Source organism: Ekhidna sp. (assembly GCF_965212185.1).
Taxonomy (GTDB): domain Bacteria; phylum Bacteroidota; class Bacteroidia; order Cytophagales; family Cyclobacteriaceae; genus Ekhidna.
The window spans coordinates 2,906,687-2,962,824 of record NZ_OZ243102.1 but is presented as its reverse complement, the minus strand read 5'-3'; the positions used below and the strand labels follow the sequence as shown (position 1 = coordinate 2,962,824).

At 37.8% G+C, this 56,138-nt stretch carries 61 protein-coding genes and 1 other RNA gene (1 of these 62 cut by a window edge); 28 read left to right on the top strand and 34 right to left on the bottom strand.

The features are described 5' to 3' along the window. Window positions 1–578: the 3' portion of a mobile mystery protein B gene (locus ACOMC3_RS12740; RefSeq protein WP_420316271.1), read on the top strand. Its footprint begins 19 nt before the window's first position; the window shows 578 of its 597 coding nt (coding positions 20–597); its start codon lies off the left edge, out of view; its stop codon occupies window positions 576–578. Between the two features lie 249 nt (window positions 579–827). Here the strand turns inward: ACOMC3_RS12740 and ssrA are convergent. Together ssrA and ACOMC3_RS12730 are read right to left on the bottom strand one after the other, a co-directional pair. After that, window positions 828–1,235: a transfer-messenger RNA gene (gene ssrA, locus ACOMC3_RS12735) on the bottom strand. Window positions 1,236–1,300: 65 nt separating this feature from the next. Next, the gene (locus tag ACOMC3_RS12730) at window positions 1,301–2,305 is read right to left on the bottom strand and encodes a potassium channel family protein (RefSeq protein ID WP_420316270.1); all 1,005 of its coding nucleotides are present in this window, start codon (window positions 2,303–2,305) and stop codon (window positions 1,301–1,303) included. Window positions 2,306–2,432: 127 nt separating this feature from the next. Between ACOMC3_RS12730 and dnaX the strand changes: the two genes are divergently transcribed. The 3 genes from dnaX (at window position 2,433) to ACOMC3_RS12715 (ending at window position 4,673) form a co-directional block, all read left to right on the top strand. Beyond that, window positions 2,433–3,548, top strand: a complete 1,116-nt coding sequence (gene dnaX / locus ACOMC3_RS12725) for a DNA polymerase III subunit gamma/tau (RefSeq protein ID WP_420316269.1) — start codon at window positions 2,433–2,435, stop codon at window positions 3,546–3,548. 125 nt (window positions 3,549–3,673) lie between these two features. Further along, a complete protein-coding gene (locus ACOMC3_RS12720) occupies window positions 3,674–4,201 on the top strand; it encodes a hypothetical protein (protein WP_420316268.1) in 528 nt (175 codons plus the stop codon). A gap of 25 nt (window positions 4,202–4,226) precedes the next feature. Continuing rightward, the gene (locus ACOMC3_RS12715; RefSeq protein WP_420316267.1) at window positions 4,227–4,673 is read left to right on the top strand and encodes a hypothetical protein; all 447 of its coding nucleotides are present in this window, start codon (window positions 4,227–4,229) and stop codon (window positions 4,671–4,673) included. 28 nt (window positions 4,674–4,701) lie between these two features. Here the strand turns inward: ACOMC3_RS12715 and ACOMC3_RS12710 are convergent, their stop codons facing one another. The 7 genes from ACOMC3_RS12710 to ACOMC3_RS12680 form a co-directional block, all read right to left on the bottom strand. Next, entirely contained in the window at window positions 4,702–6,510 is a 1,809-nt protein-coding gene (locus ACOMC3_RS12710; RefSeq protein ID WP_420316266.1) for a LysM peptidoglycan-binding domain-containing protein, read from the bottom strand. Next, the gene (locus ACOMC3_RS12705) at window positions 6,507–7,145 is read right to left on the bottom strand and encodes an O-methyltransferase (RefSeq protein ID WP_420316265.1); all 639 of its coding nucleotides are present in this window, start codon (window positions 7,143–7,145) and stop codon (window positions 6,507–6,509) included. Before ACOMC3_RS12705 ends, ACOMC3_RS12710 begins: the two co-directional genes overlap by 4 nt. A 16-nt stretch (window positions 7,146–7,161) precedes the next feature. Beyond that, window positions 7,162–8,400: a M16 family metallopeptidase gene (locus ACOMC3_RS12700; RefSeq protein WP_420316264.1), complete on the bottom strand. Its 1,239-nt coding sequence runs from the start codon at window positions 8,398–8,400 to the stop codon at window positions 7,162–7,164. 141 nt (window positions 8,401–8,541) lie between these two features. After that, complete coding sequence (locus ACOMC3_RS12695) at window positions 8,542–9,072, bottom strand: DUF4136 domain-containing protein (RefSeq protein ID WP_420316263.1); 531 nt, start codon at window positions 9,070–9,072, stop codon at window positions 8,542–8,544. Between the two features lie 171 nt (window positions 9,073–9,243). Further along, window positions 9,244–10,473, bottom strand: a complete 1,230-nt coding sequence (locus ACOMC3_RS12690) for an RNA polymerase sigma factor (protein ID WP_420316262.1) — start codon at window positions 10,471–10,473, stop codon at window positions 9,244–9,246. A 79-nt stretch (window positions 10,474–10,552) separates the two neighbouring features. Further along, the gene (locus ACOMC3_RS12685) at window positions 10,553–10,888 is read right to left on the bottom strand and encodes a YciI family protein (protein ID WP_420316261.1); all 336 of its coding nucleotides are present in this window, start codon (window positions 10,886–10,888) and stop codon (window positions 10,553–10,555) included. A gap of 137 nt (window positions 10,889–11,025) precedes the next feature. Then, on the bottom strand, window positions 11,026–12,219 hold the full coding sequence (locus ACOMC3_RS12680) for a S8 family serine peptidase (RefSeq protein WP_420316260.1): 1,194 nt from the start codon (window positions 12,217–12,219) through the stop codon (window positions 11,026–11,028). Between the two features lie 39 nt (window positions 12,220–12,258). Between ACOMC3_RS12680 and ACOMC3_RS12675 the strand changes: the two genes are divergently transcribed. Together ACOMC3_RS12675 and ACOMC3_RS12670 are read left to right on the top strand one after the other, a co-directional pair. Then, complete coding sequence (locus ACOMC3_RS12675; protein WP_420316259.1) at window positions 12,259–13,548, top strand: aminopeptidase P family protein; 1,290 nt, start codon at window positions 12,259–12,261, stop codon at window positions 13,546–13,548. Window positions 13,549–13,613: 65 nt separating this feature from the next. Then, the gene (locus tag ACOMC3_RS12670; RefSeq protein WP_420316258.1) at window positions 13,614–14,033 is read left to right on the top strand and encodes a RidA family protein; all 420 of its coding nucleotides are present in this window, start codon (window positions 13,614–13,616) and stop codon (window positions 14,031–14,033) included. Between the two features lie 10 nt (window positions 14,034–14,043). Here the strand turns inward: ACOMC3_RS12670 and ACOMC3_RS12665 are convergent, their stop codons facing one another. Further along, the gene (locus ACOMC3_RS12665) at window positions 14,044–14,781 is read right to left on the bottom strand and encodes a hypothetical protein (RefSeq protein WP_420316257.1); all 738 of its coding nucleotides are present in this window, start codon (window positions 14,779–14,781) and stop codon (window positions 14,044–14,046) included. 76 nt (window positions 14,782–14,857) lie between these two features. Between ACOMC3_RS12665 and ACOMC3_RS12660 the strand changes: the two genes are divergently transcribed. Both ACOMC3_RS12660 and murA read left to right on the top strand, forming a co-directional pair. Beyond that, a complete protein-coding gene (locus tag ACOMC3_RS12660; RefSeq protein WP_420316256.1) occupies window positions 14,858–15,535 on the top strand; it encodes a DUF4290 domain-containing protein in 678 nt (225 codons plus the stop codon). A gap of 100 nt (window positions 15,536–15,635) precedes the next feature. Continuing rightward, window positions 15,636–16,946 (top strand): UDP-N-acetylglucosamine 1-carboxyvinyltransferase, encoded by a 1,311-nt coding sequence (gene murA / locus ACOMC3_RS12655; RefSeq protein WP_420316255.1) that lies wholly within the window; start codon window positions 15,636–15,638, stop codon window positions 16,944–16,946. 3 nt (window positions 16,947–16,949) lie between these two features. On the opposite strand, the gene ACOMC3_RS12650 is transcribed toward murA, so the two are convergent. From ACOMC3_RS12650 to ACOMC3_RS12640, 3 genes are all read right to left on the bottom strand, one after another. Continuing rightward, window positions 16,950–18,140 (bottom strand): aminotransferase class V-fold PLP-dependent enzyme, encoded by a 1,191-nt coding sequence (locus ACOMC3_RS12650; protein ID WP_420316254.1) that lies wholly within the window; start codon window positions 18,138–18,140, stop codon window positions 16,950–16,952. Further along, entirely contained in the window at window positions 18,133–19,044 is a 912-nt protein-coding gene (locus ACOMC3_RS12645; RefSeq protein ID WP_420316253.1) for an MBL fold metallo-hydrolase, read from the bottom strand. The genes ACOMC3_RS12650 and ACOMC3_RS12645 overlap by 8 nt, the downstream gene beginning before the upstream one ends. 67 nt (window positions 19,045–19,111) lie before the next feature. Then, entirely contained in the window at window positions 19,112–20,422 is a 1,311-nt protein-coding gene (locus tag ACOMC3_RS12640; RefSeq protein WP_420316252.1) for a hypothetical protein, read from the bottom strand. Window positions 20,423–20,593: 171 nt separating this feature from the next. On the opposite strand from ACOMC3_RS12640, the gene ACOMC3_RS12635 reads away from it, so the two are divergent. Genes ACOMC3_RS12635 through ACOMC3_RS12625 form a run of 3 tightly spaced genes read left to right on the top strand, consistent with a single transcriptional unit; the run spans window position 20,594 to window position 22,272 of the window. Continuing rightward, entirely contained in the window at window positions 20,594–21,163 is a 570-nt protein-coding gene (locus ACOMC3_RS12635; RefSeq protein ID WP_420316251.1) for a MarC family protein, read from the top strand. After that, window positions 21,160–21,615, top strand: a complete 456-nt coding sequence (gene rnhA / locus ACOMC3_RS12630) for a ribonuclease HI (protein ID WP_420316250.1) — start codon at window positions 21,160–21,162, stop codon at window positions 21,613–21,615. The genes ACOMC3_RS12635 and rnhA overlap by 4 nt, the downstream gene beginning before the upstream one ends. 33 nt (window positions 21,616–21,648) lie before the next feature. Continuing rightward, entirely contained in the window at window positions 21,649–22,272 is a 624-nt protein-coding gene (locus ACOMC3_RS12625) for a hypothetical protein (RefSeq protein WP_420316249.1), read from the top strand. Here the strand turns inward: ACOMC3_RS12625 and ACOMC3_RS12620 are convergent, their stop codons facing one another. From ACOMC3_RS12620 to ubiE, 4 genes are read right to left on the bottom strand one after another with little or no spacing between them, the layout of a single operon-like run. Next, entirely contained in the window at window positions 22,273–23,619 is a 1,347-nt protein-coding gene (locus ACOMC3_RS12620) for a saccharopine dehydrogenase family protein (RefSeq protein WP_420316248.1), read from the bottom strand. A 38-nt stretch (window positions 23,620–23,657) separates the two neighbouring features. Continuing rightward, window positions 23,658–24,410 carry an SDR family NAD(P)-dependent oxidoreductase gene (locus tag ACOMC3_RS12615; RefSeq protein ID WP_420316247.1) on the bottom strand — a complete coding sequence of 251 codons (753 nt, stop codon included), beginning with the start codon at window positions 24,408–24,410 and terminating at the stop codon, window positions 23,658–23,660. Then, window positions 24,407–25,228 (bottom strand): porin family protein, encoded by an 822-nt coding sequence (locus ACOMC3_RS12610; protein ID WP_420316246.1) that lies wholly within the window; start codon window positions 25,226–25,228, stop codon window positions 24,407–24,409. Before ACOMC3_RS12610 ends, ACOMC3_RS12615 begins: the two co-directional genes overlap by 4 nt. Further along, window positions 25,177–25,899 (bottom strand): bifunctional demethylmenaquinone methyltransferase/2-methoxy-6-polyprenyl-1,4-benzoquinol methylase UbiE, encoded by a 723-nt coding sequence (gene ubiE, locus ACOMC3_RS12605; RefSeq protein WP_420316245.1) that lies wholly within the window; start codon window positions 25,897–25,899, stop codon window positions 25,177–25,179. The genes ACOMC3_RS12610 and ubiE overlap by 52 nt, the downstream gene beginning before the upstream one ends. Before the next feature lie 62 nt (window positions 25,900–25,961). On the opposite strand from ubiE, the gene yihA reads away from it, so the two are divergent. The 3 genes from yihA to ACOMC3_RS12590 are packed head-to-tail and all read left to right on the top strand — an operon-like array spanning window position 25,962 to window position 27,503. Then, a complete protein-coding gene (gene yihA, locus ACOMC3_RS12600; RefSeq protein WP_420316244.1) occupies window positions 25,962–26,561 on the top strand; it encodes a ribosome biogenesis GTP-binding protein YihA/YsxC in 600 nt (199 codons plus the stop codon). Window positions 26,562–26,593: 32 nt separating this feature from the next. Next, window positions 26,594–27,058 (top strand): DUF5606 domain-containing protein, encoded by a 465-nt coding sequence (locus tag ACOMC3_RS12595; protein WP_420316243.1) that lies wholly within the window; start codon window positions 26,594–26,596, stop codon window positions 27,056–27,058. Further along, window positions 27,051–27,503: an acyl-CoA thioesterase gene (locus ACOMC3_RS12590; RefSeq protein WP_420316242.1), complete on the top strand. Its 453-nt coding sequence runs from the start codon at window positions 27,051–27,053 to the stop codon at window positions 27,501–27,503. Before ACOMC3_RS12595 ends, ACOMC3_RS12590 begins: the two co-directional genes overlap by 8 nt. On the opposite strand, the gene ACOMC3_RS12585 is transcribed toward ACOMC3_RS12590, so the two are convergent. After that, complete coding sequence (locus tag ACOMC3_RS12585; RefSeq protein WP_420316241.1) at window positions 27,493–27,966, bottom strand: nuclear transport factor 2 family protein; 474 nt, start codon at window positions 27,964–27,966, stop codon at window positions 27,493–27,495. The two genes, ACOMC3_RS12590 and ACOMC3_RS12585, sit on opposite strands and share 11 nt — an antisense overlap. 58 nt (window positions 27,967–28,024) lie before the next feature. On the opposite strand from ACOMC3_RS12585, the gene ACOMC3_RS12580 reads away from it, so the two are divergent. Further along, entirely contained in the window at window positions 28,025–28,342 is a 318-nt protein-coding gene (locus ACOMC3_RS12580; RefSeq protein ID WP_420316240.1) for a hypothetical protein, read from the top strand. On the opposite strand, the gene fbp is transcribed toward ACOMC3_RS12580, so the two are convergent. Next, a complete protein-coding gene (gene fbp, locus ACOMC3_RS12575; protein ID WP_420316239.1) occupies window positions 28,317–29,324 on the bottom strand; it encodes a class 1 fructose-bisphosphatase in 1,008 nt (335 codons plus the stop codon). The genes ACOMC3_RS12580 and fbp overlap by 26 nt on opposite strands. A gap of 78 nt (window positions 29,325–29,402) precedes the next feature. Here fbp and ACOMC3_RS12570 point away from each other — a divergent pair, with 78 nt between their 5' ends. Beyond that, on the top strand, window positions 29,403–30,641 hold the full coding sequence (locus ACOMC3_RS12570; protein ID WP_420316238.1) for an aspartate kinase: 1,239 nt from the start codon (window positions 29,403–29,405) through the stop codon (window positions 30,639–30,641). Between the two features lie 30 nt (window positions 30,642–30,671). Then, on the top strand, window positions 30,672–31,601 hold the full coding sequence (locus tag ACOMC3_RS12565; protein WP_420316237.1) for a TlpA family protein disulfide reductase: 930 nt from the start codon (window positions 30,672–30,674) through the stop codon (window positions 31,599–31,601). Between the two features lie 10 nt (window positions 31,602–31,611). On the opposite strand, the gene ACOMC3_RS12560 is transcribed toward ACOMC3_RS12565, so the two are convergent. From ACOMC3_RS12560 to ACOMC3_RS12550, 3 genes are all read right to left on the bottom strand, one after another. Next, window positions 31,612–32,472: a fructosamine kinase family protein gene (locus ACOMC3_RS12560; RefSeq protein ID WP_420316236.1), complete on the bottom strand. Its 861-nt coding sequence runs from the start codon at window positions 32,470–32,472 to the stop codon at window positions 31,612–31,614. After that, on the bottom strand, window positions 32,469–32,939 hold the full coding sequence (locus ACOMC3_RS12555) for a low molecular weight protein-tyrosine-phosphatase (protein WP_420316235.1): 471 nt from the start codon (window positions 32,937–32,939) through the stop codon (window positions 32,469–32,471). Before ACOMC3_RS12555 ends, ACOMC3_RS12560 begins: the two co-directional genes overlap by 4 nt. Before the next feature lie 137 nt (window positions 32,940–33,076). Beyond that, window positions 33,077–34,126, bottom strand: a complete 1,050-nt coding sequence (locus ACOMC3_RS12550; protein ID WP_420316234.1) for a DUF6588 family protein — start codon at window positions 34,124–34,126, stop codon at window positions 33,077–33,079. 163 nt (window positions 34,127–34,289) lie between these two features. Between ACOMC3_RS12550 and ACOMC3_RS12545 the strand changes: the two genes are divergently transcribed. Together ACOMC3_RS12545 and ACOMC3_RS12540 are read left to right on the top strand one after the other, a co-directional pair. Continuing rightward, window positions 34,290–34,733, top strand: coding sequence for a Fur family transcriptional regulator (locus ACOMC3_RS12545; protein WP_420316233.1), 444 nt, complete (start codon window positions 34,290–34,292; stop codon window positions 34,731–34,733). A 28-nt stretch (window positions 34,734–34,761) separates the two neighbouring features. After that, on the top strand, window positions 34,762–35,391 hold the full coding sequence (locus tag ACOMC3_RS12540) for a peroxiredoxin (protein ID WP_420316232.1): 630 nt from the start codon (window positions 34,762–34,764) through the stop codon (window positions 35,389–35,391). Window positions 35,392–35,462: 71 nt separating this feature from the next. Here ACOMC3_RS12540 and ACOMC3_RS12535 read toward each other — a convergent pair whose 3' ends face one another. Then, window positions 35,463–36,497 carry a DUF6588 family protein gene (locus ACOMC3_RS12535; RefSeq protein WP_420316231.1) on the bottom strand — a complete coding sequence of 345 codons (1,035 nt, stop codon included), beginning with the start codon at window positions 36,495–36,497 and terminating at the stop codon, window positions 35,463–35,465. A 19-nt stretch (window positions 36,498–36,516) separates the two neighbouring features. Continuing rightward, on the bottom strand, window positions 36,517–37,032 hold the full coding sequence (locus tag ACOMC3_RS12530) for a hypothetical protein (protein WP_420316230.1): 516 nt from the start codon (window positions 37,030–37,032) through the stop codon (window positions 36,517–36,519). A 174-nt stretch (window positions 37,033–37,206) separates the two neighbouring features. Between ACOMC3_RS12530 and rsgA the strand changes: the two genes are divergently transcribed. Together rsgA and ACOMC3_RS12520 are read left to right on the top strand one after the other, a co-directional pair. After that, entirely contained in the window at window positions 37,207–38,121 is a 915-nt protein-coding gene (rsgA, locus tag ACOMC3_RS12525; protein WP_420316229.1) for a ribosome small subunit-dependent GTPase A, read from the top strand. 40 nt (window positions 38,122–38,161) lie between these two features. Continuing rightward, entirely contained in the window at window positions 38,162–38,965 is an 804-nt protein-coding gene (locus ACOMC3_RS12520) for a DUF4197 domain-containing protein (RefSeq protein ID WP_420316228.1), read from the top strand. A gap of 272 nt (window positions 38,966–39,237) precedes the next feature. On the opposite strand, the gene ACOMC3_RS12515 is transcribed toward ACOMC3_RS12520, so the two are convergent. Continuing rightward, on the bottom strand, window positions 39,238–40,080 hold the full coding sequence (locus tag ACOMC3_RS12515) for a glycosyltransferase (RefSeq protein ID WP_420316227.1): 843 nt from the start codon (window positions 40,078–40,080) through the stop codon (window positions 39,238–39,240). 112 nt (window positions 40,081–40,192) lie between these two features. Between ACOMC3_RS12515 and ACOMC3_RS12510 the strand changes: the two genes are divergently transcribed. Beyond that, a complete protein-coding gene (locus ACOMC3_RS12510) occupies window positions 40,193–41,377 on the top strand; it encodes a glycosyltransferase (protein WP_420316226.1) in 1,185 nt (394 codons plus the stop codon). Here the strand turns inward: ACOMC3_RS12510 and ACOMC3_RS12505 are convergent. After that, window positions 41,355–42,245, bottom strand: a complete 891-nt coding sequence (locus tag ACOMC3_RS12505; RefSeq protein ID WP_420316225.1) for a GNAT family N-acetyltransferase — start codon at window positions 42,243–42,245, stop codon at window positions 41,355–41,357. The two genes, ACOMC3_RS12510 and ACOMC3_RS12505, sit on opposite strands and share 23 nt — an antisense overlap. 96 nt (window positions 42,246–42,341) lie before the next feature. On the opposite strand from ACOMC3_RS12505, the gene ACOMC3_RS12500 reads away from it, so the two are divergent. The 3 genes from ACOMC3_RS12500 to ACOMC3_RS12490 are packed head-to-tail and all read left to right on the top strand — an operon-like array spanning window position 42,342 to window position 44,490. After that, window positions 42,342–43,454, top strand: a complete 1,113-nt coding sequence (locus tag ACOMC3_RS12500) for a hypothetical protein (protein WP_420316224.1) — start codon at window positions 42,342–42,344, stop codon at window positions 43,452–43,454. Then, window positions 43,451–44,053 carry an IMPACT family protein gene (locus ACOMC3_RS12495; protein WP_420316223.1) on the top strand — a complete coding sequence of 201 codons (603 nt, stop codon included), beginning with the start codon at window positions 43,451–43,453 and terminating at the stop codon, window positions 44,051–44,053. Before ACOMC3_RS12500 ends, ACOMC3_RS12495 begins: the two co-directional genes overlap by 4 nt. Further along, window positions 44,050–44,490, top strand: coding sequence for a DinB family protein (locus tag ACOMC3_RS12490; protein WP_420316222.1), 441 nt, complete (start codon window positions 44,050–44,052; stop codon window positions 44,488–44,490). Before ACOMC3_RS12495 ends, ACOMC3_RS12490 begins: the two co-directional genes overlap by 4 nt. A 295-nt stretch (window positions 44,491–44,785) precedes the next feature. Here the strand turns inward: ACOMC3_RS12490 and ACOMC3_RS12485 are convergent, their stop codons facing one another. The 5 genes from ACOMC3_RS12485 to ACOMC3_RS12465 form a co-directional block, all read right to left on the bottom strand. Further along, a complete protein-coding gene (locus ACOMC3_RS12485; RefSeq protein WP_420316221.1) occupies window positions 44,786–45,613 on the bottom strand; it encodes a DUF4249 domain-containing protein in 828 nt (275 codons plus the stop codon). After that, window positions 45,610–48,087 (bottom strand): TonB-dependent receptor, encoded by a 2,478-nt coding sequence (locus ACOMC3_RS12480; protein ID WP_420316220.1) that lies wholly within the window; start codon window positions 48,085–48,087, stop codon window positions 45,610–45,612. Before ACOMC3_RS12480 ends, ACOMC3_RS12485 begins: the two co-directional genes overlap by 4 nt. Window positions 48,088–48,258: 171 nt before the next feature. Beyond that, complete coding sequence (locus tag ACOMC3_RS12475; RefSeq protein WP_420316219.1) at window positions 48,259–49,143, bottom strand: FecR family protein; 885 nt, start codon at window positions 49,141–49,143, stop codon at window positions 48,259–48,261. Between the two features lie 54 nt (window positions 49,144–49,197). Beyond that, window positions 49,198–49,767 carry an RNA polymerase sigma-70 factor gene (locus ACOMC3_RS12470; protein ID WP_420316218.1) on the bottom strand — a complete coding sequence of 190 codons (570 nt, stop codon included), beginning with the start codon at window positions 49,765–49,767 and terminating at the stop codon, window positions 49,198–49,200. A gap of 136 nt (window positions 49,768–49,903) precedes the next feature. Continuing rightward, on the bottom strand, window positions 49,904–50,587 hold the full coding sequence (locus ACOMC3_RS12465; RefSeq protein ID WP_420316217.1) for an SOS response-associated peptidase: 684 nt from the start codon (window positions 50,585–50,587) through the stop codon (window positions 49,904–49,906). A 112-nt stretch (window positions 50,588–50,699) separates the two neighbouring features. Here ACOMC3_RS12465 and ACOMC3_RS12460 point away from each other — a divergent pair, with 112 nt between their 5' ends. The 3 genes from ACOMC3_RS12460 (at window position 50,700) to ACOMC3_RS12450 (ending at window position 53,719) form a co-directional block, all read left to right on the top strand. Continuing rightward, window positions 50,700–52,337: a pyruvate dehydrogenase complex dihydrolipoamide acetyltransferase gene (locus ACOMC3_RS12460; RefSeq protein ID WP_420316216.1), complete on the top strand. Its 1,638-nt coding sequence runs from the start codon at window positions 50,700–50,702 to the stop codon at window positions 52,335–52,337. Between the two features lie 103 nt (window positions 52,338–52,440). Further along, on the top strand, window positions 52,441–52,980 hold the full coding sequence (gene hslV, locus ACOMC3_RS12455) for an ATP-dependent protease subunit HslV (protein WP_420316215.1): 540 nt from the start codon (window positions 52,441–52,443) through the stop codon (window positions 52,978–52,980). Window positions 52,981–53,194: 214 nt separating this feature from the next. Further along, on the top strand, window positions 53,195–53,719 hold the full coding sequence (locus tag ACOMC3_RS12450) for a hypothetical protein (RefSeq protein WP_420316214.1): 525 nt from the start codon (window positions 53,195–53,197) through the stop codon (window positions 53,717–53,719). A gap of 33 nt (window positions 53,720–53,752) precedes the next feature. Here ACOMC3_RS12450 and rsmG read toward each other — a convergent pair whose 3' ends face one another. From rsmG to ACOMC3_RS12435, 3 genes are read right to left on the bottom strand one after another with little or no spacing between them, the layout of a single operon-like run. Beyond that, window positions 53,753–54,376, bottom strand: coding sequence for a 16S rRNA (guanine(527)-N(7))-methyltransferase RsmG (gene rsmG / locus ACOMC3_RS12445; RefSeq protein WP_420319319.1), 624 nt, complete (start codon window positions 54,374–54,376; stop codon window positions 53,753–53,755). 57 nt (window positions 54,377–54,433) lie between these two features. Next, on the bottom strand, window positions 54,434–55,045 hold the full coding sequence (locus ACOMC3_RS12440; RefSeq protein WP_420316213.1) for an RNA polymerase sigma factor: 612 nt from the start codon (window positions 55,043–55,045) through the stop codon (window positions 54,434–54,436). Continuing rightward, window positions 55,033–56,109 (bottom strand): glycosyltransferase, encoded by a 1,077-nt coding sequence (locus ACOMC3_RS12435; RefSeq protein ID WP_420316212.1) that lies wholly within the window; start codon window positions 56,107–56,109, stop codon window positions 55,033–55,035. Before ACOMC3_RS12435 ends, ACOMC3_RS12440 begins: the two co-directional genes overlap by 13 nt. Window positions 56,110–56,138: the final 29 nt, after the last annotated feature.

Below are 56,138 nucleotides of genomic sequence, written 5' to 3'. Positions count from 1 at the left end.
ACATTAATGGGCAAACCCCTCTGGATGAAGAAGAGAAAGAGGGGCTACTTATTCCTACTATTGCTACTAAAGAAGAGCTCGATGAGTTTGAACAGCAGAATGTTGAAGAAGCTATTCAATGGCTCATTGGAAAGTCCTTTAAACCTGAGAAAGTCCTAACAGAGAAGTTTGTTTGCGAAGTGCATAAGCGGATGTTTAATCAGGTATGGAAATGGGCTGGCTCATTTCGTCATTCTCAAAAGAACATTGGCGTAGATTACTGGAGTATTCCAATAGAGTTAAATAATCTGATTGAAGATGCTAAAGTATGGCTACAGAAAGAAGCCTTTCCATCGGATGAAATTGCAATAAGGTTCAAACACCGTATTGTTAGCATTCACTGCTTTTCAAATGGTAACGGAAGACACAGTCGCTTGATAGCCGACATCATCGTTGAAAAGCTTTTAGGACTAGAACCATTTTCATGGGGTGAGCACAGTTTAAATCACGAAGGGGATACAAGAGAGAATTATCTCAAAGCTTTGAAGTCCGCCGATAATGGAGAATTTTTGCCGTTGATTGAGTTTGCCAAAAGTTAAAGGTTCAATCACTAACAGTTTCATACGATTTCATTACAAATCCCAAATCATTAAAATCAAAAAAAGCCGACCTTTGGCCAGCTTTTCTTGATTTTGTGGAGTCGGAGGGATTATTTTATGATCCCTCCAATCAATCTAGTCAGTCTCGAAAGCTAAATGCTTCGCATTTCCAACCTTTATTCACTCGCATATTCAGAAATAAATTTCTTCCATGCTCATTCAAAAGTTTGCATAATTACTTTCGAGCCATAGTGGAGTCGGAGGGATTCGAACCCTCGTCCAGCTAAGGAAACCATAAACCTTCTACATGCTTAGTCATTCTTGTTTTATCTCGTGCCTACAGCTGGTGAACAACAACCTACTGTAAGAACCAGTCGCTTAATTTCACCCATGGTCCACGACACTACCACAGACTATTCCTTATTATGACACCCTAAAATCCATTCTCAAGGACAAAGAACAGTAGGATGTGGCCCGGGAACTCTTATGAGCTCAACCGATTATGCCTGTTAATTTCGACTTTACGTCAGAAATTAGGCTGCCATAGCGTAGTTAGACTCGCCAATTATAATTGTGAATGAATTGATCACGCGTGCTCATTCAACACCCGGCATGCTAGCGTATGCTTTGCACTTCCTGTCGATTCCAGTCGACCCCATAAAACAAAGAACGATTGCAAAGTTAACACGAGCAAGCTTCACAGAATTCCGCTCAGGAGTATATTATTTTTTAACATAGATCTCAGCGAATCGCTGTAAACATTCAGAAGAACCCAAAAGGATAAGATGATCCTCTTTTCCAACAACTGTGTTTCCGGAGGGAGCTGGTATAATTCCTTTGATGTCATCTTTAATACCGAGCACGACGGCACCTGTCTGCTTAATGATATCAAGCTCTATTAGTGTTTTGTCTTTAAACTCGGGTTTTAGTTCCTCATAATCTATTTCCTCCAGGTGATAATCGAGACCCGAAGCACCATTTATCAGGTTGAGGAATTCAATGACAATTGGTTTGGTGATCATATGCGCCATAAACATTCCGCCCAGTGCATCAGGCCTTACGGTAAAGTTGGCACCTGCATGATAGAGTTTGTCCTGCGTTTCTTCACTCGATGTTCTGGCGATAATCTTAATCGTTGGATTTAAATTTCGAGCGGTGAGTGTCACAAACACATTTACAGAATCTGATGGAGTAGTTATAATAATGGCAGAGGCTTTTTCAATGCCAATCATTTTTAGATCTTCATCTTTGGTTGCATCACCAATGTACCATTTCATTGATTTTGGAATGATGTCAGCCATTGATTCATTTTGATCTATTATGATAAATTCTCTTCCACTTGCAACGAGCTCATCGCATGCTTTTCTGCCATTACGACCATAACCGCAGACGATGATGTGATTTTTAAGTTTGTTTAGCTTCATATTGGATCGTAATTTTTTTAATGCCTCCTGGAGCTTTCCCTCAAAGAAATAACTTGTTACAGTCGTGAGAATAAAGGCAAAAATTGCCATGTTTAGGATAATGTAAACAGAAGTAAATAACCGCCCCGCAGAACTCAACTCTTTCACTTCTGTAAACCCGACCGTCCCAATGGTTATGATGGTCATGTATAAGGCATTGATCCAATTGAGGTTTTCGATGGTTGAAAACCCAATTATTCCAACACTTAGACTTACTAAGAAGAAAAAAGCAGCCATTAGTAGTTGCCTTAAATGTGTCCTCATTTTATGCCCACAAGTTTCTTCTAAAGTTAAGGATAGATGTCATTATCATGCCTCATATTGATTTCTTATTTCTAAAACTTTCTTTCACCTTTTGAAACAAGCATTGGTATATTAACTTGCCAACGAAATGGAAAATTTTGTGGTATCGGCACGTAAGTATAGACCTCTCGGTTTCGAAGAGGTAGTAGGGCAGGAGCATATCACCACCACACTTGAAAATGCAATTAGTTCCAATCATTTAGGGCAGGCGTTATTGTTTTGTGGACCAAGAGGAGTAGGAAAGACAACTTGTGCCAGAATTCTCGCAAAAACCATCAACGACTTTGAGAGTGACTCTGGAGAAAGCACAAATAACTTCAACATATTTGAACTGGATGCTGCCTCTAACAATTCGGTGGAAGACATTCGAAATCTGATTGATCAGGTTCGTTATCCACCACAACAAGGGAAGTATAAAGTATACATCATAGATGAGGTTCACATGCTTTCCACTCAGGCCTTCAATGCTTTTTTGAAGACCTTAGAAGAGCCGCCCGAGTATGCAATTTTCATTTTAGCGACTACTGAGAAGCATAAAGTGATACCGACTATCCTTTCAAGATGTCAGATATATGATTTTAATCGGATTGAGGTTGGAGATATCGTGAAGCAACTTGAGAAGATTGCAAAAAGTGAGAATGTAGAAGCTGAGCAAGATGCGCTTCACCTAATAGCTCAAAAAGCGGATGGAGCACTAAGAGATGCATTATCAATTTTCGACCTCATTACTACTTTTTCGTCGGACGGTAAGATCACTTATCAGGACACGATCAAGAACCTGCATATCCTTGATTACGACTATTATTTCAAGTTAGTTGATGATCTGCTAGCTCAAAACATGTCGGGAGCATTGATGCTGTTTGATGAAATTTTACGAAATGGATTTGATGGGAATAACTTCCTGAATGGGTTTCAGCAGCACCTTCGGAATTTGCTTGTTTCTAAAGATAAGCAGACGATCGAACTACTTGAAGTCACAGATAACTTGAAAGCCAAATACGCAGAACAAGCGAATAATTGTAGCCCTTCATTTTTGCTTTCAGCCCTAAATATTTCCAATCAATTTGAGCTAAACTTCAAGCAGAGCAAAAATCAGCGATTGCATGTGGAGCTTTGCTTAATGAAACTTGCACATCTTTCGAATGCTTTGACGCTTAGCTCCACAGATAATGGAGCAAAAAAAAAAGGCCAAATAGTGGTGTAAGCCAAGGGGAAGAGACGAAATCGAGCAATTCGGATCAGCTTTCTAAAGGAGCTAGTGAATCTTCCGTAAAAGAAGAAGCACAATCTGTTGATGAAACACCGCCACCTCCAACAGAAGAACCACCTGTGGCGACCACCACCCAGGAGGAATCTAAAGCTCCAACGCCGAGACCTAGTCCGGTAGTGAAGCCATCAACTTCTGATAAGCCAAAAGAAACACCAAGCATTTTCGGTAAGAAGAAATCAAAAGAAACAGCTGAAGATGCTTCTCCAGTAACCGAAAAAAAGGAGACTGATTTTTCCGAAGATGACCTTCAAAGGGTTTGGAAGGCATTTGCTGAGCAGAAGTCCAATGCTGGAGATACAGATAGGCTTGTACTGAGTAAATCGATCAAAAAAGGTGATGAACATAGCGTGATTTTAATGCTTGGAAGTCAGCTGGAAGTTAGTTTCTTAGAGAAGTTTGATACAGAGCTGGTTCAATATCTGAGAAATGAACTAAAGAATGATCATATTGTGATTCGCACAGAAATAGCTGAAATCCAGGATGAGAAAAAACTCTACACGAGTACAGATATCTTCGATTACATGGTTAAGCAAAATCCAGATCTGAAAGATCTGAAAGACAGGCTGGGACTAGATTTTGACTATTGATTTATCTTTAGGTTAAACACCTCTCATGATTTATCGACTCAGACACTTTGAAAATAATCATCAAATTGTATCCTCCCTGGGATGGATTTTGGTCATTGTTGGAATCGTCGTACTATTCATAGGACCCATACCCGGAGCGATAATTTTTATACTAATTGGAGCTTTTCTTATATGGCTTCAACTAAGAGGGAAGAGAATAACAGTAGATACCGAAGCAAAAACAGTAAAGGCTGGAGGCAAAACTCAAAAGCTAAGTAATCCCTCTTTGGTTTTTATGAAGGAAATAAGAATGTCACAAAATATCAATTCCAGAGTGAATTCAGCTAATGTGAAAACCTATTTCTACATGGCTTATATTCAGGATGATACGGAAAGAATTCTTATTTCCTGCAACAGGAATGACCAACGAGACCTAGATAAGCTCAAAAAAATTGCCGGAGATCTTAATATCCCTTTTCAGCTAGAATATTAAATCGGAATCATATCACTTGCCTCAGGAACTATTTTTCATAAACGCTCAACTCCTGACCAACCTCCAGATCAAACCCATTGAGGCTATTTAAATCAACTACCTCATCGACGGTCATGCCATATTTTCTAGAGATGGCATAGACGGTTTCACCTGGTTGAACAGTGTGCTTTAAAATGGTCTTTCCCTCAGAAACTTCTTCTATTGGAGCTTTTACCTGAATGTTTTGCCCAATATTAATCGCATCAGGATTTGGAAGCTCATTCCAACGAAGCAGGTCATCCATTGTTACCTCGTATAGTTGCGAAATACTCCACAGGGTTTCTCCTGCTGCTATGGTATGAATCTTTACCTTTCTCAGCCTCTCTTCTTTTGTGTCCACAATTGGTACGATTATATCAGGAACTTCCTCTAAGCTATCTTCGATGATCTCTTCATCAATAGGCTCTTCAATGGATTCTTTAGTCATGACTTCATCATCTACATTGGTAGTTGATGCGGTAGGTCTGGCAGCAGGTTTGGTTATCACAGGTTTACTTACTTCATGATAGGCAATTGGTTCACTCGATGGTCGTGTTTTATCCATCCAAAGAACTCTTCCTGGCTTTGGTTCATCAATGATACTCATCCGATTACGCTGTGCAAGCTTAGATAGCCTGATCCCATATTGTTGAGAAATCTCCCAAAGGTTTTCCGTGTGTTTCACCACATGAAATCCAATTTTAGCTTTAGATTTTTTCTTTTTGATATAGTAAAATTCATTTGGGATTATCTTGTCCGATTCGGCCATGTCGTTATACTTCCTAAATCTTTTCTCAGATATTCCAGCCCTGGCCGATAATGTATGAACATCATCAGCTCCCCTTGCAAGAATGGAAGGAATGCCATTCAGCGGAATAATAGTTGATTTATTAGCTTCTGTAATGCCAGGCTTTAGTTCAGTTGGATAGACTTTTTTCTGAGGCTCAGTAATTTTACTTCTTTTATCATTGTTTTGGGCGATCGCTCTTTTTGGAGGAGAACCTTCTCTAGGAACCAAAACAGCATACGTTCTGTCCTTTGGAACAACCCCACGTTTCAGCCACTTATTGTACTTTTTCAATTCCTCCAGATCTACTTTCTCTTCTCGAGCAATTTGTTGCAGACTTTTACCTCCGGCATTGGTGACTTCATCCAGCCAGATTCCTTCAGAATGTGGCAGGCCTACTGAAGGAGAGAAGGCAACCACATGAGCGATGAATTTTTTTACATACCAGTGGGTCTTACTGTTGATGGTCATTTTCTTGACACCTAAATTGGATTGATCCACATATTTTTGTGCACCACCTCTCCCGGTATTATATGCCATCACTGAATACACCCAGTTTTTGAGAAAGTAATTGTGGCTATTTAAATACTTTGCGGATCCTCTGGATGCTGAGACGATATTCAATCGTTCGTCTACGTTTCGATCAACTCTTAGACCTACTTCCCTTGCTGTGAAATCCTTAAACTGCCAAAAACCCACTGCGTTGGCTGAAGAAACAGCATCAGAAATCAATGCACTTTCCTGAATTGCCAGAAATTTGATTTGATCCGGTATCCCTGCTTCACCATGTTCTCGTTCGATGATTGGAAAATAGAGGTTCATTCGATCTACAAGAATGTTGTAATACGTCTGGCTCTGAGTAAGACGATCTACATCTTTTTGTATCTGCCTGCGAGTGGATTCATTGATAGTCAATCGCAAATCACCAAGCATCATTTCACTTGGTACGGTCTGGGCAAATACATTTGTTGATAAGATCATGAAAATGACCCTAACCACTTGCATTTTACTACTTATACCTCTTTTTCTCATACTTTTCTCAATATCATTAATCCGTCGCGAATGGGGAATAAAACGTTCTGAACCCTTGAATCCGTATGCGTTTTTTGGTTGAATGCCCGAATTGCATCAGTATCCTTATCATTTTTGGAGGAATCAAATACCTTGCCGCTCCATAATACATTATCAGCAATGATAAATCCGCCTTTGTTTACCTGATCAATAACCTGATCAAAGTAATGGGCATAATTTTCCTTGTCCGCATCTATGAAGACCAGGTCCCATTTTTCTTTTAAAGTTGGAATAATGTCTGAAGCATTTCCAACACGCATATCTATTTGATTTGCCCACTTCGATGCAGTAAAATACGTTTTGGTTCTAAGTGCCAACTCTTCATTGTTGTCAATTGTCGTAAGCCTTCCGCCTGCTTGCATCCCCTCTGCCATGCACAAGGCTGCATAACCCGTATATGTCCCAATTTCCAGGATGTATTTAGGATTGATCATATGGGAAAGCATCGACAATACGCGACCTTGAAGATGTCCGGAAAGCATGCGGGGCTTTAAAACATGGAGGTGAGTTTCCCTATTGATTTGTTGGAGTAAATCAGATTCGGGCTCTGTGTGATCTTCAACGTATCTCTGGAGATCGTCGGGTAAAAATTCCATGTATGTAAAGATAAGATTATTCCGGGAGATAAGTGAGCGCACTCATCTCTTCAGTGGGCAAATATCGCTGTGCCAAATCTTGAATATCAGCGGCGGTGATTCGATCAATTTTCTCAAAGACACTGTTGATGTCTGGTATCTTATTAAGATCGAGCTGGCTTTTAGCCATCATAAGCATAATGGCATTTTTATTTTCTTCGGATAACGCCATCTGCCCTTTGATCTGATTTTTTGCTTTGTGTAGCTGCATGCTGCCCAAAGGTTTCTTTTTTAAAGCCTCAATTTCTTTCAAAATAATGCGCTGACTTTTTTTCAGGTTTTTGGCATCAGTGGCGAAATAAATTGCAAATTGGCCGGTCTCTAGGTAGGGGGCATAGCTGGCATCCACTCCGTACACTAACCCATGCTTTTCTCTAAGCGATAGATTGAGACGACTACTCATACTAGGTCCACCTAGAAGATTTACCAAAAAGAAAAATGGAATCCGATTTTCATCTTTGATACTCAAGGAAGGCATACCCATAGCAAAATGAGCTTGAGTTATGGACTTCCTGATTTCTTTTCTAGATGGTTTATAACCAGAAAACCAGGTGCGCTCAGGTGTATGATTCTTATGAGTGATTTCGCTCAAATATTTTTTAGCTAGTCGCTCTACTTTTTTAGCAGAATAATTTCCAACACTGGATAATATGATTTTCTCGGTATTTAGATTCCGATCTAAGAACGAACGGAAATCTCCCTGATGAAAGGAATTGACAGTCTGTTCTGTGCCTAAGATATTTTTACCTAATGAATGATTAGGAAACATCTGTTCGTCAAATTCATCCTGAATTGAATCTTCCGGGCTATCCTTGTACATGCTCATTTCTTCCAGAATAACTGAGCGCTCTTTTTCAATTTGTTTTTCGGGAAATGTGGAGTTAAAAGTAATGTCTGCTAAAAGCTCAACAGCCTTATCTAAATGAATATCCAGCAGGGTAGCATAGAAACAAATTTTTTCTTTAGTGGTATATGCGTTTAGTTCTCCACCTAAAGATTCCAATCGATTAATGATGTGATAGGAGCTACGCTTAGAGGTCCCTTTAAAGGCCATATGTTCAAGGAAATGTGCAAGTCCCTGCTCCTCATCACTTTCATCCCTGCTCCCTATATCAAGCATTATGCCCACATGGGCGATTTTGGTCTGCGGCACTTCTTTGTGAATGACTCGTATACCGTTTGGTAACTCTATCAGCTCGTATTCCTTCTTGCTCATTGAAGCGCAAAGTTAGGACTTAAGTTGCTAGTTATAAGTCTCAACCTTCAAGTATGGTTATTTTAAATCGAACAATTCCCCCTTGGAAGAGGGCGATGTAACCATACTTTACTTCAAAAGGAGGGAAACAGTGAGGTTGATTTACTCTTTACCCGGAAGCTTCTTCATTGCTTTAGCAACACCACTCCAAATCTCTTTCTTATCATAAATCGGATTAAACTCCATGTATTTTACAGCATTGGAGCGCCATACCAGCTCGGAATTTTCCCGATCAATGACGTCTATAACCAGACTGCCTTTTAAGAATTTTTGATACTCAGGATGGTGCATGGTTAGCCATTCGCGCTCACCCTGGTAAGTGCCATCATAAAACTCTTTAACCTCAGCGGAATCCTCCTCAATCACCATGAAAAAATTGACGATCAGATCAGATTGATCGTCTCCCTGCTGATAGCCTTTTTTATACATATTGTAAGCAACTGCATTTGCAATTTCATCCACTACTTTTTTATCGTAGAGATAATCGGGTCCCTGGTAAGTAACCTCACATCCTTCCATCCAACACCATGTCTCAAAATCATCAAATGATTGACTAGGTTTTTGATAGGTCTTGACTGTTACAGCACAGGCAGAAAGGGTTATTATAAGTAAAAATTGAAAGGCCTTGTTCATGCGTATGGTTTTAGTTTTCAATGGCACACATGGAATTCGCATCAATAACATTTATCCCTAGTTGGCATGCTTGCAGTCTTATGCTCATTTCATGAGTTTGAATTTTCATGCAAGGTCTATGAAAGATGAGTTAATTGGGCTGATGGGTGTCAGATCGAGTTCTGAATTATATCAATTAAGATTCTTTAGTTTACTCGATAAATAATCCTTTTCACGATCATTTTTAGCCAAATCAATTGCTATTTGTAAAGCAGTTTTTGCCTCATCAATATTGCCAATTTTATGAAGCATGTCACTTTTGATTGCATGAAATAAATAGTACTCATCGAAAAACTGTGTGGCTTCTAACCTTTCTACTTCCTTTAGTCCCAGTAGAGGTCCGTGAACTTTCTCCAATACAACCACACGATTGAGTTCAACAATGGGCGAGGGTGTTAATTGCAGTTGCAAATCATAGAGAGCCAGTATATTATTCCAATCTGTTTCTTCAAAAGTTTGAGCTCGACAATGTGTTGCACTAATGGCTGCTTGAATCAAATATTCATTCATTGCATCTTCTTGTGAAGCAGCATTTAGAAAATCTAATCCTTGTTGAATTAATCGTTGATCCCACCTTGAGCGATCCTGATGTTCCAGTGATATTACATTACCATCATCATCAACTCTTGCATCAAATCGAGAAACATGAAAATGCATGAGTGCCATCAGCGCATTAGCGGATGGTGTATTACAAATTTCACTTTCCAGGAGTACTGCATTAAGCCGAATGGCATCATCACATAAGTCTTTTCGAATCAGGTTTTCTCCTTCAGCAGATTTGTATCCCTCATTGAATAATAAGTAAATGATCTTCAGCACGATATCCAATCGCTTTTCTATTTCATTAGCGGGAGGGAGAATGAGTTTTATCTCTTCTTTTTTGAACTTCTTCTTAGCTCTAGTGTATGCTTTAGCAACTGTTTCCTCTTTTTTAAGCAATGAGCTTGATATTTCCCTAACCGAAAGACCACCTAAAATTTTAAGTGTTAAAATAATTTGATATTCCTGACTTAGTTTAGGATGGCAACATGCAAACATCATCCTCACCATGTCATCATTGATGGATTCCAGCGATAAATCTTCTTTCATTTCTTCTACACTTTCCGGTACTTCTTGATGATTTATTTTTTGATCCCTTCTAAGGTGATCGATCATCTTGTTTCTTGCTACTCTTAGAATCCAACCGGTAGGATTGTCAGGTATCTGAGCATAAGGCCAGGTCTGCATGGCTTTGATCAAGGCCTCTTGTACACTGTCTTCCGCAAGCTCAATCTTAGATGAACCAAACCTGCTGGTTAGGTGAGAAACGGCCTTACCATATTCTGTTCGGAAGAAGTGATCTACAAGTTGAGGAGTTTGCATTTTTTTAATCGTCACTGCGAGCGAAGCAAAGCAATCTCTAATTTAAGATCACTTCACTTAGCTCGTGATGACGTCAGTATTAAACGCCCATTTCAGTGATGATCTCTCTTACTTCAGTGGTACCTCCAAATTCGAAAATCGGACAATCTTTAGAGAGCTCCACGGCATGATCAAGGTCTTTAGCATCCAAATGAACATAGCCTCCCACTATTTCTTTACCTTCAGTAAATGGTCCATCAGTTACAATTTTACCACCTGGACCCACGACTTTTCCTTCTTGCTGCAGAGGATATCCTTCCGCTTTTACTTTGGCCATCCACTCGCCCCATCGTTGCATGTGGGCTTGCATTTCCTCTGGTGATTGCTCGGCATATCCATTATCACCGCCTCTGAATACGTACAAATACTTTTTCATAGTGTTGTAGTCTTTTAGTTAAGATAATTATTTCGGTTAAGACGAGATTAGGATTTTAAAATGGACAATGAATAATCGATAATTTCATTTCCCCATTTGGAGGGGGGTAGGGGGAGGACATAATATTATAAAAATAATCAATTCTCCCATACAATCTCCAAACTGCCACCTTCCCAAATTACGGTGCTTGAAGTGGCATCTTCTCTTCGTTTGATCTTAATCTTGGTTTTTGCTGCACGAATCATTTCCTTATCAAGAACTTTCCATTCATTCTTATGATATACTGTCACATACACTGAAGGCTTATCCAGCTCAATCGAGTAATTGTTTTTATCACTCTCGATAATATTCAATGAATCACTGATTGAGTTTCCTTCTAGTATTTCTAGAGCCTTAGATGCATCAGGGACACCATATCCTGTGTAATTATTTGGAGCAGTCAGGTTTCCAGATTTGATGATCAAATTTTTTAACTCTTCTCCGGTCATGGTAGGCTTACGTTCGAGTAAACAAGCTGCAAGGCCAGTGATTATTGGAGCTGAAAAAGATGTTCCTAAAGATGAATAACATGAAATCTCTGGTTTCACATAGTCCAGCCATACAGGTCCCTTCGAACTGTATTTCATTTCATCCCATACTTTAAATTTAGTGGCACCAACAGTTAGCGCAGATTTTGCATCTCCCGGTGATCCTACTATTTTCCATTTGAGATTGCCATCATTGCCAGCCGCCACAATCACAAGAATTCCATATTCATTTGAGATTTTGTCCACAGCCCTGGTGAGAATCGTACTTTTTCCATCCATTTGAGCAGGAAGGTAGTTTTCTCGTTTATCAGAAAATCCGAAATTATATCCAAGAGATATATTAATGATTTGTACACCTTCATCAGCCATCCACTGCATTGCCTTTACTGCAAATTCCTCTTCTTGCCGCCGCTCATATGCGCCGTGATCTGTTCTGGCCAGGTAAAATATTGCTCCTGTAGCAAGCCCATATTGAACCTTTCTTTCTTCATTATACCCGGCAATCAATTCCCACACCTCTGTACCATGAACATCGTCAAATCCCACACTGCCAGTATAAGGAGGAGCACCAGGATTAAGGTAATCTTTGTAACCGGCTATTTGCTTGTTTTCAAAAATGGCCTTCAGTGATTCCGTTTTTTCTGCTCGAAGAAAGCCTCCGTCAATGATGCCTATTTTGATTCCTTTTCCTGTGAGACCAGCATCAATGATTGCTTGGCCATTTATTTGCTCAAGCGCAAAACCTAATTGCTGCCCGAATAAGGGAGCAGACAGAAAAAGAAATGCTAATTTTAGCCATCTCATAGAGGCGATAATTTTGTTAAATCTGAACTAAGATAATCCATGCGATACGATCCAATTGACAATCAACTTTTTATTCAGAATAGAAAAAAGCTTGCACAACGTATGAAGCCTCGGTCTGTCGCAATTATTCATGCGAATGACATCATGCCTACCAATGCGGATGGGACCATGAAATTCATGCAAAACAGCAACCTATTTTGGCTTACAGGAGTGGACCAGGAAGAGTCGATTGTTTTGGTAGCACCAGATTTTCCAGATGAAAAAATGCGGGAGATTTTGTTTGTGAGAGAAACCAATGAAGAAATTGCAGTGTGGGAAGGCCATAAGCTGACCAAAGAGGAGGGAACTCAAACATCCGGAATTAAGAATATCAAATGGACTGCAGAGTTTGAAAAAATATTCTACACCATTCTGGCAGAGTGTGATCACATTTACTTAGATAGTAACGAGCACATCAGAAATGCTAGTGATGTAGAGACTAGAAATGCTCGATTTATTAGAGAATGTAAAGAGAGGTACCCATTGTATGAATACGAAAGATTATTTCCAATACTACAGGATCTAAGATGCATCAAATCTCAAATTGAGATCGATATCATGCAGCACGCTTGCGATATCACTGAAAAAGGATTTAGAAGGATACTGGAATTTGTGAGGCCTGGAGTAATGGAATATGAAGTCGAAGCTGAATATCTGCACGAATTTGTCAGAAACCGATCGAAGGGCTTTGCTTATGAGCCAATTATTGGAGGAGGAGGAAACTCATGTGTTCTTCACTATTTGGAAAATAATCAGCAGCTGAATGATGGTGACGTGCTACTAATGGATGTGGGCGCAGAGTATGCCAATTACAATTCTGATATGACCAGGACGATACCTGTCGGTGGCCGATTTACCCAAAGGCAAAGACAAGTTTATGATGCGGTTCTTCGAGTAAAAAATGCAGCTACGGATCTGTTAAAACCTGGCAATAGAATTCCTGAATATCATGTAGAGGTGGGCAAATTAATGGAGAAGGAGCTTTTAGATTTAGGTCTAATTGATAAAACGGATATTAAGAATGAAAATCCTGATTGGCCTGCGTATAAGAAATATTTCATGCATGGAACGTCTCATCACATAGGCCTTGATGTTCATGATGTAGCTTCAATTTATAAGGTTTTTGAACCAGGTATGGTATTCACAGTTGAGCCTGGTATTTATATCCCTGCAGAAAATATCGGGATACGGATAGAAGATGATATTGTGATTACAGAAGATGGTCACAACAACTTAATGAAAAACATTCCGATAGAAGCAGAGGAGATAGAGGAAATAATGAATAAATAATCGTGGGTAAGATAATTGTCTCCATGAGGGGACTGTAGGGGTGTTTATGGTCAAAATATAATTTTATGTCATCACAAAAATTCGATTCAGATAAGGCGCCAGAACCGGTAGGGTTATATCCTCATGCGAGAAAAGTGGGAGACCTGCTTTTTTTATCAGGAGTAGGTCCAAGAGAAAGAGGTACAAAAAAAATTCCGGGTGTAGAGCTTGATTCAAATGGTGAAATCATAAGCTATGATATAGCTGAACAATGCCGTTCGGTTTTTAAAAATGTGCGATTGATATTAGAAGCCTCCGGTGCTAAATGGGATGACTTGGTTGATGTAACTGTCTTTCTAACCAATATGAAGGACGACTTTAAGACGTACAATAAGATTTATGCTGAGTATTTCAAAGACAATCAGCCTTGTAGAACAACTGTGGAGATTAGCTCACTTCCTACACCAATAGCCATTGAATTAAAGTGTATTGCTACAGTCAAATAATTGAAAGAAATTAATTGATGTTTAGAGTTTCCTCCATCCATTTAAATCCATCTGAAAGCAATGAGGAATAGTTGCAGCCTTGATAATGTCCTAGGGTTTCGCTAGTTATGAAAATGACATTTTCACTAGCTTTTACATTTTTTTCAACCACCACCTTTGACTTACTGTAGCTGAATAGTTCATCTCTAACACCATGAATGATGTAAGTGGGGACTTTATACGTGGCGGGTAAATAATTCCCGGCCATCGCAATTGCGCCATCAATGTACTCAGGGTGTTTTGCAGCAAAATAGGTTGAGCCAGTGCCACCATCGCTATAACCCGACACGATGATTTTATCGATTGGCCAGTATTCTGAAATCAACTTTAATAGTCTGATAAGCTGTTTTTCTTTTGGATTGGCCCACCAGGCCTGGCGCTGAGCAAGAGGTGCCATTACAATGTATTTTGAAGTGTCGATAGCTGGCAGCATTAAGCAATTCATAAAATCATCGTACGAATTTGCTGACACTCCCCAATGAAGGGCTAAAACAAAGTGAACTTCTTCATTTAGTGCTTTTTTAGGAATGGATATTAAAGCCAGCCATTTATCACCATTTGAAAGTCGAATATTTACCTCTCTAAGTCCTGATTTAATCTCAAATTTTTTAATTGAATTTTTGGTTGGTAGTGGTACTATATCTTGTGCAAAACAAGCAACCAGATTAAACGTTAAGACTAGAATACCTATCGAACGATTTTGAATCATGGTGTAATAAAAACGATTAAGTCTTCAACCCTTATCTTTTAGATATTCAAAATCACTATTTTTGACACATTGAATTATGGAAACACTGGAGTACAATACACAACGCGCACAATTGAAACTGAGGGAGTACGGAAGAAACGTGCAAAATCTTGTGGCGCATCTAAGAACAATCGACGATAAAGAACAGAGAAATAAGAAAGCAGCCACATTGGTGGAGCTGATGAAACTCATTAATCCTGATCTTGGAAATGACAATGAAAGCGATCAAAAGGTCTGGGATGATTTGCACATTATCTCAAATTTCGAGTTAGATATTGAAGGCCCATTTCCTAAACCTGATGCATCTGTATTGGATCGAAAGCCAGAGCGATTGAAATATTACTCTAATGAAATCAAATATCGCCACTACGGAAGAGGGGTAGAGCTGTTGATTGATCAGGCCATTGCAATGGAAGACCCGAAAGAAAAAGAAGGTGCTATTGTTGCTATTGGAAGATTAATGAAAGGGTTTTTCCAAACATGGAATAAGGAGAGCATTGAGGATGAGCAAATTCTTAAAAATATCAAGCGTCTTTCTGACAATAAGCTTGATATTGACATTGAAACGGTTAAAGAATTAGGCCTCTTTGATTCTGATAAAAAACCAGCCAATAGGAGGAACAGCAACAATAAAGGTCGTCGAAACAATCAGGGTGGTAAAGGTCGCCGAAACAACAACCAAGGCAGCAGGGGGAACAACCGAAGAAGAAATTAATTCGATTTTTTGATTTGAAGATTTTTTGATTTGAAGATGGTTTCGATAGCTTAGTTGCCCAATCGTATAATTACTGAATCATCAAATTTTCAAATCGAACATGTCATCTTTTCGGGTAGAAGGCGGTCACCAACTAAATGGTGAAATAATACCACAAGGAGCAAAAAATGAAGCGCTTCAGATTATCTCTGCAGTATTACTTACTGAAGAGAAAGTTGTCATCCATAAGATTCCTCAAATCAGAGATGTTCTTAAGCTCATAGATCTGCTAGAGGATATGGGAGTAGAAATTTCCAAGATTGGAGATGAATCCTATGAATTCAAGGCTAGAAATGTCAATTTAGAATTTCTTGACACACAGGACTTCAAAGAAAAAGCATCTGCGCTTAGAGGTTCAATAATGATATTGGGTCCACTTTTGGCAAGATTTGGTACGGGAAAAATGCCAAAACCCGGTGGTGATAAAATTGGCCGCAGGCGACTAGATACGCATTTTGTAGGTTTTCAAAATCTTGGAGCCAAGTTCAACTATGATTCTAAAACCTCATTTTACACAGTTGATGGAAGAAATCTGAAAGGAGCATATATGCTTTTGGATGAGGCTTCTGTGACAGGAACAGCCAATATCATTATGGCTGCTGTCATGGCGGAAGGAATAACCACCATCTACAACGCTGCATGTGAACCATATATTCAACAATTATGCAAGATGTTGATTCGAATGGGGGCGTCTATCAATGGTGTTGGATCCAATCTCCTGAGAATTGAAGGAGTTAAGTCTCTTAATGGTACTGAACATACCATGCTTCCTGACATGATTGAAGTAGGAAGTTTTATAGGTATGGCAGCAATGACTAAATCAGCCATTACAATCAAGGATGCTCAAATAAAGGAGTTGGGAATTATACCTGATACATTCAAACGATTGGGAATCAAAATGGATTTCATAGGTGATGACATCCACATTCCAGCCCAGGATCACTATGAAATTGAATCCTACATTGATGGTTCCATCATGACCATTGCAGATGCTATTTGGCCTGGACTTACTCCTGATTTGTTGAGTGTTATTCTTGTTACTGCTGCACAGGCTAAAGGAACAGTATTAGTTCATCAAAAGATGTTTGAGAGCCGCTTGTTCTTTGTAGATAAATTAATCGACATGGGGGCACAGATTATCTTGTGTGATCCTCACAGAGCAACTGTTATTGGACTTGATCGGGCATATCCATTAAGAGGAATAACCATGACTTCACCGGATATCCGTGCAGGGGTTTCTTTGCTTATTGCTGCAATGTCGGCAGAAGGTGTGAGTACTATCCATAACATTGATCAGATTGATCGTGGGTATCAATTCATTGATAAGCGTCTGAATGCAATAGGAGCTAAGATTGAGAGAATTAATTCATGAAAATTATAAGCTTTTAATAACCTCCAAAACTCTATCTATTTCTTCAAAAGAGTTGAAATAGTGAGGAGATAATCGTACCGCCCACTCAATGTTCTTTTTGCTGAAATCTATAAAACCCCATTCCTTACTGCTGATGCTGTGAAATACCTCGTTTTCATTCAGTACACTTTGGGTCTCCTCTAATGACTTGTTTCCCTTCCTAAAGGTAAGAATGTTCCCTTTTTTACTACCTCTATCAAATTGGTTTACATCAGGAATGGCGTTTAGATTATTTCTGAATCGATTCATTAGGTCACGATTATACGCTTCAATTTGTTCAATCCCGATTTGATTTAAATAACTAATAGCCTCTGCTAGACCGAGAAGTAACGCATATGGTTTTTCCCACGATTCAAACCGTTTGGCATCCGGCATTAAAGAAAAATCACCTTCCTTGTTCCAGATAGCTCCTGCACCATCAATCATCAATGGAAATATTCCATCATTTAATGCTCTATCAGAAACATATAGCAAGCCGGTTCCTCTGGGTCCTCTCAGAAATTTTCGCCCTGTGGTAGCTAGGAAGTCACATTTGATTTCATTTACATCTACTACCATTTGGCCAATAGATTGGCAGGATTCCACTAAAAACAGAATCCCTTTTTGACTGCAAATCTCACCGATTGACACAACATCCTGTATCAAACCTGAATTGGTTGGAGCATGTGTGACTGATACGAGCTTGGGGTTATACCGGTCGATTTTTTCTCTGAAGTCGCTTAAATCTAAATCACCATTCTCAAGATTTCTGGCGCGAATGATCTGAATTTCGCATCGTTTCGTCAACGAGATAAATTGGATGAAATTGGAAGCATAGTCATCATCAGTAGTTAAGATTACATCTTTTGACTTGAAATCAACGGATGATAACGCTTTTGCATAAGCATCAGTGGCACTATTAGTAAAAGCAATATTGTGAGGTTCGCAACCAAGCATAAGGGCAGCCTGATGATAGAAATCATTAATTTCATTTTTCATTGTTTCTATCGCCTGGTATCCTCCTTCTTTCTCTTCCAGATCTAAATACCATTTAACTTTTTCATGAACAGATTTTGGAGGAAGTGAAGAACCGGCACTGTTAAGAAAGATTTTGCTTCCATAATTAATTATGTCCTGCTTAATCTGTTCCGGATTCAACGCTTTTTTTTCAGTCATAGATTGTCCCTTGTTCTGCAACTCCAAAGCCTTTCTTGTAAACTTCTTGTCTGGCTCGGCGGTCAAATATCAGCGGATTGGTATGATTGAGGTGAATGAACTTGATTTTCTCTTTAATACTCAAAGATTCATCATTGAACAAGCGCATCGTCTCTTCCGCAAATGGGTGAGGCAACTCTCTCATAGGTCTGTTGGGCAGTTCGCCATCCTTAAAGAAGGTGGCATCAATAAAGGCATAGTTTATTTGTGGATCTCTTATAATATCGATGATATTCCTATCCCACTTATGCCACTTGTCAATGTCAGGGATAAAAATGAAGCCTTTATTGCCGTATAAGACTTTGAAGCCTGCAGTTTCCGAATATTCGTCTCTATGAGGCACAGTAAAGGCTTCAACACTTAAATTGGTAGATAATGATTTGATACTATCGGCAATTAGTGTATGAAGTGATATGTTTTTAAAGTCCACCAATTGACTCCATGGACCATGAGATTTTAGGTAGTCACTCATTTTAGGAAGAGCATACACTTTGACACCTTGAGCACCTAGTGCCTCCTTACCCAAAAACATCAATCCAGTGTAGTGACCAATATGTGCGTGAGTCACAAATATCCCTTCTGGAAGATATGGATACTTGCCATCGGTTAGGTCCCTGAAGTATTGCAATTGTCGGTCCATATCTGGTGTAGCTTCAAACATCCACCATTTTTTACTGATCAGGTCCACTAATGCCAACGAAGTGACATATTTAGAAATGTTCTTGTTTTTATGAGCCTTAAGACATTCATTCTGACATCCAATGTGAGGGAAGCCCCCATCTTGTGCAATACCTAACACAATCACTTGCTGTGAGTAAAGGAAGCTAACTGAAAAGATATAGATGAGTGTGATAAGTAATTTCATTCCTATAAAATTAAAGAAGCCACACCGAAAACTCAGTGTGGCTCTTTATGTCAAATTTTTATAACTATTAATCTCTTCTCTGAATCGTGACCGATTCATTTATCCAGCAACCAACGGTTATTGTTTGCCCTTCTTCCATACCTTCATTAAAGATTTCTTCTATTGAAGGAAATTGTTCTTTGGAAGCTGCCATTTGGGCTGTATTTCCTGCTCTTTCATACATTTTATATGCAGCAAGAAATACTCCTCGATCCATGACCTTACTTTTATCGCCTCTACAGTCTTCAAAACTTGTGAAATACAAGTTACCTATTAAATTATATGCCTCTGCACTGCCTGGTTTGGCGCTGAGTGCTTCATATGCCAGGGTTCTAGCTCTGGATTTATTTCCTAGCTTACTATTGGCAACAGCCTGTCCCATCAACGCGTCAAATTTTTCTTCACTGGTCGAAGCAAGACTGAGTGCCTCTTCATGGTACTTAATGGCTTTGCCTGATTCATTGCTGGCATTGTATTTATTTCCTATAGTCACTGCCAACTTGTAAGAAGGCTGTTCCTTAAATACGGTTTCACTAGCCTCTAGCCAATATGGCTGGTCTATACACTTGGCTTGTAACGAATAATTAAAAATCTTCTTAGCATTACTAATGTCATCCGGATTTGATCTAAATCTAGGAACGAGGTTTTGCTCTATAAACTCACACGTAAGAATTCCTGGAATTGAACTTAACCAAGCATCTGTTTTCGCCTGTTCCTTGTCTAATTTTTCCGGATTCTCACCATTCTTTCTTTTGGCTTCAATGATATCAGAAATTTGAGTGTGAATATCCAATACTTTAGATGCTGGCATTTTTTCTGAATCTATCTGATGGTAATTTTTAGCCAATAGCATATAAGTATTTAAGTTGAATGTTGAAATTTCAGGACCATTCATCTCAAACGCTTTGGCGTATAACTCAGCTAGCATTGAATACTTAGACGGAGTTTTATAGTAAAGCTTGAAAGCAACATAAGCCTTGCGATCCATTGTTGAGGCTGGATTATCAAAATGTTCAATCCGCATATCATACATCCATAGCAAAGAATCCTGAAGACGCTCTTTTCTGCCTTTATCCGAGGTTTTCTTCAATATATCTTCAATGCAGTCTACACCCTGGATATAAATGGATGGGTTAAGGTTTGGATTATTCTCATAAAGCCAGTTAAGTGGAGTCATTGCTTCCTCAAACTTACTTTGAGCGATGAGTAGCTTATAGTATGCTTGCTTTTCCATTGCCTGACTTTTCAAATCAGGATCTTCAGGCCAATTCCAGCCTTCCTGTCCAAATGAAAAAGTAGCCATCAACACAGTAAGTGTTATTAAAAAAGATTTTATCATGTCCAATTGATTTGTATTTTGGTTTGCCTTTTAATTAGAATTATTCTGCCAAAACAGTGCCATGTAGTCCCTATGTCATGGGAAAAATGTTTGCAAATTGAATAATTTTTTATGCTAATACGGGTGTCAATCACATTAGTTTTGTGTTAAATATCATTCAAAAATCATCCAATGTTCAATTTTAAGGAAATAATTAGTGTTTCACTGATCTTGTTCTCGGTAATAGATATACTTGGTAGTGTGCCAATAATCATCGATTTACGTAAGAAATTCGGTCATGTACAGTCTGGAAAGGCGACCATAGTATCAGGTGTGATCATGGTTATTTTTCTTTATCTCGGTGAAAGCATTCTCAATCTATTTGGTATTGATATTAATTCATTTGCTGTTGCAGGAGCTATTGTAATGTTTCTATTGGGTATGGAAATGATACTTGGAAGACAGTTTTTCAGATCAGATCCTGACGAAATGAAAAGTGCATCAATCGTTCCATTGGCTTTTCCATTGATTGCAGGTGCGGGCACTATGACTACATTGGTATCTCTAAAAGCAGAATTCTCTACTTATAATATTCTAGTGGGAATTGCTGTTAACTTACTTTTTGTTTACATAGTGTTAAAGACCTGTGGATGGTTGGAAAGAAAAATTGGAACTGCTGGTTTTAATATTCTAAGAAAAGTATTTGGAATTGTATTGCTTGCCATTGCAATTAAAATATTCAAAAATCACCTGTTAGTATGATTACAATGTTTACTGACGGGGCTGCCAAGGGCAATCCTGGCCCAGGTGGGTACGGCACCATTCTACGATTTGGCGATAAAGAAAAAGAGCTCTCAGATGGATTCCGACGGACAACCAATAATCGGATGGAATTATTAGCTGTAATTGCAGGATTGGAGGCAATTAAGAAACCTGGTTGGAGGGTGCTGGTCGTATCTGATAGCAAATATGTGGTAGATGCTGTTACAAAGGGATGGCTCAAAGGTTGGGTTGTAAAAGATTTCAAAGGAAAAAAGAACAGAGACCTCTGGGAACGTTACTTGAAAGCCTCAGCTCCACATGATGTTCAGTTTAAATGGGTGAAGGGACATGCAGGTCATCCGGAGAATGAAAGATGTGATCAACTGGCTGTAGAGGCTGCTGAACGAAAAAATCTAAAAGTTGACGAAGCTTTTGAGGCTGGAAACACGTAAAAGTTTAAATTAGAGTGGTTTAATACTAAGAAAATGCAAAAAGGCTTCTATTATTTTCTATTCGCAGCTGCGATTATTGGTTCAATGGCGATTTATTTCAAAATTGAGCGAGACAGGAAAATGAAAAATCCTCAACTGACCGATATGGCAATTGAGCCAGATATACTCATGTCCACAGCAGATCGAAGCTTTCAGGACAATAAATCTTTTGCTGCAATAGACTATTTGGAAGATGCCATAAAAACCATGAAACTATTGGAAAAAGATGGCGATAGTGTAAGTGCAGCAGCAATAGAAATTGCAATTAGCGATCTTCAGGCAGTAGAAAGACATATTAAAGCAGAAGACATCAATGAAGATTTGATGTATGAAGCCTTTGCAGATGCGATGAATTCATTGGCCTTTGCTTCTTTACGAGTTTCTGAACAATTCATTAAGGAAGGCAAAATGGTAGAGGCAAGAGTTACCATTGATCATGCAATGGATCACCTTCAAAATTCTATCTTTTTTGCTAGAGGGGAACAAAAAGAGGATGAAATCAAAATTGCTTCACATTTACAGCGAATCATTGAACAACATTTAGAAGAAGACATTTCCGAAATCGATATTGTGATGGCTGAAATTGACTCAGTCGTTAAAGCCCATGTCATCAAATGATCAATAAAAGGTAGGTTCTACTTCCCGCTCATTAAATTTCAATCCAGTAGTAATTAGCTCCTCAAGTACAGGTTCATAGATTTCTTTTTTAATAGGAACATGCACTCCCGTAAGTTTTATTTTACCTTTTAGTACCAGTTTAGCAGCTATAGCCAAAGGCAATCCCACAGTTTTTGACATAGCTGTGTTGATTTCATCATCCCCAAGAGCAACCATGCTGGATTCTATTTGCCTTGGCTTTCCATTATCCAAAAAGTTGAATTTGTGCCACATGACAATCATATCCTTATCATCTGGAAGCAAACTCCATTTCTTCTTAAGAATATGTTCCAATACTTGAGCTGGTGTCCCTTGATTTAAACCTATAAGTTCATCGTCAAACATTCCAAGCCATCTAAGTTTGAACATGATTCCATTATCCAAATCTAGATTTAGATAATGAGCAAGTTTAAGTTCTATTGAATCGTTTGGATTGTATGATAGAAATGAGTTAATGAATTGACGATGTGTCATTTCAGACACATTTTCCATTTCATAGGTGTCATCAGTAGCTCCAAGCTGTACAAAAACATCCCAAGCTGCGCAATATCCTGGCCTTCTAAGCGTGCCACGATAAAGTGTCTTGATACTCCTCAAATTATATACATCAAGATAAGCAAGTGAATCCCTGTTGGCATATCCTTCAAAATAGCCATGATCAGGAATATAAATTGCCTCTGTTCGCCTAAATAGCTTATGATAAGGAATGTATTTGTATCGACCCTCCTGAATAAACTTACAGGTGCCTTGTCCTGCTAAGACAACATTTCTTGGGTTCCAGGTGAATTTGTATTTCCATGGGTTGTCACCTACAGATTCTTCAGCGACCAATCCTCCGGTAAATGTTTCAAAACCGGTTAGTTCATATCCTTTATTTCTAAGTTCATCAAGCACTTTCATTGCCGACATATGATCAATACCGGGATCGAGTCCCATTTCCATGATCATGAGTTTGCCCGCATTTTCAAATTGATCATTCAGGGCCTTTATTTCTTCTGTGAGGTATGAAGCAGTAAGAAAATGCTTTTTTAATTCTGCACACTTTCTGGCAACATGAATATGAAGGGAGGCAGGAAGCATGGAAATGATCAAATCATTTTCATTTACCAGGCTGGATAGCAATTCAGCATCAAACACATCGAAGGTAACAGCCTTTGCTTGTGAATGTCCCTTAATTTTGGAATTTGCTAATGCTAAATCTTTTTCTGCAATTGTTAAATGCCATTGTTCTTTCTTGGCATTTTCAAGTAGGTAGTTGATGAGAGCAGTTGATGATTTACCTGCCCCGATGATCAGGATATTTTGCATCCGGCAAATATGTATTTATCACTAATCTTTAAAAAAGACTATTCACTTTTTTTATTCACAATTGTGCTGCTAGCCTGATCCGTTGGAAGGATCAAGAGGTCTCCAATAACGACATGAGGGGGTCGGTTAAGTACAAATTCAATGGTTTCCGCCACATCTTTGGCAGTAAGAGGAGTATAATTTTGGTATACCTGCTTTGCTTTTTCTGAATTGCCTTTGAATCTTACTTCACTAAATTCAGTTTCTACCAATCCGGGATCGATTGAGGTCACTTTGATGCCGAACCCATTGAGATCCATTCGCATGCCTTTTGTAAGTGCATCTACCGCGTGCTTTGAAGCGCAATAGACATTTCCTTTGGGATAAACTTCTAGTCCGGCTATAGAGCTGATATTCACGATGTGCCCCATTTTTCTTTCTACCATTTGCGGTATGATAGCCTTACTTACGTATAAAAGACCTTTTACATTGATATCCATCATTGCATCCCAGTCGTCCATGTTGCCCTCATGGATAAAATCAAGCCCATGAGCATTACCCGCATTATTGATGAGGACATCAATTTCCTGCCATTCAACAGGCAGTGAGGCAATTGAATTGAACACAGATTCTTTATCACGAATATCAAAGGAAAGTACTTCTACTTCTCCAACAAGTTCTTTTTTAAGGTTTTCTAATCGTTCTTCTCGCCTTCCGCAAATGATTAAACGATAGTTTAATGAAAGCAATCTTGCAGTTGCTTCACCGATTCCGCTGGTAGCTCCTGTTATTAAGGCTATACGCTGACTCATTGCTTTAATCGTTTTTTCTGACGTGCTTTTATTTTGCCTGCACCTTTCGTTTTACCCCCAAGCTTTCGTTTGCCGCTTGGCCCTCCTTCAAAAGTCATGAAGATTCCAAGATTTTGCCGGGTGAGTCGCTCAAGGCCGACACTAAAGTCATTTGGATCATCAGTCAGCATATTCCTTAACCCGTATGAGTATCTAATCTCAGGTGAGAATTTAAAATAAGCGAAATACATATCCAGGCCAACTCCCACATCAATTGAGATATCCCAGTTTCTAAGCTCCAGTTTCTCTCCTATATCTTGTTCATCACTCTTGCCAGAAGCTTCCAAAGAAGGATTGACACCAGCGAGCATATACATGGCAAGATTACCTCTTCGGGCGGATTTATATTTGATAAGCATTGGTAGTTCTACCATGGTGGCATCTTTTAACTCACGCTGAGTAATGCCATTAGTGAATCGATAGCTTAAGTCATTCTCATAAAACCCAACCGTCGGAAGCAGTCTGAAATCAACATAAGTTCCCAATTTCATATTGATGACAAAACCAAGTTTAAATCCTCCTAGGTTTCCGGGTATAATCGAGTGTACCGTGTCCATCGCAGGAGATGTGAAATAGTCAGAATATTTGATGACGTATTTTGAAGAGTGAACCCCAATTAAAAACCCATAGTGAATCCATTGATCTTCATAGTTGATCAGGTTGTCAGTAGGATTATTTTGAGCATGAGATGAAAACCCCAGGCTTAAAATGAGAAAGCATGTAAAGGCTACTTTTCTCCCACGTAAATAGAACTGATACCAAGGGTTAATGGTCTGCATTTAGTCTTTTTATATCCGGTTTTTTCCAGAATGTTTAAGAAATCTTTTCCAAATGGAAATTCATTCACCGACTCTGGTAGATAGGTATAAGCAGCATTATCATTGGATACTACTTTTCCAATCTTCGGTAATATCCAACGAAAATAAAAATTATATAATTGTTTGAATGGAAATACTGTAGGTTTTGAAAATTCAAGGATTACAGCCCTTCCGCCCGGTCGAAGCACTCGATTCATTTCTGATAGCCCTTTTTCCAGGTTTTCAAAGTTTCTCACTCCAAATGCAACGATCACAGCATCAAAGCTATTGTCTTCAAATTGAAGGTTTTCTGAATCCCCTGATTGCATATCAATGATATCTGAATATCCACGTTTTTGCATTTTCTTTCGACCCACATTGAGCATTCCCTCGGAAATATCCACCCCAACAACTTTTTCAGGATTGAGTTTCAGAGATTCAATAGCAAAATCTCCGGTTCCGGTAGCAATATCTAAAATGCGCTTGGGCTCCATGTCTTTCAACATCTTAATGGCCTTCTTTCTCCATCTGATGTCAATTCCTAAACTAAGGAAGTGATTGAGAAAATCATATTTACCTGAGATGCTGTCAAACATTTCTGCTACCTGCTTCTTCTTAGCATCCGACTTATCTTTGTAAGGTACTACCGTCATAATTGCCGCAATATTAGTGGATTAAACCCGTGTACGGCCCAAATGTTAGCAGTTTCTTCTTTATGGATATAAAATCAGCAGAATTTATCAAAAGCAGCCCCAAGGTTGCAGACTGTCCGGAACCAAAGATCCCGGAATATGCCTTTATCGGTAGGTCAAATGTGGGTAAGTCGAGTCTTATCAATCATCTGACGAATCGTAAAAAGCTAGCAAAAACTTCTTCCACGCCCGGGAAAACCCAACTGATCAACCACTTCCTGATTAATGATCAATGGTATTTAGTGGATTTACCTGGCTATGGATGGGCGCAGACAAGTAAAACCAATAAAGCTGAATGGAAGAAAATGATCCACACCTACCTGGAAGAACGTCAGAATCTTGCATGTGTATTCTTGCTTGTGGATTTGCGCCATGATCCACAAAAGATCGATCTCGATTTTATGGAGTGGTTAGGTACAGAAGGAATTCCATTCAGTATAGTATTTACTAAAGCGGATAAGCTTGGAAAAACTCAGGTTCAATCCAATGTAGCGTCTTATAAAAAAGAAATGCGAAAGACATGGGAAGAGATGCCACCTACATTTGTTACATCATCAGTAGATAAAATGGGTGGTAAGGAAATTTTAGATTTTATTGATAGAATCAATGCAGAGATAATATGAAAGGATATTTTTGCAACCTCAATAAATAACATATGGATTTTAGTGATATAGCATCAGTTTCCGGAAAAGGAACCCTCTTCCAGATTATTCAACCGACCCGAACGGGTGTGATCTTAGAGAGTCTGGATGAACACAAGAAGAAAATGGTGGCCACCATGCACAACAAAGTGAGCATCCTTTCTGAAATTTCAATTTATACGACTGATGCCGAGGGAGCGGTTCCGCTGGAGGATGTTATGCGAAAAATTCATATTGAATTTGATGGAGATACAGACCTTGATAAAAACAGTAGCCCTGAAGAGCTTAAAGCGTTCTTGAAATTTGTGTTGCCTGATTATGATGAAGGCAGGGTATATGTTTCTGATATAAAAAAGGTAGTAAGCTGGTACGATCAGCTTGTTAAACAAGCACCTGAAGTTTTAGTAGAGAAAAAAGAAGAAGAAAAAGAAGTAGTTAAGAAAGCACCGAAGAAAAAAGAAGCGAAAAAAGGTGAGTGAGGTCAAATACAAATTCAGAGTTAGATGGGCAGATCTTGACCCCAATGGCCACATGCGTCATACTGCCTATAACGATTATTGCGCTCAGGCTCGTTTGATGTACTTTGAGGATATTGATATGTCATTCGGCAAATTGATAAAAATGGGTGTGGGTCCGATACTATTCAGAGAGGATACCAGATTTTTCAAAGAGGTCCGTATGAATGAAGAGTTCGAAGTTGGTTTTACCATTTCTAAACTCCGAAAAGATGGCTCTAAATGGTCGTTTAGGCACAATATTTATACAAATGACGGCAGTCTCTCTGCTAAAATTGATGTGGATGGTGCCTGGCTAGACCTTGCTAAACGTAGTACAACAGCTCCACCAACAGAGTTGAGCGATTTATTGCTTGATGCAGTAAAATCAGAAGATTTTGAGTGGATTCCGAATAAAGTCAAGGCTTAAACTTATCCGGTATCTCACAATTTTCTTTACGACGAGTATCTACAAGATGAAAGATCTTCCAGCCATCATCTCGTTTGATCAAATGGAATGCATCCACACCACAATGAGAAAACTGGTCGTCAACGTAAAATGCATAGTCTACCCAGACGGAGGCTAGATTGCCATCAATTTCAACTTTCTCATTCCAAATTGGTTCGTTCCATACTTGCTCTTTTGCTTGTCCAACAGCATTTTTAAATCGCTGAAAATCTCCTGACACAAGCTTAGAAATGCCATCTTTATCAACAAAAGCTGTAAACGTATTGGGTTCGGCCACAAAGCTTTTCTTCAACAAGGTGCTATCATTTGTACGCATTGCTTCGAAAACTTGATTAATCACTTTCATGACTTCATCTTTTTCATTTTGCTGAGCTTGAGACATAAAAGTCAACAGGCAAAAAACAACTATGGATATCATTTTCATGGCAACACCTTTTAAAGTCAGATAAAATGCCTGATAATTGCTTAAATCGGCATAAAATATGGATGAAGTTACGTTGCTGAAAGAGAGTTATCAACTGATCCGGAAGGATTTAGGATTAGAGGAGGAATTGGAATTTGAGGGCATAGAAAATCAATTTGATCGGTTGGAGGATTATTTGACCAAACAAGTTAATTACCTACTGGATCATGACCTAAACCGTCTCCTAAATGCGATGTATCGAATTGATGTCGCGGAAAAAGAGGTCCAAAAGCTACTTCATTTTTCCAATCAAGGAGAAATTGCTCGCAATATTGCTAAGGCTATAATTTCACGTGAAAAACAGAAAGTAATTACGAGGCAACAGTATCAGCCTTGATAAATGACATAGCATGCTCAACCATGTTCTCAGAACCAAGGTAAAGTGGCGTTCTTTGATGAAAAGCAGTTGGCTGAATATCTAAAATTCGTTCTTTGCCATTGGTAGCGACTCCACCAGACTGCTCCGCGATGAATGCAAGCGCATTGCATTCGTAGAGCAATCTCAATTTACCATTTGGATCTTTTTCAGTGTTAGGGTAAAGATAAAGTCCCCCTTTCATCATATTTCTATGAAAATCTGCAACGAGCGACCCAATATATCGGGCAGTCATGCCTTTTTTCTTGCAATCATCGATATACTCTCTTACCCATTCATCAAAGGAAAAGTAGTTGCCTTCATTGATGGAATAAATTTTTCCATCTTTTGGACATTTCATTAAATTATGAGAAAGGACAAATTCTCCGAGGCTTGGCTCCAGTGTAAACCCGTGAACCCCTCGCCCAGTCGTATAGACAAGCATGGTTGAAGATCCATATAAAATATATCCAGCCGCTACTTGTTCTGTTCCTTTTTGTAACACATCTTCCTCTTGAACAGGTCCTCCAACAGGCGAAATTCGCTTGTAGATTGAAAAAATTGTTCCTATAGAAACATTCACATCAATATTGGAGCTACCATCCAAAGGATCGATAGCAACAACATATCTACAGTTTGGATTAAGATGAATGATCTCTTGCTCTTCTTCAGATACAACTGCACAAGTCATTCCTCCATTTTTTAAGGCACGTGTAAAACGAATGTCTGCAACTACATCTAGCTTTTGCTGATCTTCACCTTGCACGTTTTTCTCACCAAACCCACCAGTGATATCTAGAAGTCCTGATTTATTAACCTCCTTATTGATAATTTTACCAGCCAAGGCAATATCTCTTAATAGTTGAGATAATTCACCTGTTGCAGAGGAGAATTCATCCTCTTTTTGCTTAATAAAGCGGTCTAAGGTTGTTCCTATTGGCAGGCCAAGCTTACTTTTGTTCATAAGGGGTTTTAGTTCGAAATGATTGTTTTGAATAAAGAACCACAAAATTAATCATTCAGTATTTATAACGTTTGCATAATGCAGATTTTCAAGTTTGGTGGTGCGTCAGTAAAAGATGCAACTGGAGTAAAGAATTTAGCCGAGATTGTCTCATCTCATGGCTCTCAAAAACTAGTGATCGTGGTTTCAGCCATGGGCAAGGTCACTAATAAACTTGAAGAGTTAGTCAAACAGGCACATGCTGGTGCTGATTTTTCAACAGCATTGGCTGAACTTAAGGAGTATCATCATCAAATAGCCGAAGAGCTATTGGGTGAAATTCCATCGAATTACCTGGCATTTGAAAAATCACTTGAGGAAATACTTTTGAAACTTTCAGAGTGTGAGCCAATGCTTGCATACGATAAAGTTGTGCCCCATGGTGAACTTATGTCCACATCAATTATAGCGGAGTACTTAAACAAAACAGTAAAGTGTCAGTGGTTTGATGCCCGCTCAATCATACGAACCGACCAATATTTTACAGAGGCAAATGTGGATTGGGTAGTCACTGAAAAGCAGGTGATTAATCAATTGAAACCTCTGGCTGAAGAATCAGTGGTTGTAACACAAGGATTTATTGGATCTGATCTAGAAGGCAATTCTACGACTCTAGGTCGTGAAGGATCTGATTATACAGGCGCTATTTTGGCTTATTGCCTGAATGCTGAGTGTTTTACAGTATGGAAAGATGTTCCGGGTATTTTAAACGCAGACCCTCGAATACTGGAAGAGGCTGAGCAATATGAGAAATTGAGCTATAGAGAGGTGACAGAAATGACCTATTATGGTGCGCAAGTCATTCACCCAAAAACACTAAAACCAATCGCTCAGAAAAGTATTCCGCTGATGGTTCGGTCTTTTCAGGATAAGGCAAAGGCAGGCACTACCATAGCAAGTGATAACACGACGAAAATGATCCCTTGTTTTGTTTTTAAAGGGAATCAACTTCTTGTGACTGCACAAGTAAAGGATCACAGCTTTATGGATGAGAAAAAATTGGGATTAATCCTGCAGGTCCTTGATTTGCTTAACATCAAAATCAATTTGATGCAAAATTCTGCTTTAACTTTCTCGTTTTGCATTGACAATAAAGACTTTAAATCCAGAAGGATAAAAGAGCTGCTAAACAGAGATTTTATTCTATCATTTGAAAGTCCACTCAATCTAGCAACGATTAAGAATTACACACCGGATTCGTTTAATAAGTTGCCCTGGAACAGAACAGTGATTATGGAACAGAAGACCTCAAATAATTATCAAGTATTGTATCGTTAATAAATTCTGAAGAATAGATGTCTAATTCAGATGAATAGAATTGAAATAATAATTTTTTCAATATTAGCACTAATTACGTCAAACGAATTTCTTAATTACAGCAGTTCGATTGGATTCTTGGCTAGTATTTATCAATTGCTTGTTGGATTCACTTTTTTCGTTTTAAATGCGACATTGGGATCTCTATGGTTACAAAAAGGAAAAATCACCAGATTTGCTATTAAGAGCTTTATTCCATTTTTGTTAGCCTATTTCCTGTGTGTAATTCTCCATACTGCTTATTGGTTAAGTTTATCTGAAAATGCATCATTCCAGCTTTGGTATACACTGAGACCTTTCCCTCACAAAGAGTCTATGATGCTTGTTGCATTATATTGTTTTGGACTCTTGTATGGTGGCATCAAGAATAATAAGAAAGTGCTCAAAATAACTTTAATATCATTACTTGGAGTTATTTCATTGGTAATTATTTTATATGTCCAGGCATTAAATAAAAACTTACCTAAAATCAATGAAGTTGAATTCATAGAGGATCGCTATACGTCAATAGAAGAATTATTAAACCTACCCCAATTCGCAAATAGAACTGTATATGTAGATCTATGGTATAGCAGTTGTAGTCCATGTATTGAGCAGTTTAAAAGCCATTTACCAGAATTGAAAAGCAGGCTCGATCCAAACAAAGTCAGCTTTCTATATTTAGCTCGTGAGACAAGCCATTTAGATAGCAAACAGCGTTGGATTGAGGCCATCTCCAAATATCAGTTAAAAGGATGGCACTATTATTTCTCTAAAGGTGACGAGCAAATGATTTGGGATGAGATTCGAACTAATATTAAGATTGAGCTTTATGGTTATCCCCACTATTTGATAGCCAGGAATGGGAAAATCATTTCATATAATGCCCCAAAACCAAGTGAAATAGAAAAAGTTTTGAAAGCATTATCTAGCATTAATTAAACTTCTTCAATTAAGTAAATCTTTTAAGGGTTTGTTGTATGCCTGATAGATAACTAGTCCCAAATAAATTTACGTGCACCAGCAGAGGGTAAAGATTATGTATATCTACCCTTTCTTCAAATCCTGATTCTAACGGGTATTCTTCCCGGTAATATTCGTAAAATTGAGGAGAGAAGCCTCCAAAAAGCATCGTAAATGCTAATTCTGTTTCCCTGTGCCCATAGTGCACAGCTGGATCAAAAATGGATGCCTCACCATTCGAATTGATCATATAATTGCCACTCCACAAATCACCATGAAGTAGCGCTGGTTTTTCATTGGGGATTAGCTGATCCAGCTGACCCATTAGTATGTCAAATTGCTTTAAGAGATTTCTATCAACAAAACTTTTAGATGTAGCTAATTTCAATTGTGGGGTTAACCGTTCTTCAATAAAAAAATCATACCAGGATGAATGCTGATTATTGGATTGGGGAAGACTACCAATGAAATTATCATGATCCAAACCAAACAGTTCAGATGTTTCTTTATGCTGTCTGGCAAGGTTTGTTCCGAAATCCTTCCAAAATTTTGAATTAGGTGATCCTTTCTGGATCCATGATGTCACCAGAAAAGATATATCATCAATAATTCCAACGTCAATGACTATTGGGGTAGAAATTGGTGAAAGTGTATGTAATAGTTTTAGACCCTTAGCCTCCGACTGAAACATCTCTATGAGGCTGGTTTTATTTGATTTTATGAAAAAATCTTTCGTTTCTGTCTTCACATGAATCGCATTATTGATGCATCCACCTGAAAGATTTTGGATCGAGACTACTTTTTGATCAGGATAATATTTTGTTATGATTTTAGTGATAAAATCACTCATAGATCATGTTTCTTCTTTAAAAAAACTATAAAATCATCAAGTGATCGATTGAGAATCTGATAAACATTTTCAAATCCGTTCATACCTCCATACCACGGATCGGGAACATCTTCACCCTTTCCATAGGGATCAAAATCACGCATTAGCATCAGTTTTTCTGAATCTTCTCCCATTTCAGCTACCATATTGCCGTAATTTGATTGATCCATTGCTAGTAAATAATCATATTCATCAGTATGACTTTTTTTGAATTGTTGGCCTTTGTGATTCACAGGAACATTATGTTTTGCTGCAATTTCTACGGTTCTTGGATCAGGATTTTCTCCGACATGATAGTTAGCAGTACCTGCTGAATCAGCCATAATTTGATCATTTAGGCCATGTTCTAGCAACTTTTTCTTAAAAATTGCTTCCGCTAATGGAGACCTGCAGATGTTACCTAAACAAACAAATAAAATTTTTTTCATTTTGGGTGGTTACTTTTTTTATGCATATAGTATATATCTAATGCATAACACAAATTTATTCATACACCTGTTTGACAAGTAAAAAAGAAAGTCCCGTTTTTGACGGGACTTTTCTTTTTATATACGGTTCTTATTTTCTATCTGATGCTTAAACCAATCCCAGCAGTGAACGTGTTATACTTCTGGATCGTGTATTCTGTATGAACAGTAAGAATTAGCAGTTTTATTCTTAATCCTAAGTTTACACGTGGTGAACTACCACCAGAAAAAGTTAGATCAACAGGATCGTTCACTGTTTCGCTTTGTCCGGTTGATGTGTCGGTGTAAGTAAATGCTCCATCGACATTCATTGAACTACTAGCTATATTGTATCCAATACCCATATAAGGTGTAAATATTGCAAGTTTCTTAGAGACTATCCCCTGAAGCGTAAATGATGATGCTTTTAAAGTTGCTAAGCCATCAGCCTGAAATTCAGGTGATGTCTCATCAATAACATATTCTGCATTCAACTGATTGAATCCAGCAAAACCTGAAAAGTCAAAAGGAACTTGCTTTAAACCAGGAATCCATTGTTTCAGGTCGTGTTTGATACCAATTCCAAATACATTAAAACTCCCTTCATCACCAGCAGCACCAAAATCACTGGCATATCTAATAATAAGATCGGTATTCTTTGGTAGACCAATCCCAAGTTGAACAGCTGGTACAGGAAATCCTACAATTGGTAGGTCTTCGGCATCAAAACCTGAAGGAGCATCAAAAACCACATCATTTTCATAAGTAACCCCAGGAGCAACTTCAGTTGAAGCTGGAATTCTTAATACGGAGGAGGTTTCTCCACCCACTGCTGTTGGTAAGATTGGAGATCCTGAGTCCAGTTCAAGATTGACCCAATTCCGACTGTTAAAGTCAAATAGTCTGTCATCTTCAGGGATGTTGGCTATGTTAACTGTTGCTGTTAGATCAAATCCTAACAATTTATGTGTTTGAGCAGTATTATACCACCCTCCACTCAATCCATTATTGAAGGAAATCATCATGGATTCTGTATATGCCCCTAAGTATTGATTAGCATCCTCCGTACCACTTTTAAAAATCTCTCCAAATTCCTGGGATTTTGCAGAATGGTTAAGACCAACTATACCTATAAATGTTAAAATGAAATACTTCAAATGGTTTTTCATGACTATTATCTTGTTTCGCTAATTGATTTAAAGTTTGAAGCTGCAATTAACTAAGATTTTAAGAGAATTTTAATTCTTATGTCGAGTGTATAGTAAGGTTTAATCGAAATCTTTGGAAAGGTTAATTATGTGATTTAATTTCGCATTTAAGAATTATTCCTAAATGGAAATTACTAATCAAATAAAAGAACGTCTCAGTGAAGTTGGCCTCAAAGCCACACATCCAAGAATAGTTGTTCTTAGGCAGTTGATGGTGTCTAATGACCATCCAACTGCTGAATCCATTCATGAAACAATTCGAGAAGAAAATCCTTCAATCTCCCTTGGAAGTGTTTATAGAGTTCTTGATGTCCTTGTTGATTCAGGATTAATTCAAAGGGTTTCTGTCAGATCAGGTTCGAAAAGATATGATGCAAACATGAATCCCCATGGTCACTTTTATTGTCTTAAGACGAATAAGATCCAGGATTTCTATGATGAGGAATTGTATGGACTGATCAATGAGTTCTTTAGAAAAAAACGTATAAGGAATTTTAGAATAAACGAAATCAAGCTTCAGGTGAACGGTGAACGAATAGATCCTGAAGCGGATGTAACAATAATTTAAACTTTAACTTTTAAAACAAACTAAAAACATGTCATTAGTAGGAAAAAGAGCACCTATTGTAAATGCACCAGCAGTAATCAACGGAGAGGAAATCGTAGAAAATTTCTCTTTGGATCAGTATATCGGTAAGAAAGAAGTAATGTTCTTCTTCTATCCAAAGGACTTTACTTTTGTTTGTCCAACTGAGATTCACGCATTTCAAGAAAAGCTTGAAGAATTTGAGAAAAGAGGAGTTGCAGTGGTAGGCGCTTCATGTGATACTGAAGAAACCCATCTGGCTTGGTTGATGACTGACAAAGATAAAGGTGGAATTTCTGGCGTTACATATCCATTGGTGGCAGATCCATCTAAAACTGTGGCATCTAATTTTGGTGTTTTAGCAGGAGATTGGTCTTATGATGAAGAAGGAAATTTAGAATTCGAAGGTGCTCCTGTAGCTTTTCGAGGTACATTCTTCATTGATAAAGATGGTATCGTTAGACATGAAACGATTAATGATCTTCCATTGGGAAGAAATATTGATGAGATGTTAAGAATTGTTGATGCTTGGAAGCATGTAGAAAAGCATGGTGAGGTATGCCCGGCTAACTGGGAAGAAGGTAAAACAGCTATGAATGCAACTAGAGAAGGAGTTGCGGAATACCTTTCCAGCAATTAAGTAATTAGTTACTAAAATAAAAAAAGGGTTGATCATTTGTGATCAGCCCTTTTTTGTTGATTTATTCTGTCTTATCGAATACTAATTCCAGCCCCAATTGTTAAGGTGTTATATTTTTGAATTGCATAATCTGCATGAAGTGTCAGAATTAAAAGCTTCAATCTGAATCCAACATTTATTCGAGGACCTGTAGACAGGTATTTAAAACTAATAGGGTCTGTATATGTCCCTGAAGGATTATCGTCTGTAATTTCCGTTTCATAAGTTCCCTCAAGGTCGAAGTTCGTTGTTGTTGTAGCTACACCAACACCACCAAACACAGTCAAAATTGAAAGTTGCTTGGATAAAAGTCCTTGCATGGTAAATGAGCTTATGCTCAAAGAGGCGATTTGATCCGGGCTATCTGGATCTAGAAATAGTTTTGTGCTTATATTATTCCATCCCACAAATCCTGATACATCCCAAGGTATTTGCTTGAAACCAGGAACCCACTGCTTCAAATCATGCATTACTCCCACACCAAACATTCCAAATTCAAAATCATCCTCTTCAATTGTAGGTATGAATCGAATTTTTAGATCGGTGTTTTTGAAAACACCAAGCCCCACTTGAATCATGCCTGAAGGAACTGCGTTTATTGGTATCACTTCTTCCAACCCAAGTCCGGTCGGTGATGTAATTGAAATGGTTTGTTCTTCTCCATTTAGTTCTGATGTATAATCTAGAAGTGGGAGCTCATCAGCCGGGAGGTTTGGACCAAATAGTGTTGGCGCTTGATCTGTAGGACTATTGGGATTAAGAGAAATATTAGTGTATTCGTTTGGATTGAATGTAAAAAACTCGCCTTTAGAAGGTACCAAAGCAAGTGTGGTAGTAGGAGTTATATCAAAGCCAAGAAGCTTATGAGGTTTGGCAGTATTATACCACCCACTATTTATTCCATATCCAAAACCTAAAAATGCTGGTTCCAGGTAGCTTTCCATTAGGTTTTCAGCATCACCAGCACCTGCCTCAAGAAATGTACCTAAATCAAGTTGCGCTTTTAGAATAGAAGAAGATGAAATTAAAAATGTGAAAATTATTAATCTGTTGATAAAATTTTTCATTGCTGTGATTTTGTGATTATTAATCTACTTTAACAGTTGCCAGAGCATTAATGGCCAGCTCTATATCGAAGTTATTATCTCCAAATGGCCCATCTGCATTTATACCTAAGCTAATATTTACATCTCTACTGCGTAAAGCGTTACTTAAGTTATTTAAATCAGATTGACTTGCTATGAGTGGTATTACTGCACCATCAAAAAGAGATACATTTCCAGAATTGAAATCAATTCCATTGGCATTGACATTAACTTCACCAGTTAAAGTGTTAGGTAAATTCTCTCTGAAATTTCTCAATGTAACAACCAAGGAATTCACTTCTAATTCCATAATTAAATCACCATAATCGCTTATCTCAGAATTCACTGTGGTTGATGATGATTCATTGAAACTAGATGCAAACTCAAGGCCTGCCTGACTTGCATTAAAGTCAGTTTCATAATCACCACCTACTTTTATTTGAACTCCTGCATTGCCACAACTAAAAACCATTGCGGAGCAAAATATTCCTAAAAATAAATATTTAGCATGTTTCATTGTTTTGCTGTTTTATCGTTGGTGTTAAGTAAAACTAAAGAAAGTTTCTGTTTAAGGAAATTCAACGGATCATGCAAACACTTAAATCAATTGATTAAAATGAGCATATGTATTATTATTTCCAGCGGAACATATTCATTTGTCTAGTATTGCAATGAAGAAACTTAATCATTGATGAAGGCACTGGTAACTAAGTCAACGGGATTGTGGTATGAGGTGAAGGCCAAGGAAAAACAGGTAGTCGCTCGATTACGTGGAAAATTTAAACTAGAAGACAAAAAGTTGACTAATCCCATCGCAGTTGGTGATTGGGTGGAAATAGAGCCAAACAACCAAGTAGATGAAGAATGGGTAATATCTACCATTCATCCAAGAGAAAACTATGTGTTAAGAGAAAGCCCCAGAAAAAAAGGTCATGATCACCTCATTGCAAGTAATATTAGCCAAGGGGTTTTGATTGTAACACTAAGGCAGCCCCGTACTTCTATAGGTTTCATCGATCGTTTTTTAATTACTCTGGAGGCTTTTAGAATACCAGGAGTTATACTTTTTAATAAGCTGGATCTTTATAAAAAAAAGGATATTGACAAATATGAAGAACTAAAAACCATATACACTGATATTGGATATCAGGTTTTTCTTTGTCAGTTTGATAAAGAAATCGATGGTGAGGTTAGTGCTTTGTTTGACAACAAGATTAGCTTATTGTCAGGTCATAGTGGTGCGGGAAAATCGACGCTCATAAATCAAATAGTACCAGGTGCTGATCAGGAAGTAAAAGAGGTCTCTGGTTTTGCAAATAAGGGAGTGCATACCACCACTTTTGCAGAGCTCTTTTGGCTCAACGATGATTCTGCAATAATTGACACACCTGGTATCAAAGAGCTTGGATTGTCTGAAATAGAGGAAGAGGAACTTTCACATTATTTTCCAGAGATGAGGCAGTTTTTAGGGAAATGCAAGTTTCATAATTGCCTTCATGAAAATGAACCAGGATGCAAAGTAAAGAGTGCTGTAGGTGATCAAATTTCTAAGTTGCGGTATGAAAGCTATCTATCAATCTTAAGAACAGAAGATAGTAGGCGCTAAATTTGCTTTGATTTAGTTTGAGTATAAAAAAGATATTGAAATGGCTAATTTGAAAAAATCATTCCTGCTAGTAATTGTTGTTGTGGGTTGTTCACTTGTTTCATGTGAATTGTTTGATGAAACTACAAATCCTCTTTCTGAGTCTGAAATAATTGAAGGACTAAAAGAGGCTTTGAATATTGGGTTAGAAAATTCTGTAAATAGTGCCTCATCAACCGGTGGATACTTGCAAAATGAGGTAATCAAAATTCTGCTTCCTGAAGAAGTTACTGAGCTACAAAACAAGATTCAAACTGAAAGCATTGGAGGAATTGTCCCTCTATCTGTGGTCTATGATGCTTATATCAATATCGAGAATGGTGGCAATGATTTATTTGAAGAGCTCATAACTGCAATGAATAGGGGTGCCGAATCAGCAGCATCAAAAGCACTTCCAATTTTTGGTGATGCCATCTTGAATATGTCATTTGATGATGCACGAGGGATATTAAATGGAGGAGAGACAGCAGCCACAGATTTCTTTCAAAGCACAACAAGCGATGCGCTTTTTACTGCATTCAATCCTGATGTAAAGGAAGCTCTTGATGCAACCGGGGCAAATCAATTATATACTTCTACCGTTTCTTTCTTGAATTACGAATATGATCCTACTGGACTTGGCTTCAATACAGTTAGTCCTAGTGATGTGCTGAGTGTCGAATTACCAGAAAGCATTGATGAGTATGCAACCACGAAAGCAATTGATGGCCTGTTCTTTTTGGTAGGAGAGGAAGAAAAGAAAATACGTGAAGATCCATTTGCTTGGGGGAGCTCAATTATTGAACGAGTTTTTGGAAGCAATTAAAAAAAGGGTCACTCATACGAGCAACCCTATCACACAACCAACCTAACTCGCACAATTGCGAGTGCTTATTTATTAACAATCATAACCCTAATAGTGTTCACTCAATTTTGAGTGTTTTTTCGGATCTATTATTACTTTTTCCGAATTGATTTTTAAGGATCATATTCGAAATTGCTTTTATTGTTATTATTGCTTGCTCTTTGAAAACGGTAAGCGCCAGAGTATTGAAAATATCCTCACTCAATCCTGCTAATACTTTGAAATTTGAGTAATTAAAGCAACTTCAAAAATGGAAAAATGAGATTGATATTCCCTTGTTTTAAGCATTGCTTTACTTCATAAAGCACTCTTTGCCTGAGAGCTGAGCGTTCATCTTTTGTTTTATTCAGCTTTTTAATTTTCTGACAAACTTTTAGGGTAGATTGTTGGTGCTTCGATCGAAACCTGAACTGTTGATCGGACAGAGAGCCAGCTAGAATCCTCTTTTTTACTAATATTTCATCGGTGAATGCATAGTGCCAATCACGCGATGATCGGATCCAGAAATCAAAGTCTTCATAGCTTAGTGTTTCATCATAACCTCCCATTTTATTCAGGACGTCTCTTTTGATCATCATTGACGGAGGAGATATAAAATATCGTTTGATAAGATCAGTATAAATATCCCCTTGAGGAACATCTTCAATCAGACGATCGCTCGTGTTACGTTTGAAGTGACTTCCGATATTATTTCCGTTTTTATCAATATTCATCACGTCACAAAAAGTTACTCCTGCATCCGTTTTTAGAAAAGTATTGACACCCTTTAAAATACGCTCTGGCATAAGGCAATCGTCACCGGCTAAATCAATAATGTATTCTCCGGATGACCTCTGGAATCCTTTATTGAAGGCAGTACAATTACCAATTGATGCCTCCAGGTCCAAAAAAACAATGGAACTATCAGCGATAACATCTTTTATCTCCTCCTTACTACCATCATTGCTTCCATCATCAACAATGATTAGCTCTACATTAGGATAGCTTTGTTTTAGTACCGAATTGATTGCTTCACGTATGTATGGGCGCTGATTATGACACAGACATATGACCGAAACCAATGGTAATTGATTCATTCCGGCAATTTCACATTTGAGATTGTTAATACCAATTATATTCGGGGTGAATAGCTAAAGTTAGAATTTGACTTGCTGGTAATGCAAATAGTTATTCTTTTGAACTGAGAAAATGAACATATTTATCATTCCTTCCTGGTATCCCTCTAAAAGCAATCCAATTTATGGGATCTTTAATCAAGAGCAAGCACTTATTCTAGCTAGTCAACGACCACATTTCAACGTTGGTGTTAGCAAATGGGGCCAAGGAGATGAACGATTTTTACTTCCTGCATATTCACCAAGTTCAATTTTCAAAATCTTCAAAAAACATGATCCGCAGGTGAGTCATCTTAGGTCGAATCTGACTGAATACTTCACACCTGCTTTTACTTGGACAAGAAAAGTCTTAAAGGGTAATATCGATGGGATTTATAATTCCAATAAACGCAACCTTGAACAATTTATTAATCAATATGGCAAAGCGGATATCATCTGTGCTCAAGCAACTTATCCTGCTGCATTAATAGCCAAACGTTTAGCTCAAGAACTTGATGTGCCCTACACAGTCACAATCTTTATGAGCCCTTTTCCTTTTAATGAGTTTTTAGATAAAAAAGGTCAGTTAAAATCATTGATAAGTGAGCCATTACAGAATGCAAATAGACTATTGAGTTCGTGCAATGCTTTAATGCAAACGATGAGATCATTTGAGCTTCAAAATATCTCAGTTATCCCCCTTCCTGTGGATACAGATTATTTTACTCCTGATCAATCCACTATACCAGCAAAGATTACCATTTTGTCTGTTGGTCGACTAGAAGAACAAAAGGGTTATGATATTTTGCTTAGGGCTATTCAGAAAATTGATGAACCAATAGAATTGAGAATTGCGGGTGATGGGAGCCTTCTTAACAAATACAAAAAATTAGCTATTGACCTTAAACTCGATCAAAAAGTCAAGTGGCTGGGATTGCTAGACAAATCACAAGTTCGAGAAGAAATGCGAAGCTGCAGTTTCTATGTTCTCTCGAGCCGGCATGAGACATTTGGAATTGTGCAAACTGAAGCGATGGCTTGTGGAAAGCCTGTAGTTGCTACAAAATGTGGTGGCCCGGAGGATATTATCTCAGAATCTAATGGCATCTTATGCGAGAATGAAGATGTTCAATCATTAAGCGATGCAATTAAAAAAATGATAACTGAGTACAAAACGTTTTCGTCTGAAAAGATTCGAAAAGAGACCGTTTTAAAATATGGTCCTGAAGCCTGGGTTAATCAAATAGAAAATGTTTTTAAAGAGATAATCGCAATGTAGGCTTTGAGGTGGTTAACCCGCCCATTCGTTCTTTGAATAGTTTTAAGGGCTCCTGGGGTTTCCCTTCAATGGAAGAAATCCCAAGGTCAAGATATTTATATCCTTTCACTCTGTAATACTCCACCATCCCTGCTATTAGTAGAACCATTGGACTTTGATTCCGAAACATTGGACTTGTGGCTGGTAAGTAGTAATAGGTTATTTGATCTGTGACGTTTACACTAATGCACACCGCAGATATTTTTTGATCTCTGAAAACACCAAAACACTCATACTTTCCAGGAAGGTTTTCATTCAGGAGCTTTAGCCGTTCCCATTCAATATTTATCTGGAGTCCTTGTGCCTGTCTGCAAACCGTCAGAAATCTATGAGCTGTTAAAAGCTCATTTTCCTCCATCTTCCGAAAAACAAACCCATCATCTATCAATGTTTTCAGTTTTCTTTTTTGCATGGTATGAATATCGTCTTCCCAATTTTGATTCAGAGGGATATGCTGATTTAAATCTTCAAATAAGATTTCACCTCCGTAATCCTTTAAAATTTCCGGGGCTGGATAATTTGAATATATGGATGAAGGGTGATGAAGGATTAATTCAGTTACATTTTTATTTAGCAAATCATTTTTTATATGATTAAGGAATGATTCTAATCCCACGGATGTTTCATTGAGGCAAAAAATGGAACCAAAAGGACTTCTGGGAATGCTTATTGCACGATTATCAATGATATCTGCCGGCATAAAGAAACTATCTGATGAATAAGCCAAAAATTGCTGGTACTGCTGGGAATTAAAGTAACCCTGCTGATAATATGAATGTCCTTTATGAAACGTTAAATCTTGAGGAGATGTAAAAATGGTTGGTGTCATTGTTTGGTAAAATTAAAGGCAAGTCAGTTTTTTAAAGCACATGTCCAACGTTATCTTGCATCTTAGATTTTGCCAAAAAACTTAATTAATTGAAGCTTGAAAAAAATCATATTTTTCTTTCTTTTAACTGTAAATCTTCAGGTAATCGGCCAGGTGTTCAAAGAGGGCCCGGTTCAAAACCTTGTAAAAAAGGCAACTGATCATATTTATAATGCAAAGCCTGATTCAGCTGAACATTATATAGCTAAAGCCGAAAAGCATTTACCGAATCACCCAGTGATCCCATTAATGAGGGCAATGGCGATACTTTGGTACGAAATTCCAATTATCTCAGAAAGTGAATTTTTGAAAATGGAAATTCAGCTTGATTCGGCCATTGCACTTGCCAGAGCTCAAGATCCCGAACTTGAACAACCAGAAATGATCTTTTTTGCAATGGCTTCTTACGGATTACTTGCAGAATACTATGCAGATCAGGACTACATGGTGAAAGCCGTAAGTGAAGCAAATCGAGCATATGGGTTAATGAAAAAAGGATTTGAAATAGTTGATGAATATCCTGAATTCTTGTTGACAACAGGACTTTACAATTACTTCAGAGATAAGTATCCTGAAAAACACCCAATGTATAAGCCTTTGTTGTGGTTCTTTCGAAGTGGAGATATTGATAAGGGACTTTCTCAGCTTTTAAAAGCATGTAATGAGTCCTTTTTAACAAAAGTGGAAGCACATGTTTATTTAAGTTATATCTATCTGCGATATGAATACAAACCAAAACTTGCTCAAAAATACTTGTCGATTCTTTGTGAGATGTATCCAAATAATTTCTATGCGAAAGCAAAGTATTTGGAGTCACTTGCTAATCCTGAGGATTTTGCGACTGCACCTCTAGATGATATTCATGCCATGATTACTCACGAAAGCCCTTACTATAAGCTAGCCGGATATGTTTTCCTTGGATACTTTGAAGAAAAGATTATTAAGAATAAGGAAAAGGCAGAATACGCATATAGATTAGGATTGGAGTATGGCGAGAGTATTCCGCAGCATGGAGAGTTTTTTAAAAGTTTTGGATACTTGGGTTTAAGTAGAATTCTTCTTGAAACGAATAGGAAAGAAGAAGCTAGAATTAATCTCGAAAAAACTTTGCAATATGCTGAAACAGATCAAGTTGAAAAAGAAGCAGAGAAATTACTAACAGCACTTTGAGTTCATATTACACCATCGCTTCGCCAGCAGAGGGATTTTACAAGGAGAAGGGTAGTAAATTTATTTCTCGAGCCTATTCAGTCCGGTCTGAGGAGGAAATAAAGATTGTTCAAGATGATTTAAGAAAAGAGTTCCATGATGCACGCCATCATTGCTTTGCTTGGGTTCTTGGACTAGAAAATCAGTCCTGGAGGGCAAATGATGATGGCGAACCAGCACATTCTGCCGGAGATCCAATTCTGGGACAGATAAGATCACATGGTTTGACTAATATATTAGTCGTTGTTATCAGATACTTCGGAGGCACCAAATTGGGAGTGGGAGGACTCATTCAAGCCTACAAACAAGCAACAGAAGATGCATTACATAAGGTAAAAAAAGTTGAGATATTCGAATGGTTCACTTTGAAGATGAATTTTTCCTATGATATGATGAGTCAAGCAGAACGGGTAATCAATGACTTTGAACTTAATGTTCAAAACCGTGATTTTAAATTGTCATGTGAAATCGTTTGCCTTATTAAAAAAGATCAAATAGCTTCATTTCAAGAAAAGACTAAAGACCTCTATAATATAGCGTTTAAAATAGAAGAACAATGACCGCTACTGAATTTCAAAAGCTTTTTATTAGAGACCTTGACAAGCTCAATGATGAATTAAAAGCCTATACGAATGAAGATGCTTTATGGATCAAGGCTGATGGAATTAATAATTCAGCTGGCAACCTATTCATGCATTTGTGTGGTAATCTGCAGCACTTTATAGGAGCAATTTTGGCCAACTCCGGATATGAACGGAAAAGAGATTTTGAATTCAATGGAAAAATGGCTGTCGAGGAGATATTTGATGAAATTGCTACCACAAAAAATGTATTAAGTAATTACTTCGAGAATGCGAGTCAGTCCGATTTAGCTAAAGAATACCCTTTACAGCCTTTTGGGTATGAAATGACTGTAAGCTATTTTCTAAATCATTTATTAGGCCATCTAAACTATCATTTGGGACAAATCAACTATCATAGACGTATTTTAATGTAAATTAAAATAATCCAATTTAAAATACGTATTGTGATATGTTAGCACATATCCTCCTTGAATACTTCAATCGCCATTTTAGTTAATCGTGTATAAACATTGATTTATCTAATATTTGGGTTGTATAGACGAATCCATCACTTCTGTTACAGATTTCTTAGCTAATCTTGAACTAAAGAAATTCAAAACAATCCATAGCTGGTTGAATTAGAACGGAGTTGCTTTGGTGAGGGCGCTCCGTTTGCTTTTTACATCAAATGCGTTTCCTCCAAGATCTCTTTCTCACTGATTAACCACCTCATTCAACAAAAACGGAATCGATGCTACTGGAAGCTGATCCGAAAAAACCAAGGACCATTCGATCATCATCAGTATAAGATAAATTTCCTTCAACAATTGCAGGTGTTGTTCCGCTAGAGGTTCCAAGCGTTGTGATTTGCGATTTTAAAAGGGAAAGATAATTGTGAGCACTTGATGAAATAGATTGTAGCTGCAAGGTTATTTTTTCACCAGAATCATATCCAAAAGCTTGAAAATTATTAGGTATTAAGTTTCCATTAAATAGTCGATCATTTTGAATGGTAATAGGCTCAGGTTCTGTGAATTGCGTATCATTTTTATAAAAAATCCATCGATATTGATTTTTTCTATCTGCTGGATCAATGGCGTTAATTTTAGGATAGTAGACAGTAAGTTGCTGATTTGGGTTATTGGGATCGTTTTCTTCAAAGGATTCAATTTCCAATGATAAGATATCAACCCTTTCAGGCATAGAGTCCCACTCCGATCTAATTTCAACAGTATCTACGATCGCTAAGAGCCGATATTGATTTCCAGGAGCTCCTCTGAAAGCAATGTCAGCTTCATAATAGCCATTATTGCTATAGGAATATGGGAATACTTCACCTGTGCTTGCCTGTACAATTAATTGAGCATCTTCAATCAATACAATGTCATCCATGCTTGAAAAAGCACTAGATCGTGTTATCCTGACAGGATGCGTGCTAAGGGAATCAGTTACCCACCCTTCAATAACTACCAGATTTTGAGCACTTGGTAAATCGATAGTGATAACTTCTTCACAGGAGAAAAGGACAGTTAGCAATATGTAAATTATCCTTTTCAAAATCTGAAATTATATGTTATGGCCGGAATGATGCTGCCAAAAATTGAATATTTAACCACTTGTGCTACAGCCGGATCAACAGGAGATTCTCTAAAGAAGTATGAATAGGCATTTTTCCTGGCATAAACATTATAAACAGTTAAAATCCAATAATCATCATTCTTCCTTCTTGAACCATCCTTCTTAAATTCTTTCCCTTCCCACTTGATTGATAAGTCTAATCTGTGATAATCAGGTAATCTATCATTATTTCTAAACTGAAAATGAGGGACCAGATTACCTTCATAAAAATACTTATCAGTTGGAAGAGTCACTGGGATACCAGTGTTATACACAAAATTTGCTGAAGCACTCCATCTTTTATCCAACTCCATACTCCAGGAAGTTGAAAAATCATGTGTTTTATCATGATTCTCTAGAATAAATCTTTCGTTCTCGAATTCAGAAATTCTACTTTCAGCACGTGATAATGTATAACTTATCCACCCTTGAAGACGACCTAATTTCTTTTTCGCATATAATTCAAGTCCATAAGCCCTGGCTTTACTTAAGATAAGTTCTGTTTCAATATTTTCATTGAAGACTAGATCAGCTCCGTTTTTATACTGAATGTTATTATCAATGTTCTTGAAGTAAACCTCTGTTGATAATTCCCAGGTATTCTCTTTTAGATTTTTATAAAGTCCGAGGGTAAACTGATTCGTAGTAGTTGGAGGGATGTATTGGTTGCTTAATTTCCAAATGTCAGTTGGTGCTGGAGATATGGTGTTTGATATTAGATGTATGTATTGTGCTGTTCTTGAGTATGATGCTTTTATTGATGTTTTTTCATTTAAACGATAATTTGCTGATGCCCTGGGTTCAAAGTTTATGTCTTTGTTGATTATCTCATATCTCGCATATTTCAACGTGTCAATAATAGCTGAATCAGCTGTTGGAGTACCGTTTTCGTATGCAAATACAGTTCCAGGTCCAATCGTCAATAAGCTACTGGCACGGAGACCATAGTGAAATGAGATGTTACCGAAACTTGTTTCATGACCTATGTGTGCGGCAGATTCAAGGCCTTGTTCGTTTTCGAGTCGAACACTGTTTGTATTGGAATTCTGATCCAAAGGCTCACGGGTTCCAGGTAAGAGTCTGTGATAAATGTTACTGATTCCAAATGTGAGTTCATTATTGGGATCAATGGTGTATGTCATATTGATTTTTGTGCTGTAATCGGCAATTTTTGATTTGCCAACAAACGCACCTGGAGCTTCTGTGCTCTCTATTCTGTAATTATATTCCGAAACAAATGCTGAGATGTTTGAAAAAAGCTTTGGAGAGAAAAGGTAATTCCATCTGAAATTAAGCATTCGATTACCCCAGTTCCTGGTAGAGTTTAAGCCCACCAAGTTCCGATCATTACCTAAATACCCAGATAGGTAATAAGTACTCGCTTGGCTATACTTAAAATTCAATTTCACATTCAAATCCTGAAAACGGATCCGATTTCTTCGAACAGAAGTACTGGCAAAATCATCAATAGAAAGGTTTAATAAGCTTTGTCTTCCGGAAACTAGAAAAGAACTTTTTCCTTTCGTGATTGGGCCCTCAAGCAATGCCCTGGCTGATAATATACCAATACCTCCCGAAAAGTGAGTCTTGTTAGCATTTCCCTCTTTTTGCCTCACTTCGATAATCGAAGATGTTCTACCACCATACGAAGGGGGTATAAATCCTTTCATTATCCGTACATTGTTTACTGCTTCAGGGTTAAAGACAGATATTAATCCATAAAAATGATTCGGATTATAAATGGTAGCTTCATCAAGTAGAGTGAGATTTTGATCTACTCCACCGCCTCTGACATGAATCCCGCTTGCATCTTCTCCAATAGCCCTGATTCCAGGTCTCAAAAGAGCATTTTGAATCACATCAACTTCTCCCAGAAAATATGGAATATTACCATCAGCACCTGAAATTGAAATCCTATCTATAGACGGAATATTTTCAGAGATATTGATATCCTGTGAAAGGGAAAAAACCTCTACTTCATCAAGTTCTGTGACCTGAGGTTGTACAGATATATCTAAATAGGTATTTCTAAAAAGCTCAACCTTTGTTTCTTTATTCTGATAGTTTATGTGGGAAAATCTGATGTTGTATTCTCCCTCGTTTAGCGTGATGGAATAGTAACCATATCCGTTGGTTGTTGTACCCAAATCGGTTCCTAATATTTGTAGTGTTGCTCCAATTATATGTTCTCCTGATTCACCATTTCTCAATACCCCATGAATGGTATATTGCTTTGGCATATGTGGGGATATAATTATTTGATTTTTATCAAATCGAATATCAGCGATTCTTTCATTATCCAAGTAATCTAAAAATTCTCTTACCGTTATTCCAGGATTAACACTGATGGTCTGATTGGTGAGTTTATCCGTGCTGTAGGCGATTGGGATTCCCATGGATCGGAGTGAATCCAATGATTTAAATAATGATATTTCTCCTGAAAATATCAGATTACTTTGAAGGGCACTTTGTTGTGCAAAGGCACACATCATCAGGCACACCATCAAAAGTGCTAAAATGTTGCGATTTATAAATCTGTGGGCCATATACACGCCCACAAAAGTAATGAATGAATTAAGCCGAAATTAGCAGCCCTGACCTGAAATTTTTACAGTACTATTCTTCGTAGTAGTTTTCAGATCTAGTAGTGTGCTTAAAGTAGAAAGTACTTCTTGTAAAGTTTGACGGTTAAATGTGACTGAAATTTTACATGAGTTAAGCTTTTCATTAGATAGCTCAAATTCAACCTCATAATATTCACTTAATTCGTCAAGTACTTTATCCAAAGGAGTATTATTAAAATTGAAAACCCCATTTCTCCAGCTCATGATGTTTGATGATGGACTATCTTTTAATTCTACACTTCCATCATTTCTATTGAAAATAGCTTCTTTACCAGCTTGTACTTGTGTTTGCTTACCATCTTTTTCGAAAGCCACGAGACCTCTATCTACATATAAAGTGACGTTATTATTGGTAGTGATAAGATTGAATGCCGTACCAAGCACTTTAACATCAACACCATTAACGTCAATTATGAAAGGTTTTTCGCTTTTCTTGATATCGAAGTATGCTTCTCCATTAAAAGAAACATTACGTTCTTCTCCAAATTTTTCAGGATAAGAAAATGATGAATTAGCATTTAAGATTCCTGTTGAACCATCAGGGAAAGTAACACTCACTTTTTCATTTCCAGCAGCAACCTCAATTTGGGTAATTACAGGATCGTACATGTAAACGGTCACAGAAAGAATAGCTAAGATGGCAACTGCAGCTGCAACTTTCATCCACGTAAAAGATCTGTTGGGTCTATGAATTTTTTGATTCAATGAATCCCATGCCTTGGATTCATCTACTTCTGGAGCATTCAAATCTGTATGCTCAAATAGGAACTCAATGAATTTATCCTCTTCTTCTGAAGGCTTATCCTTATAGTTCAGGTGGTTGTATACTCTCAGGTTGTTTGCCATCTCATTTGTGTGTCAACTGGTGGGTCCATAACCCCCAATTTTTTTTACATTTTTTTATGCCATATTTTCCTTATAGTGCTTGTACACATGATCCAGGGATTCTCTCAATTTTTTCAGGGCGATTCCCATCTGATTTTCTACTGTTTTTTTTGACAGTTCCAGCTCTTCTGCTATTTCTTCATAAGTCATTCCTGCATTCCTACTGAGGATAAATATCTTTCGACATTTTTTTGGTAAAGAATCAACTGCTGACTGTATATACCGTTTTAACCGCTCATTTTCTCCTTCATCCTTATTGGGCATACTTACACTCAAAAGAACCTCGCTGACATCAGCCATAGACTGTTGTTTAGGTAATTCTAACTTGATGTAATTGAGACACTTATTCTTTACTGCGGAATACAGATAAGTCTTAAGGGTAGTTTGTATTTCTATATTACCTCGTTTTTCCCATATATACAGGAAAACTTCCTGAGCCATTTCTTCGGCAATGGTGGAATCACGAACATAGGTAAAAGCAAAACGGTAAAGCTCCTTATAGTAACGCTTGAAAATGACCTCATATGCTGAGAAGTCATTACTCTTCACTTGATTGAAAAGTAAAAGGTCATTTTCTGAACTCATGCGATTAGATATGTGATATAGGATAAAATCACTAAAATTTCATTCTTACTTAGCTACTGTTGCGAAATTAGAAAACAACATGTGAATTTGACACATAAACTTGTGGTTCAGTTGTTTTCGCATTTCTTGACGCAATCTAAGTGAATAGGGTATAGTTGCCATGCTGATCTGATGCCGGTGCTGGTTTAATAAAGGAATTATCATTCCCATCTATTTCTTTGATTTTTGGGCTGACTGTATGAGAAATCAATTCCTCTTTGGTTTCAAAATCCAATAACTGTTGAAGTTCTGCCTCACTGTCAGATTCAAGCCATCGCCTGGTAGCAGAAGCATCCAAGATGGCTGGCATATCATCTTGAAAATCAGCAATTTGTTTATTGGAAGATCTGGTTATCATGATAAATGAATCGGTCCCATCTTCACCCTCTTCCCACAAACCGGCTACTGAAAATACTTTCTTGTCAGGAAAAAAAAAGTAATGAGGGACCTGCTGTTTTTTTGCAACTTGTTTCCAGAGATAAAATCCATCCATCGGGATCACGCATCTGTGCGTAGCTAGCTTCTTTCTATAACTAGACTTATTGATAACAGAGTCCAATGGAAGATTGAAAAATTTTGGACTCATTGCACGATTATTTGACCACATGGCCATTAAACCCCAGTTTAAGAATGAAATTTTATCAGGGAGAGAACTTATAATGGCGGGTAAAACCTTAGTTGGAGCAGCATTATATTGAGGTTCATAGATGTCCGGAACTTCAGCTCCCAAAACAAGCGCAAGCTCATCTGGTTTTAAGGTTATGGTGTATCGATCAAGCATTTTTGGCAATTTAACACGAGAACATTTGTAACTCAATGATCATTTTGTGCCGAATCCAAATTTTTATTTTCATGTATGGGTTAATTTTGACTTAGAATAAAAATCTATCTAAATGGCTGAAGTAATAAGAATGCCCAAAATGAGTGATACCATGGAAGAAGGTGTAATTGCTTCATGGTTGAAAAAAGAGGGTGATGAGGTGAGCTCGGGAGATGTATTGGCGGAAGTAGAAACAGACAAAGCGACGATGGAGCTTGAGTCCTATCAGGATGGTGTGCTCCTGCATATAGGTGTAAAGGAAAAAGAGTCTGTTCCTGTAGACGGAATTTTGGCAGTGATAGGGGAAAAAGGAGAGGATTATAAACATCTGCTTGAGGAATCAGGAAATGGTCAACCTGAAAATGATGCTGCAGAAGAGAAGACAGAAGAAAAGCAAGAAGCCAGTTCTGAGAAGGTAGATACCAGTGATATCAATGCTTCCATAATCAGAATGCCTAAGATGAGTGATACCATGGAGGAAGGGGTGATAGCATCTTGGCTGAAGAAAAAGGGAGATAAGGTTGAATCGGGTGATATTTTGGCTGAAGTGGAGACCGATAAGGCTACCATGGAACTTGAGGCATATGAAGATGGAACTTTACTTTATACTGCCGTGGAAGCAGGAAGTGGAGTAGCTGTAGATGGTGTTATTGCAATTATTGGAGAAGAAGGTGCAGATTACGAAACCTTACTAAAAGCAGAAAATCAGACCGCTGAAGAACCAGCGAAGGTAGAAGAAAAAGAAGAAAGCCATTCATCAGAACCTTCTCAAAGCACTGATAGTCCCTCAACGTCTCAGACGAGTGCAGAATCTTCACAAGCCACCACATCCAGCAATGGTAGAGTCAAGGCTTCTCCTTTAGCTAAGAAAATTGCTTCAGAAAAAGGAATAGATCTTTCGCAGGTTAATGGTTCAGGTCCTGATGGAAGGGTAGTAAAAGCTGATGTTGAAAATTTCACGCCATCACAATCTTCAGAAAAATCAAAAGGAGAACAGCCATCTATTAATATTCCTCAAGTAGTAGGAGAGGAGAGATCAGAGAAAGTGGAGCTTTCACAAATGCGTAAGGTGATTGCTAAGCGATTGAGTGATAGTAAGTTTTCTGCTCCGCATTTTTATTTGACCATGGAAATCAACATGGACAAATCGATTGAAGCAAGGAAATCCATGAATGAAATAGCACCGGTCAAAATTTCTTTCAATGACATGGTAATTAAAGCTGCAGCTGCAGCCCTTCGTCAGCATCCTGATGTAAACGTAAGCTGGCATGGAGATCATATGATGAAGCATCAACATGTCCATATGGGTGTGGCTGTTGCAATACCCGATGGTTTAATTGTACCAGTGGTTCGATTTGCTGATAGTAAGTCTCTCTCACATATTTCTGCTGAAGTACGAGAATTAGCTCAAAAAGCCAAAGACAAGAAATTGCAACCAGAAGAATTTTCAGGAAACACATTCACCATTTCAAACCTTGGAATGTTTGGTATTGAGGAGTTTACTGCAATTATTAATCCACCAGATGCATGTATAATGGCAGTTGGAGGAATAAAAGAGACCGTGATAGTAAAGAATGGAGAAATGAAGCCTGGGAACGTCATGAAAGTTACCCTTTCATGTGACCACAGGGCAGTTGATGGTGCGGTTGGCTCTGCTTTCCTCAAGACCTTCAAAGAATTATTAGAAGATCCGGTTAGGATTCTAATTTAATCAACTCATTAAAGCTACCCTGAACTTGTTTCAGGGTCTTTTAGTTTTACCGGATAAGTGCTGAGAAGTATATCAGCCTAAGAACTATCTTTAGAAATCTACAATGGAAAAAATAAAATCAACAACCGTCCTTGCGGTTAAGCACAACGGAAAAGTTGCGATAGGTGCCGACGGTCAGGCAACATTGGGAAACACGGTGGCAAAATCCAATGTGAAAAAAATCAGAAAGTTGGCTGATGGCAAGATCGTAACAGGGTTTGCCGGATCTACTGCGGATGCTTTCACACTGTTGGATAAGTTTGATGAAAAACTGAGCAATTATTCAGGAAATTTAAAAAGAGCGGCTGTAGAGTTAGCTAAGGATTGGAGAACAGATAGATATCTCAGAAAGCTAGAAGCGATGATGATTGTGGCAGACAAAGGAGAGGTTCTAATTGTTTCTGGAACAGGAGATGTTATTGAACCAGATGAAGAAATTGCCTCCATTGGATCTGGAAGCATGTATGCCAGGTCTGCAGCGCTTGCTTTAAAGAAACACGCATCAAATCTCTCTGCCGAAGAAATGGTGAGAGAAGGTCTTACGATTGCAGCAGACATCTGTATCTATACCAATCATAACTTGATAATAGAAGTAGTAGAATAAACATCCTACCTGATTAGATTATTATTTTCTTCTATTATTTACTCTTAAAAACAGGTCTTGATAAACAGCCAATTTCTATTGAAGAAAAGATGCTTGTCTGATTTATTATCAAGCTTAATTTGAGTGTTAAATACGCGTAAATAATTCGAGCGTTCTGCTATAAAAATACTCTTATGAAAGAGTAAATTCGTCTATTGTGAAACACAATTGACAAATGAAAAAAGTAATATTAATCGCTAATCTAATAGCGATCATCGGATGTGCAGAAGCACAGACCGATCGAGGATCCTGGCTTTTAGGAGCTTCTTCAAGCTTTGGGTATTCATCAACAAGTTATGATGCTGTTCAAATTGAAAATGCTTCTAATTTCAACTTGGAAGTTAGCGCTGGTTTTTTCTTGATTGAGAATCTTGCTGCTGGATTAAATATTGGATATGACAAAACAAAGCAGGGTTTTGACGGAAACACAACTTCTTTATTTGGACCTTTTGTAAGGTACTATGTAAAAGGAGTTTTCTTTTTAGGCACTTCTTATGCTGCTGCAAGTCGCGAAGAGATTTTTGCCAGTGCTGGAGAAACGAAAAAATTTGGATTCTTAGCGTTTGAAGCTGGATGTCCCATTTGGATCGTTGATAATGTAGCCATTGAACCAAGCTTGAATTATGGAATAGCTTCTGGTGATGATATTGTCAACAGCAAAACGTTTGGTCTTAATGTTGGATTTAGTGTTTACTTCTAAAATGAAAATCTCCTTCAAAAAGGAGATTTTATTTTAATGAACAGGCACATAGATTATTTTCTTTGTCTCAAAAAAAGCCTCATCGAAATATTCGGTAAGGCTTTTTTCTATATATCTCCGACCAAACTCTTTCATCTCTTGGGTCAAATCTCCGCCTTTCAATAAAATCATTCCATTATCCAGGTCGTTTCGTTGTTCATTCGAGATTTTTTGATGGGCCCAGATAAAGAGTTGCCTGGTTTGAGCAACAGCTCTTGAAACAATGAAGTCATATTTACCCTTCACTTTTTCCATTCGTTGATGTTCAGCAGTCAGATTTTCTAAGCCAATGGAAGAAGCAACTTCATTCACTACGGTGATTTTCTTGCCAATCGAGTCAACCAAATGAAATTGACAATCAGGGAATAGTATAGCTAATGGAATGCCAGGGAAGCCACCTCCAGTCCCAACATCTAAAATCTGTGAATCAGAATTGAAAGAAGTAAATTTTGCTATTGCTAAACTATGCAGCACATGTCGCTCATAAAGCTGTTCGATATCCTTTCTGCTAATAACATTAATCTTGGCATTCCACTCTTCATAAAGGGATTGAAGCTGATCAAATTGCTCTAATTGGATGTCTGAAAGCTCTGGAAAATACTTGGTTATGCTATCTATACTCACAAAAGCAAAATTAGATATTATTTCCCCCTAAGATGGGATGAGATTGAGATGTCAAATATGTTTTTTCTTATCCTTTACCAACTCATACATGAGCTCCCTCGCCCTATGAAGCTGCGCTTTTACGGTTCCCAAAGGCGCCTCGAGTTCCTTAGCAATTTCATCATAGGAAAGTTCATCAAAGTATCGGAGTTTTACCAGCCGTTGGTATTTAGCCGGAAGCTTATCAACAAACATTCTAACTAGCTCAATTTTCTGATCCTTAATCGTTTCTTCATCTGGGGTCAGGTTCTTGTCCTGCACATCAATATTTACTGATTCACCGCTATCATCAGTGAAAGTACTATTTAAGCTAAATGTATTGAGCTTCTTCTTTCTGATAAAGTCAATTGCATTGTTGGTCGCGATTCGGAAGAGCCAGGTACTAAATGTATAATCTTTTTTGAAGCGGCCCAGGTTTTTGAATGCCTTTGCGAATGCCTCAATTGTTAAATCCTCAGCATCATCTACATTTCTGACCATCTTCAAAATCATGTGATAGACGGGCTTTTTGTATCGCTGCATGAGTTCTGCATAAGCCGCTTGATCTTTGCCCTCAGTAGCCAGATCTATCAACTTAAAGTCACGCAGTGCCTTTTCAGAAAACTGACGATTTAGTTCTTCCATTTAATGTCCTTTTCGAGTTTTGACCACAATGCAATTACCGGAGTAAGCACCGCATATAGGATGTCAACGAGTGGGAGCAACATATAGTTGATATTGAATCCCATTTTGCTCGCGGCAAATCTATAACTCACTAATTTAATAAATAGGTAAAAAAGAAGAAGTCCTACTAAATTTATTAATGGATTAAATAATAATAAGATCCAGAATAGCATGTGAGTTGTGTGAATCATAAATAAATATGATTTGTTCTTGGGTTTGTAGTGATTCCCAACGGATACATGTCTGATCTTTTGATTGAAATAGGCTTTCCAGGAAACTTTTGGATAGGTTTCTGTATTAGTTTCCTTTCCAATTAATACGCTGGTATTGTGAGTTATCGCATTTTTTTGAATGAACAAGTCATCGTCACCTCCTAGTATTGACTTAAAATCATTATAACCACCTTCTGAAATAAAAAACGACTTCCTAATTGCCATATTTCTCCCTACAGCCATATAAGGATCATTTTTAAGCGCCTTAGAAATATACCAATAAGCAGTCATGAATGATTCGAAGTGAATGTATCTACTCAAAAGTGAAGGGCCTGTTTGATAAGGTGAAATCCCTATAATAATATCAGTTGAAGCAATGATTTGACCATTTATAAGACTCAGCCAATTTTTTGAGACCGGGATGCAATCTGCATCTATGAATATGAGCCAGTCACCAGAAGAATGGCTTATTGCTTCATTGAGTGCATACTTTTTTGGGTTCCAGTTTTCAGGGACATCCTTGATTGTAATCCAACTTAATTTATCTGAGTCAAGTGAATTTAAATATGTTTCACTTGCATCTTGACATCTATCCAGTGCAACAATGATTTCAAAATCATCATACGATTGTTTCAGTAATAAGGGCAGTAGTTTACGTAAATTTTGTTCTTCATCGTGTGCTGCTATTACAATTGAAAGTTTGTCTGTGGTTTTAGAAGTGGCTAATGGTGGCTTTCGAAAAAAAGCAATTGCTGCGTTTACAGTGAGGGCTAAATGAATGAGTCCTACAGCACAGGTAAGGATAAAAACCATACGTGAAATAAACTAAATCCTGAATAGAA

What these genes read in the sequence shown, in the direction of transcription:
- ACOMC3_RS12730 (WP_420316270.1), bottom strand. Translation starts at nt 2,305, where the DNA reads ATGAGGACACATTTAAGGCAACTACTAATGGCTGCTTTTTTCTTCTTA.
- dnaX (WP_420316269.1), top strand. Translation starts at nt 2,433, where the DNA reads ATGGAAAATTTTGTGGTATCGGCACGTAAGTATAGACCTCTCGGTTTC.
- ACOMC3_RS12715 (WP_420316267.1), top strand. Translation starts at nt 4,227, where the DNA reads ATGATTTATCGACTCAGACACTTTGAAAATAATCATCAAATTGTATCC.
- ACOMC3_RS12710 (WP_420316266.1), bottom strand. Translation starts at nt 6,510, where the DNA reads ATGAGAAAAAGAGGTATAAGTAGTAAAATGCAAGTGGTTAGGGTCATT.
- ACOMC3_RS12705 (WP_420316265.1), bottom strand. Translation starts at nt 7,145, where the DNA reads ATGGAATTTTTACCCGACGATCTCCAGAGATACGTTGAAGATCACACA.
- ACOMC3_RS12700 (WP_420316264.1), bottom strand. Translation starts at nt 8,400, where the DNA reads ATGAGCAAGAAGGAATACGAGCTGATAGAGTTACCAAACGGTATACGA.
- ACOMC3_RS12695 (WP_420316263.1), bottom strand. Translation starts at nt 9,072, where the DNA reads ATGAACAAGGCCTTTCAATTTTTACTTATAATAACCCTTTCTGCCTGT.
- ACOMC3_RS12690 (WP_420316262.1), bottom strand. Translation starts at nt 10,473, where the DNA reads ATGCAAACTCCTCAACTTGTAGATCACTTCTTCCGAACAGAATATGGT.
- ACOMC3_RS12685 (WP_420316261.1), bottom strand. Translation starts at nt 10,888, where the DNA reads ATGAAAAAGTATTTGTACGTATTCAGAGGCGGTGATAATGGATATGCC.
- ACOMC3_RS12680 (WP_420316260.1), bottom strand. Translation starts at nt 12,219, where the DNA reads ATGAGATGGCTAAAATTAGCATTTCTTTTTCTGTCTGCTCCCTTATTC.
- ACOMC3_RS12675 (WP_420316259.1), top strand. Translation starts at nt 12,259, where the DNA reads ATGCGATACGATCCAATTGACAATCAACTTTTTATTCAGAATAGAAAA.
- ACOMC3_RS12670 (WP_420316258.1), top strand. Translation starts at nt 13,614, where the DNA reads ATGTCATCACAAAAATTCGATTCAGATAAGGCGCCAGAACCGGTAGGG.
- ACOMC3_RS12665 (WP_420316257.1), bottom strand. Translation starts at nt 14,781, where the DNA reads ATGATTCAAAATCGTTCGATAGGTATTCTAGTCTTAACGTTTAATCTG.
- ACOMC3_RS12660 (WP_420316256.1), top strand. Translation starts at nt 14,858, where the DNA reads ATGGAAACACTGGAGTACAATACACAACGCGCACAATTGAAACTGAGG.
- murA (WP_420316255.1), top strand. Translation starts at nt 15,636, where the DNA reads ATGTCATCTTTTCGGGTAGAAGGCGGTCACCAACTAAATGGTGAAATA.
- ACOMC3_RS12650 (WP_420316254.1), bottom strand. Translation starts at nt 18,140, where the DNA reads ATGACTGAAAAAAAAGCGTTGAATCCGGAACAGATTAAGCAGGACATA.
- ACOMC3_RS12645 (WP_420316253.1), bottom strand. Translation starts at nt 19,044, where the DNA reads ATGAAATTACTTATCACACTCATCTATATCTTTTCAGTTAGCTTCCTT.
- ACOMC3_RS12640 (WP_420316252.1), bottom strand. Translation starts at nt 20,422, where the DNA reads ATGATAAAATCTTTTTTAATAACACTTACTGTGTTGATGGCTACTTTT.
- ACOMC3_RS12635 (WP_420316251.1), top strand. Translation starts at nt 20,594, where the DNA reads ATGTTCAATTTTAAGGAAATAATTAGTGTTTCACTGATCTTGTTCTCG.
- rnhA (WP_420316250.1), top strand. Translation starts at nt 21,160, where the DNA reads ATGATTACAATGTTTACTGACGGGGCTGCCAAGGGCAATCCTGGCCCA.
- ACOMC3_RS12625 (WP_420316249.1), top strand. Translation starts at nt 21,649, where the DNA reads ATGCAAAAAGGCTTCTATTATTTTCTATTCGCAGCTGCGATTATTGGT.
- ACOMC3_RS12620 (WP_420316248.1), bottom strand. Translation starts at nt 23,619, where the DNA reads ATGCAAAATATCCTGATCATCGGGGCAGGTAAATCATCAACTGCTCTC.
- ACOMC3_RS12615 (WP_420316247.1), bottom strand. Translation starts at nt 24,410, where the DNA reads ATGAGTCAGCGTATAGCCTTAATAACAGGAGCTACCAGCGGAATCGGT.
- ACOMC3_RS12610 (WP_420316246.1), bottom strand. Translation starts at nt 25,228, where the DNA reads ATGCAGACCATTAACCCTTGGTATCAGTTCTATTTACGTGGGAGAAAA.
- ubiE (WP_420316245.1), bottom strand. Translation starts at nt 25,899, where the DNA reads ATGACGGTAGTACCTTACAAAGATAAGTCGGATGCTAAGAAGAAGCAG.
- yihA (WP_420316244.1), top strand. Translation starts at nt 25,962, where the DNA reads ATGGATATAAAATCAGCAGAATTTATCAAAAGCAGCCCCAAGGTTGCA.
- ACOMC3_RS12595 (WP_420316243.1), top strand. Translation starts at nt 26,594, where the DNA reads ATGGATTTTAGTGATATAGCATCAGTTTCCGGAAAAGGAACCCTCTTC.
- ACOMC3_RS12585 (WP_420316241.1), bottom strand. Translation starts at nt 27,966, where the DNA reads ATGAAAATGATATCCATAGTTGTTTTTTGCCTGTTGACTTTTATGTCT.
- ACOMC3_RS12580 (WP_420316240.1), top strand. Translation starts at nt 28,025, where the DNA reads ATGGATGAAGTTACGTTGCTGAAAGAGAGTTATCAACTGATCCGGAAG.
- fbp (WP_420316239.1), bottom strand. Translation starts at nt 29,324, where the DNA reads ATGAACAAAAGTAAGCTTGGCCTGCCAATAGGAACAACCTTAGACCGC.
- ACOMC3_RS12570 (WP_420316238.1), top strand. Translation starts at nt 29,403, where the DNA reads ATGCAGATTTTCAAGTTTGGTGGTGCGTCAGTAAAAGATGCAACTGGA.
- ACOMC3_RS12565 (WP_420316237.1), top strand. Translation starts at nt 30,672, where the DNA reads ATGAATAGAATTGAAATAATAATTTTTTCAATATTAGCACTAATTACG.
- ACOMC3_RS12560 (WP_420316236.1), bottom strand. Translation starts at nt 32,472, where the DNA reads ATGAGTGATTTTATCACTAAAATCATAACAAAATATTATCCTGATCAA.
- ACOMC3_RS12555 (WP_420316235.1), bottom strand. Translation starts at nt 32,939, where the DNA reads ATGAAAAAAATTTTATTTGTTTGTTTAGGTAACATCTGCAGGTCTCCA.
- ACOMC3_RS12550 (WP_420316234.1), bottom strand. Translation starts at nt 34,126, where the DNA reads ATGAAAAACCATTTGAAGTATTTCATTTTAACATTTATAGGTATAGTT.
- ACOMC3_RS12545 (WP_420316233.1), top strand. Translation starts at nt 34,290, where the DNA reads ATGGAAATTACTAATCAAATAAAAGAACGTCTCAGTGAAGTTGGCCTC.
- ACOMC3_RS12540 (WP_420316232.1), top strand. Translation starts at nt 34,762, where the DNA reads ATGTCATTAGTAGGAAAAAGAGCACCTATTGTAAATGCACCAGCAGTA.
- ACOMC3_RS12535 (WP_420316231.1), bottom strand. Translation starts at nt 36,497, where the DNA reads ATGAAAAATTTTATCAACAGATTAATAATTTTCACATTTTTAATTTCA.
- ACOMC3_RS12530 (WP_420316230.1), bottom strand. Translation starts at nt 37,032, where the DNA reads ATGAAACATGCTAAATATTTATTTTTAGGAATATTTTGCTCCGCAATG.
- rsgA (WP_420316229.1), top strand. Translation starts at nt 37,207, where the DNA reads ATGAAGGCACTGGTAACTAAGTCAACGGGATTGTGGTATGAGGTGAAG.
- ACOMC3_RS12520 (WP_420316228.1), top strand. Translation starts at nt 38,162, where the DNA reads ATGGCTAATTTGAAAAAATCATTCCTGCTAGTAATTGTTGTTGTGGGT.
- ACOMC3_RS12515 (WP_420316227.1), bottom strand. Translation starts at nt 40,080, where the DNA reads ATGAATCAATTACCATTGGTTTCGGTCATATGTCTGTGTCATAATCAG.
- ACOMC3_RS12510 (WP_420316226.1), top strand. Translation starts at nt 40,193, where the DNA reads ATGAACATATTTATCATTCCTTCCTGGTATCCCTCTAAAAGCAATCCA.
- ACOMC3_RS12505 (WP_420316225.1), bottom strand. Translation starts at nt 42,245, where the DNA reads ATGACACCAACCATTTTTACATCTCCTCAAGATTTAACGTTTCATAAA.
- ACOMC3_RS12490 (WP_420316222.1), top strand. Translation starts at nt 44,050, where the DNA reads ATGACCGCTACTGAATTTCAAAAGCTTTTTATTAGAGACCTTGACAAG.
- ACOMC3_RS12475 (WP_420316219.1), bottom strand. Translation starts at nt 49,143, where the DNA reads ATGGCAAACAACCTGAGAGTATACAACCACCTGAACTATAAGGATAAG.
- ACOMC3_RS12470 (WP_420316218.1), bottom strand. Translation starts at nt 49,767, where the DNA reads ATGAGTTCAGAAAATGACCTTTTACTTTTCAATCAAGTGAAGAGTAAT.
- ACOMC3_RS12465 (WP_420316217.1), bottom strand. Translation starts at nt 50,587, where the DNA reads ATGCTTGATCGATACACCATAACCTTAAAACCAGATGAGCTTGCGCTT.
- ACOMC3_RS12460 (WP_420316216.1), top strand. Translation starts at nt 50,700, where the DNA reads ATGGCTGAAGTAATAAGAATGCCCAAAATGAGTGATACCATGGAAGAA.
- hslV (WP_420316215.1), top strand. Translation starts at nt 52,441, where the DNA reads ATGGAAAAAATAAAATCAACAACCGTCCTTGCGGTTAAGCACAACGGA.
- ACOMC3_RS12450 (WP_420316214.1), top strand. Translation starts at nt 53,195, where the DNA reads ATGAAAAAAGTAATATTAATCGCTAATCTAATAGCGATCATCGGATGT.
- ACOMC3_RS12440 (WP_420316213.1), bottom strand. Translation starts at nt 55,045, where the DNA reads ATGGAAGAACTAAATCGTCAGTTTTCTGAAAAGGCACTGCGTGACTTT.
- ACOMC3_RS12435 (WP_420316212.1), bottom strand. Translation starts at nt 56,109, where the DNA reads ATGGTTTTTATCCTTACCTGTGCTGTAGGACTCATTCATTTAGCCCTC.